At 58.7% G+C, this 56,638-nt stretch carries 59 protein-coding genes, 1 tRNA gene and 1 riboswitch (2 of these 61 cut by a window edge); of the genes, 25 read left to right on the top strand and 35 right to left on the bottom strand.

The features are described 5' to 3' along the window. The 5 genes from fdhF to ychF form a co-directional block, all read right to left on the bottom strand. Positions 1-341: the 5' end (the start) of a formate dehydrogenase subunit alpha gene (gene fdhF, locus JT51_RS08855; protein ID WP_037310853.1), read on the bottom strand. It extends 2,443 nt beyond the left edge of the window; 341 of the gene's 2,784 nt are visible here — the first part of the coding sequence; it begins with the start codon at positions 339-341; the stop codon falls past the left edge of the window. Positions 342-354: 13 nt separating this feature from the next. Further along, on the bottom strand, positions 355-2,058 hold the full coding sequence (locus JT51_RS08860) for an NAD(P)H-dependent oxidoreductase subunit E (RefSeq protein WP_037310855.1): 1,704 nt from the start codon (positions 2,056-2,058) through the stop codon (positions 355-357). Between the two features lie 85 nt (positions 2,059-2,143). Continuing rightward, positions 2,144-3,025: a LysR family transcriptional regulator gene (locus JT51_RS08865; RefSeq protein WP_037310857.1), complete on the bottom strand. Its 882-nt coding sequence runs from the start codon at positions 3,023-3,025 to the stop codon at positions 2,144-2,146. Positions 3,026-3,223: 198 nt separating this feature from the next. After that, complete coding sequence (locus JT51_RS21225; protein ID WP_152563319.1) at positions 3,224-3,919, bottom strand: hypothetical protein; 696 nt, start codon at positions 3,917-3,919, stop codon at positions 3,224-3,226. Between the two features lie 155 nt (positions 3,920-4,074). After that, entirely contained in the window at positions 4,075-5,172 is a 1,098-nt protein-coding gene (gene ychF / locus JT51_RS08875) for a redox-regulated ATPase YchF (RefSeq protein WP_037312001.1), read from the bottom strand. A gap of 195 nt (positions 5,173-5,367) precedes the next feature. Between ychF and JT51_RS08880 the strand changes: the two genes are divergently transcribed. From JT51_RS08880 to JT51_RS08910, 7 genes are all read left to right on the top strand, one after another. Continuing rightward, the gene (locus JT51_RS08880) at positions 5,368-5,853 is read left to right on the top strand and encodes an acyloxyacyl hydrolase (protein WP_037312003.1); all 486 of its coding nucleotides are present in this window, start codon (positions 5,368-5,370) and stop codon (positions 5,851-5,853) included. A gap of 78 nt (positions 5,854-5,931) precedes the next feature. After that, positions 5,932-6,723, top strand: coding sequence for a tryptophan synthase subunit alpha (gene trpA / locus JT51_RS08885; protein WP_037312006.1), 792 nt, complete (start codon positions 5,932-5,934; stop codon positions 6,721-6,723). Between the two features lie 141 nt (positions 6,724-6,864). After that, complete coding sequence (locus JT51_RS08890) at positions 6,865-8,031, top strand: alpha-hydroxy acid oxidase (RefSeq protein WP_037310859.1); 1,167 nt, start codon at positions 6,865-6,867, stop codon at positions 8,029-8,031. 267 nt (positions 8,032-8,298) lie between these two features. Next, entirely contained in the window at positions 8,299-8,946 is a 648-nt protein-coding gene (locus tag JT51_RS08895; protein ID WP_037310861.1) for a 50S ribosomal protein L25/general stress protein Ctc, read from the top strand. 139 nt (positions 8,947-9,085) lie between these two features. Further along, entirely contained in the window at positions 9,086-9,766 is a 681-nt protein-coding gene (pth, locus tag JT51_RS08900) for an aminoacyl-tRNA hydrolase (RefSeq protein WP_037310863.1), read from the top strand. 83 nt (positions 9,767-9,849) lie between these two features. Next, on the top strand, positions 9,850-11,013 hold the full coding sequence (locus tag JT51_RS08905) for a serine hydrolase domain-containing protein (protein WP_037310865.1): 1,164 nt from the start codon (positions 9,850-9,852) through the stop codon (positions 11,011-11,013). A 9-nt stretch (positions 11,014-11,022) separates the two neighbouring features. Beyond that, the gene (locus JT51_RS08910) at positions 11,023-11,397 is read left to right on the top strand and encodes a DUF2237 family protein (RefSeq protein WP_037310866.1); all 375 of its coding nucleotides are present in this window, start codon (positions 11,023-11,025) and stop codon (positions 11,395-11,397) included. 44 nt (positions 11,398-11,441) lie between these two features. Here JT51_RS08910 and JT51_RS08915 read toward each other — a convergent pair whose 3' ends face one another. From JT51_RS08915 to rpsA, 8 genes are all read right to left on the bottom strand, one after another. Further along, positions 11,442-12,587 carry a slipin family protein gene (locus JT51_RS08915; RefSeq protein ID WP_051927463.1) on the bottom strand — a complete coding sequence of 382 codons (1,146 nt, stop codon included), beginning with the start codon at positions 12,585-12,587 and terminating at the stop codon, positions 11,442-11,444. Between the two features lie 402 nt (positions 12,588-12,989). Next, a tRNA-Arg gene (locus tag JT51_RS08920) sits at positions 12,990-13,063 on the bottom strand. 367 nt (positions 13,064-13,430) lie between these two features. Next, entirely contained in the window at positions 13,431-14,678 is a 1,248-nt protein-coding gene (gene trpB / locus JT51_RS08930) for a tryptophan synthase subunit beta (protein ID WP_037312011.1), read from the bottom strand. Positions 14,679-14,746: 68 nt separating this feature from the next. Further along, positions 14,747-15,115, bottom strand: coding sequence for a hypothetical protein (locus JT51_RS08935; RefSeq protein ID WP_152563320.1), 369 nt, complete (start codon positions 15,113-15,115; stop codon positions 14,747-14,749). A 12-nt stretch (positions 15,116-15,127) separates the two neighbouring features. Beyond that, entirely contained in the window at positions 15,128-15,769 is a 642-nt protein-coding gene (locus JT51_RS08940; RefSeq protein WP_037310870.1) for a phosphoribosylanthranilate isomerase, read from the bottom strand. Between the two features lie 7 nt (positions 15,770-15,776). After that, a complete protein-coding gene (locus JT51_RS08945; RefSeq protein WP_037312015.1) occupies positions 15,777-16,127 on the bottom strand; it encodes a lipopolysaccharide assembly protein LapA domain-containing protein in 351 nt (116 codons plus the stop codon). Positions 16,128-16,134: 7 nt separating this feature from the next. Continuing rightward, positions 16,135-16,419, bottom strand: coding sequence for an integration host factor subunit beta (gene ihfB, locus JT51_RS08950; protein WP_037310872.1), 285 nt, complete (start codon positions 16,417-16,419; stop codon positions 16,135-16,137). 271 nt (positions 16,420-16,690) lie between these two features. Beyond that, positions 16,691-18,367 (bottom strand): 30S ribosomal protein S1, encoded by a 1,677-nt coding sequence (gene rpsA / locus JT51_RS08955; RefSeq protein ID WP_037310874.1) that lies wholly within the window; start codon positions 18,365-18,367, stop codon positions 16,691-16,693. Positions 18,368-18,717: 350 nt separating this feature from the next. Between rpsA and JT51_RS08960 the strand changes: the two genes are divergently transcribed. Then, positions 18,718-19,125 carry a hypothetical protein gene (locus JT51_RS08960; RefSeq protein WP_037310876.1) on the top strand — a complete coding sequence of 136 codons (408 nt, stop codon included), beginning with the start codon at positions 18,718-18,720 and terminating at the stop codon, positions 19,123-19,125. A gap of 14 nt (positions 19,126-19,139) precedes the next feature. Here the strand turns inward: JT51_RS08960 and JT51_RS08965 are convergent, their stop codons facing one another. Further along, complete coding sequence (locus JT51_RS08965) at positions 19,140-19,655, bottom strand: hypothetical protein (protein WP_037310879.1); 516 nt, start codon at positions 19,653-19,655, stop codon at positions 19,140-19,142. Positions 19,656-19,872: 217 nt separating this feature from the next. Here JT51_RS08965 and JT51_RS08970 point away from each other — a divergent pair, with 217 nt between their 5' ends. Then, the gene (locus tag JT51_RS08970) at positions 19,873-20,352 is read left to right on the top strand and encodes a YHS domain-containing (seleno)protein (RefSeq protein WP_037310882.1); all 480 of its coding nucleotides are present in this window, start codon (positions 19,873-19,875) and stop codon (positions 20,350-20,352) included. A gap of 22 nt (positions 20,353-20,374) precedes the next feature. Here the strand turns inward: JT51_RS08970 and JT51_RS08975 are convergent, their stop codons facing one another. The 10 genes from JT51_RS08975 to miaB all read right to left on the bottom strand — a co-directional run bounded on the left by JT51_RS08975 (position 20,375) and on the right by miaB (position 30,875). Continuing rightward, positions 20,375-20,992, bottom strand: a complete 618-nt coding sequence (locus tag JT51_RS08975; protein WP_037310884.1) for a (d)CMP kinase — start codon at positions 20,990-20,992, stop codon at positions 20,375-20,377. After that, complete coding sequence (gene aroA / locus JT51_RS08980; RefSeq protein WP_037310887.1) at positions 20,989-22,335, bottom strand: 3-phosphoshikimate 1-carboxyvinyltransferase; 1,347 nt, start codon at positions 22,333-22,335, stop codon at positions 20,989-20,991. The genes JT51_RS08975 and aroA overlap by 4 nt, the downstream gene beginning before the upstream one ends. Positions 22,336-22,402: 67 nt before the next feature. Beyond that, positions 22,403-23,113, bottom strand: coding sequence for a tRNA (guanine(46)-N(7))-methyltransferase TrmB (trmB, locus tag JT51_RS08985; RefSeq protein ID WP_037312017.1), 711 nt, complete (start codon positions 23,111-23,113; stop codon positions 22,403-22,405). Between the two features lie 93 nt (positions 23,114-23,206). Next, positions 23,207-24,388: a methionine adenosyltransferase gene (metK, locus tag JT51_RS08990; protein ID WP_037310890.1), complete on the bottom strand. Its 1,182-nt coding sequence runs from the start codon at positions 24,386-24,388 to the stop codon at positions 23,207-23,209. A 5-nt stretch (positions 24,389-24,393) separates the two neighbouring features. After that, positions 24,394-24,442: riboswitch (SAM-SAH riboswitch) on the bottom strand. A gap of 42 nt (positions 24,443-24,484) precedes the next feature. Continuing rightward, positions 24,485-25,981, bottom strand: coding sequence for an apolipoprotein N-acyltransferase (gene lnt / locus JT51_RS08995; protein ID WP_037310893.1), 1,497 nt, complete (start codon positions 25,979-25,981; stop codon positions 24,485-24,487). After that, on the bottom strand, positions 25,978-26,865 hold the full coding sequence (locus tag JT51_RS09000) for a hemolysin family protein (RefSeq protein WP_037310897.1): 888 nt from the start codon (positions 26,863-26,865) through the stop codon (positions 25,978-25,980). Before JT51_RS09000 ends, lnt begins: the two co-directional genes overlap by 4 nt. Before the next feature lie 35 nt (positions 26,866-26,900). Then, positions 26,901-27,395, bottom strand: a complete 495-nt coding sequence (gene ybeY, locus JT51_RS09005; protein WP_037312018.1) for an rRNA maturation RNase YbeY — start codon at positions 27,393-27,395, stop codon at positions 26,901-26,903. Between the two features lie 29 nt (positions 27,396-27,424). After that, on the bottom strand, positions 27,425-28,447 hold the full coding sequence (locus JT51_RS09010; RefSeq protein ID WP_037312020.1) for a PhoH family protein: 1,023 nt from the start codon (positions 28,445-28,447) through the stop codon (positions 27,425-27,427). A 160-nt stretch (positions 28,448-28,607) separates the two neighbouring features. Next, positions 28,608-29,372 carry an outer membrane protein gene (locus JT51_RS09015; RefSeq protein WP_235216139.1) on the bottom strand — a complete coding sequence of 255 codons (765 nt, stop codon included), beginning with the start codon at positions 29,370-29,372 and terminating at the stop codon, positions 28,608-28,610. A gap of 183 nt (positions 29,373-29,555) precedes the next feature. Next, positions 29,556-30,875, bottom strand: coding sequence for a tRNA (N6-isopentenyl adenosine(37)-C2)-methylthiotransferase MiaB (gene miaB, locus JT51_RS09020; protein WP_037312027.1), 1,320 nt, complete (start codon positions 30,873-30,875; stop codon positions 29,556-29,558). Between the two features lie 120 nt (positions 30,876-30,995). Between miaB and JT51_RS09025 the strand changes: the two genes are divergently transcribed. Further along, positions 30,996-31,859, top strand: a complete 864-nt coding sequence (locus JT51_RS09025) for a hypothetical protein (RefSeq protein WP_037310901.1) — start codon at positions 30,996-30,998, stop codon at positions 31,857-31,859. 12 nt (positions 31,860-31,871) lie between these two features. On the opposite strand, the gene JT51_RS09030 is transcribed toward JT51_RS09025, so the two are convergent. Then, complete coding sequence (locus JT51_RS09030; protein ID WP_037310904.1) at positions 31,872-32,678, bottom strand: phytanoyl-CoA dioxygenase family protein; 807 nt, start codon at positions 32,676-32,678, stop codon at positions 31,872-31,874. 86 nt (positions 32,679-32,764) lie between these two features. Here JT51_RS09030 and JT51_RS09035 point away from each other — a divergent pair, with 86 nt between their 5' ends. Further along, positions 32,765-33,655 carry a LysR family transcriptional regulator gene (locus tag JT51_RS09035; protein ID WP_037310905.1) on the top strand — a complete coding sequence of 297 codons (891 nt, stop codon included), beginning with the start codon at positions 32,765-32,767 and terminating at the stop codon, positions 33,653-33,655. Positions 33,656-33,661: 6 nt separating this feature from the next. Here JT51_RS09035 and irrA read toward each other — a convergent pair whose 3' ends face one another. Then, entirely contained in the window at positions 33,662-34,078 is a 417-nt protein-coding gene (gene irrA / locus JT51_RS09040; protein ID WP_037310910.1) for an iron response transcriptional regulator IrrA, read from the bottom strand. A gap of 189 nt (positions 34,079-34,267) precedes the next feature. Between irrA and fabA the strand changes: the two genes are divergently transcribed. Genes fabA through JT51_RS09060 form a run of 4 tightly spaced genes read left to right on the top strand, consistent with a single transcriptional unit; the run spans position 34,268 to position 37,080 of the window. Further along, complete coding sequence (gene fabA / locus JT51_RS09045; protein ID WP_037310912.1) at positions 34,268-34,777, top strand: bifunctional 3-hydroxydecanoyl-ACP dehydratase/trans-2-decenoyl-ACP isomerase; 510 nt, start codon at positions 34,268-34,270, stop codon at positions 34,775-34,777. Between the two features lie 31 nt (positions 34,778-34,808). Next, a complete protein-coding gene (gene fabB / locus JT51_RS09050; protein ID WP_037310915.1) occupies positions 34,809-36,038 on the top strand; it encodes a beta-ketoacyl-ACP synthase I in 1,230 nt (409 codons plus the stop codon). Between the two features lie 5 nt (positions 36,039-36,043). After that, positions 36,044-36,835 carry an enoyl-ACP reductase FabI gene (locus JT51_RS09055; protein WP_037312030.1) on the top strand — a complete coding sequence of 264 codons (792 nt, stop codon included), beginning with the start codon at positions 36,044-36,046 and terminating at the stop codon, positions 36,833-36,835. A gap of 59 nt (positions 36,836-36,894) precedes the next feature. Then, the gene (locus tag JT51_RS09060) at positions 36,895-37,080 is read left to right on the top strand and encodes a hypothetical protein (RefSeq protein WP_037310918.1); all 186 of its coding nucleotides are present in this window, start codon (positions 36,895-36,897) and stop codon (positions 37,078-37,080) included. A gap of 23 nt (positions 37,081-37,103) precedes the next feature. Here JT51_RS09060 and JT51_RS09065 read toward each other — a convergent pair whose 3' ends face one another. Continuing rightward, a complete protein-coding gene (locus JT51_RS09065; protein WP_037310920.1) occupies positions 37,104-37,532 on the bottom strand; it encodes an FKBP-type peptidyl-prolyl cis-trans isomerase in 429 nt (142 codons plus the stop codon). 129 nt (positions 37,533-37,661) lie between these two features. Here JT51_RS09065 and JT51_RS09070 point away from each other — a divergent pair, with 129 nt between their 5' ends. From JT51_RS09070 to JT51_RS09105, 8 genes are all read left to right on the top strand, one after another. Continuing rightward, the gene (locus tag JT51_RS09070) at positions 37,662-38,348 is read left to right on the top strand and encodes a haloacid dehalogenase type II (RefSeq protein ID WP_037310923.1); all 687 of its coding nucleotides are present in this window, start codon (positions 37,662-37,664) and stop codon (positions 38,346-38,348) included. After that, the gene (locus tag JT51_RS09075) at positions 38,348-39,175 is read left to right on the top strand and encodes an alpha/beta fold hydrolase (RefSeq protein WP_037310926.1); all 828 of its coding nucleotides are present in this window, start codon (positions 38,348-38,350) and stop codon (positions 39,173-39,175) included. Before JT51_RS09070 ends, JT51_RS09075 begins: the two co-directional genes overlap by 1 nt. Beyond that, positions 39,172-40,146: a threonine ammonia-lyase gene (locus JT51_RS09080; protein WP_037310929.1), complete on the top strand. Its 975-nt coding sequence runs from the start codon at positions 39,172-39,174 to the stop codon at positions 40,144-40,146. The genes JT51_RS09075 and JT51_RS09080 overlap by 4 nt, the downstream gene beginning before the upstream one ends. A 59-nt stretch (positions 40,147-40,205) precedes the next feature. After that, entirely contained in the window at positions 40,206-40,994 is a 789-nt protein-coding gene (pcaD, locus tag JT51_RS09085) for a 3-oxoadipate enol-lactonase (protein ID WP_037310932.1), read from the top strand. Positions 40,995-41,006: 12 nt separating this feature from the next. Then, positions 41,007-41,732 (top strand): alpha/beta fold hydrolase, encoded by a 726-nt coding sequence (locus JT51_RS09090; RefSeq protein ID WP_037310935.1) that lies wholly within the window; start codon positions 41,007-41,009, stop codon positions 41,730-41,732. A gap of 145 nt (positions 41,733-41,877) precedes the next feature. Next, positions 41,878-42,966, top strand: coding sequence for a Zn-dependent alcohol dehydrogenase (locus tag JT51_RS09095; RefSeq protein WP_037312034.1), 1,089 nt, complete (start codon positions 41,878-41,880; stop codon positions 42,964-42,966). Between the two features lie 30 nt (positions 42,967-42,996). Next, entirely contained in the window at positions 42,997-44,229 is a 1,233-nt protein-coding gene (locus tag JT51_RS09100; RefSeq protein ID WP_037310938.1) for a mandelate racemase/muconate lactonizing enzyme family protein, read from the top strand. A 112-nt stretch (positions 44,230-44,341) separates the two neighbouring features. Continuing rightward, positions 44,342-44,629, top strand: a complete 288-nt coding sequence (locus JT51_RS09105) for an ArsR/SmtB family transcription factor (protein ID WP_037312037.1) — start codon at positions 44,342-44,344, stop codon at positions 44,627-44,629. Between the two features lie 3 nt (positions 44,630-44,632). Here the strand turns inward: JT51_RS09105 and JT51_RS09110 are convergent, their stop codons facing one another. After that, positions 44,633-47,629: an ABC transporter transmembrane domain-containing protein gene (locus tag JT51_RS09110; protein WP_081894640.1), complete on the bottom strand. Its 2,997-nt coding sequence runs from the start codon at positions 47,627-47,629 to the stop codon at positions 44,633-44,635. Positions 47,630-47,873: 244 nt separating this feature from the next. Between JT51_RS09110 and JT51_RS09115 the strand changes: the two genes are divergently transcribed. Continuing rightward, on the top strand, positions 47,874-48,233 hold the full coding sequence (locus JT51_RS09115; RefSeq protein ID WP_037310943.1) for a DUF3307 domain-containing protein: 360 nt from the start codon (positions 47,874-47,876) through the stop codon (positions 48,231-48,233). Between the two features lie 13 nt (positions 48,234-48,246). Here the strand turns inward: JT51_RS09115 and JT51_RS09120 are convergent, their stop codons facing one another. From JT51_RS09120 to JT51_RS09150, 7 genes are all read right to left on the bottom strand, one after another. Then, positions 48,247-48,978: a hypothetical protein gene (locus JT51_RS09120; RefSeq protein WP_037310946.1), complete on the bottom strand. Its 732-nt coding sequence runs from the start codon at positions 48,976-48,978 to the stop codon at positions 48,247-48,249. 52 nt (positions 48,979-49,030) lie between these two features. Further along, the gene (locus tag JT51_RS09125; RefSeq protein WP_037310949.1) at positions 49,031-50,335 is read right to left on the bottom strand and encodes an NAD(P)/FAD-dependent oxidoreductase; all 1,305 of its coding nucleotides are present in this window, start codon (positions 50,333-50,335) and stop codon (positions 49,031-49,033) included. After that, positions 50,332-51,006, bottom strand: a complete 675-nt coding sequence (locus tag JT51_RS09130; RefSeq protein WP_037310952.1) for a TetR/AcrR family transcriptional regulator — start codon at positions 51,004-51,006, stop codon at positions 50,332-50,334. The genes JT51_RS09125 and JT51_RS09130 overlap by 4 nt, the downstream gene beginning before the upstream one ends. Beyond that, positions 51,007-52,551, bottom strand: a complete 1,545-nt coding sequence (locus JT51_RS09135) for a trimethylamine methyltransferase family protein (RefSeq protein WP_037310955.1) — start codon at positions 52,549-52,551, stop codon at positions 51,007-51,009. Positions 52,552-52,553: 2 nt separating this feature from the next. Further along, complete coding sequence (locus JT51_RS09140; RefSeq protein WP_037310959.1) at positions 52,554-54,956, bottom strand: GcvT family protein; 2,403 nt, start codon at positions 54,954-54,956, stop codon at positions 52,554-52,556. A 111-nt stretch (positions 54,957-55,067) separates the two neighbouring features. Further along, positions 55,068-55,697, bottom strand: a complete 630-nt coding sequence (locus tag JT51_RS09145; RefSeq protein WP_037310962.1) for a glutathione S-transferase family protein — start codon at positions 55,695-55,697, stop codon at positions 55,068-55,070. A gap of 21 nt (positions 55,698-55,718) precedes the next feature. Next, positions 55,719-56,216 carry a class I SAM-dependent methyltransferase gene (locus JT51_RS09150; RefSeq protein ID WP_037310966.1) on the bottom strand — a complete coding sequence of 166 codons (498 nt, stop codon included), beginning with the start codon at positions 56,214-56,216 and terminating at the stop codon, positions 55,719-55,721. Between the two features lie 232 nt (positions 56,217-56,448). Here JT51_RS09150 and JT51_RS09155 point away from each other — a divergent pair, with 232 nt between their 5' ends. Next, positions 56,449-56,638, top strand: the start of a protein-coding gene (locus JT51_RS09155; RefSeq protein WP_037310970.1) for an ABC transporter ATP-binding protein. 1,583 nt of this gene lie beyond the right edge of the window; 190 of the gene's 1,773 nt are visible here — the first part of the coding sequence; it begins with the start codon at positions 56,449-56,451; the stop codon falls past the right edge of the window.

The raw sequence follows: 56,638 nt of genomic DNA on the forward strand, positions 1-56,638 counted from the left end.
TGGCTGGAGACATCATGCGGCTGATCTGGCTGATCCGCCACCAGCAGCTCCATCACCATGGCGCGCGATTTCTCGGCCCGGTCGGTGTCGGTCTTGACGACCATCCCCTCGGCCGCAGGGCGGATGCACGAGGCGACCAGAGTGCGCTCGCCTTCCACCTCGACCATACAGGCGCGGCAGTTGCCGTCGGGTTTATAGCCCGGTGCCGGTTTGTGGCACAGGTGCGGAATGACCAGTCCACGGCCATTGGCCGCGTCCCAGATCGTGGTGCCCTCGGGCACGGTGACGTCATCGCCGTTCAGGTTGAAGGTGACGGTCTTGGTTGGGCTTGCGTCTAGCATGGCTCTGTCTCCCTCAGATTTCGTCGGCAAAGTGTTTGATGACCAGACGGATCGGGTTCGGGGCCGCCTGCCCCAGACCGCAGATCGAGGCATCGCCCATGACCTGACACAGATCCTCCAGCAGGTCCTGATCCCATTTGTCGGCCTGCATCAGCTTGACCGCCTTTTCGCAGCCTGCCCGGCAGGGCGTGCATTGGCCACAGCTTTCATCCTCGAAGAACCGCAGCATGTTCAGCGCCGCATCGCGGGCGGTGTCCTGATCGGACAGGACCACCACGGCGGCCGAGCCGATGAAGGTGCCCAGCGGTTGCAGCGTGTCGAAATCCAACGGCACGTCGTCGATGGACGCAGGCAACAGGCCCGAGGACGGCCCGCCCGGTTGATACGCCTTGAACACATGACCGTCGGCCATACCACCAGCCGCCTCCATCACATCCAGAATGGTCGAACCCGCGGGCAGCAGGAAGACACCCGGTTTCGCCACACGGCCCGAGACCGAATAGCTGCGCAGGCCCTTGCGGCCATTCTTTTCCGTGGAGTTGAGGCATTCTGGCCCCTCACGGCAAATCTTTGAGACCCAATACAGCGTCTCGACATTGTGCACGAGCGTCGGGCGGTTAAAGACCCCCACCTGCGCCACGAACGGAGGACGGTGGCGCGGCAGGCCCTTCTTACCCTCGATCGATTCGATCATCGCGGATTCTTCACCGCAGATATACGCGCCAGCCCCCCGGCGCAGGTCGATATAGCCTTTGGCGACGATACCGGCGTCTTCCAGCGCGGCAATCTCGCGGGCGAGGATTTCCAGCACCGCCGGGTATTCATCGCGCATGTAGATGAAGCAGGTCTCAGCCTCGACCGCCCAGGCGGCGATCAGCATACCCTCAAGGAACACATGCGGCGTACGCTCCAGATAGTAGCGGTCTTTGAAGGTGCCGGGCTCGCCCTCGTCCCCGTTCACGGCCAGATACCGGGTGCCTTCATTCATGCGAACAAAGCCCCATTTCTTGCCGGACGGGAAGCCAGCGCCACCCAGACCGCGCAGGCCCGAGGCAAGGACGTCTTCCTGCACCTTTTCCCAGTCGCCACCTTCGCGCAACTCTTTCAGTTTGGCGTAGCCGCCGTTCTCTGTGTAGGCCGCGAAGGTTTCATAGTCGGGCAGATGGGCATGGGTATCGCCCGCCGCAATGGCCGCCTGCACCTTTTCCGGCGTCGCGTGGTCGATATGATTGTGGCCGATTTCCAGCACCGGAGCCGTATCGCAGCGCCCCATGCAAGGCGCGCGAACAACACGCACCTCAGAGGCATCCAACCCGTCCTCCAGCGCCTTTTGCAACTGCTGGGCGCCGGCCATTTCGCAGGACAGGGAATCACAGACCCGAATGGTCAACGCGGGCGGGGGCACTTCACCCTCTTTCACCACATCGAAATGGGCATAGAAGGTCGCTGTTTCATAAATCTCGGCCTGCCCGATCCGCATTTCAACCGCCAGTGCGGCGATGTGGTCGGCGCTGATATGGCCGTGTGCATCCTGAATCAAATGCAGAAATTCGATCAGCAGGTCGCGGCGGCGGGGTCGATCCCCCAGCAAGCGCGCGATCTCAGCCTGCGCCTCATCCGTGAACTGACGGCCCTTGGGCGTGTGCCGCCCTTTGCCTTTGCCTGACTTCCAGACGCCCTTTTGGCCGCCCGGTTGCTTGGTATCCAATGGTGCCATGATGCCCTCCGATTAAGGCTCCGTGTCTCATCAGAATAGCATATCGTCAAATCGCTTTTGGCAATCGCACGATAACGACACCTTATCACCGCAAAGACGTCACCACCGCCCGCAAGGCTTCGACCGTGGGCAATTCCGGGTCACGCGTCAGCGTCGCCAGACAAATCGGCTTGCTGACAATGGGATCGACCAGCGGCAGCACGCGCGTCCCTTTCAGATCACCCAGCGCCCGTATCAGAACACGCGGCACGACAGTGGCCGCCAACCCTTCGCGCGCCATGACCATCGAGGCGGTAAAGCCGCTGGTTTCCGCAACCACATGCGGATGCAGCCCCTGCTCGGCAAATATCCGGTCAAGAATGCGCCGGTTCTGCATCTGCGGTTCCAGCAGGCTGATCGGAAATTCAGCCACCCGCGCCCAGGGGATCGGGCCGGTCTCATCCGTCATATGCGACGGCACCAGCAGCACATAGGTTTCCTCGTACAAGGGCTGCACCTGCCGCAGATCGGTGCCGATGCTGTCGCCATAAGTGATACCCGCGTCCAGGCTGCCCTCATCCAGCCGATGCTGAATGGCCGAGGCCGACATGGTTTCGATCCGCGACAGGATACGTGGATGCGCCTGCTGCAACCGTTTGATCAGCCGCCCGGTAAAGGCGATGGCTGTTGGGATCACGCCCAAAATCAGGGTCCCGGTGATTTCACCCTTTGAGGCCAAAACCTGCTGCTCCAGCGCTTTTGTATCGTCCAGAATACGCCGCGCGCGCAGGACGATCATCTCACCCTCTTCGGTCAGACCCTGAAACCGATTGGCCCGGCGGACGATGGACACGCCCAGACGATCCTCAAGATTGCGGATGCGCATGGAAAACGCAGGCTGCGAAATCCCGCATTCCTCGGCCGCCTTGGCAAAATGGCGATGCCGCGCCAAAGCGCTAAGCAGTTGCAGGTCGCGGATTTCGATCATCTGGAGCTATCTCGAATGGCAGGTCGAACGCCAGACTAGCGGGTTTTGCACGCGGGGACAGCCTGAGTTTTTCGTATCGGAGAAGAGGGTGTTGTGACTAAGTGCGTGACTCTGACAAAAAGAGGCCTCTTGGGAATTTTTTTGACGACAGCAATGCGGACAAAACTGACTTTCAGGTTTTCCTGTCGCTGTTAAAACCTATTCTGGTACAACCTCGATCAAGTAACGCACGTTTTGAAGAGTATTTTGATCGCCGTCCCATTTTAAAATAGCCAAAATTGACAAGTCGTAGGTGCCGACCGGAAGAGGTTTAAGCATGAACCAATAGCCATCAGTTGCGGATGGATAATAACTCGGCGGATTGTACTCACTGGGAATTCGGGCAAGAATATCAAAGCAATCTGACGATCCAACAAGATGCAATGCAGGATTTGGAAACGGCGTCCCGTTTAGTTTGACTTCGATAACGTCACTCGAAACTGGCTCAAAATCTACCCCCTCCTTAGCCTCGTCACAATTCTGTTCAACACCGGGAGGTGTCCAACCGATGTTGTTTATGACTGTAAAGAAAAGGCTTCTCCCAAAAGGTACCTGACACTTCCGTTCAATGAGTTCGCCGGGTTCGGCATCGGCAAGAAACCAGACTTCTCCTGATTGCATAGCAGCACAGTGTATTCCGGTGGGATCAAGTCTCGGGTTCTGTATCTTCGGAATACTATAAAACCACTGCCACCAACGGTTTGCCAAATCTGGCATATCGGCTTCATCTGGTTTTACAAAATAGTCCTGCGGATCGAAGCCTTCTTTCGAAGCAGCGGGTAAAGCTATCAGAAGAATAAAGCAGGAAATTGCTACCCTTATTGATACCCCGGCTCTCACACCTTTTAAGCCCATTTTTGCTCCAATCGAAACCAGTCTATATGTGTGCATCTATAGACTATCGAGTGTTCCTCGCAACTTGGAAAACCCTCAGGTTCAGATTGTTACTTTGGGCTCAGAGCGGACTCACCCTAAGCCCCTTTCGATTCCAACACAGGGTAAAAACACCCTCAGGTGTTGAACAGGAAGTGCATCACATCGCCATCCTTGACAATGTATCCCTTACCCTCGGCGCGCATCTTGCCTGTCTCTTTGGCACCCTGTTCGCCATTGGCAGTGATATAGTCGTCATAGGCGATGGTTTCGGCGCGGATGAAGCCTTTTTCGAAATCGCCGTGGATCACGCCAGCCGCCTGCGGGGCGGCGGTGCCGGTGCGGATGGTCCAGGCGCGGGCCTCTTTCGGGCCGACGGTGAAATAGGTTTCCAGTTTCAGCAGGTCGTAACCGGCGCGGATCAGACGGTCGAGGCCGGGTTCTTCCAGGCCCATCTCTTCCAGGAACATCTGGGCTTCGTCTTCTTCCAGCAAGCTGATCTCTTCTTCGATCTTGGCGCTGATGATGACGTGGGAATTGCCCTGCGCCGCAGCCATTTCGGCCACGCGGGCCGAGTATTCATTGCCCTCGGCTGCTTCTTCTTCGGAGACGTTGCAGACATAGAGCACCGGCTTGGTAGTCAGCAGCTGCAGCATCTGCCAGGCCTTGGCGTCTTCGTCAGAGACTTCGACCAGACGTGCGGGCTTGCCGTTTTCCAGCATGGCCTGCGCCTCGGCCAGCAAGCGTTCCTGCTGCTGTGCCTCTTTGTCGTTGCCTTTCAGCTTGCGCACCAGATTGGCGCGGCGCTTTTCGATGCTTTCCAGATCGGCCAGCATCAGCTCGGTCTCGATGGTGTCGGCGTCGGCCACGGGATCGACGCGGCCGTCCACATGGGTCACATCGCCATCTTCAAAACAGCGCAACACATGGGCGATGGCGTCCGTCTCGCGGATGTTGGCCAGGAACTGGTTGCCCAGCCCTTCGCCCTTGGAGGCCCCTTTGACCAGACCGGCGATATCGACAAAGGTCATCCGCGTCGGGATGATCTGTTTCGAGCTGGCAATCGCCGCCAGCTTGTCCAGCCGGTCGTCAGGCACGGCAACATCGCCCACATTCGGTTCGATCGTGCAGAACGGGAAGTTCGCCGCCTGCGCGGCCGCAGTTTTGGTCAGCGCATTGAAAAGGGTCGACTTGCCCACATTCGGCAGACCCACGATTCCCATTTTAAAGCCCATTGCGGCCTCCTGATGCATACGAACGCTGCTTCTATGCAGGTCGGGGAAAATGCGCAACCCGGGGGCCGGAAATCAGCAGAGTCAGATTTGCAACATCACAAAGGTGTTAGGGACATGTGTGCGCACGATACTTGATTTTAACCGTTGCGGGTCACCAAGTTAAATTCAACGCGCACAGAACCAATGAAGAACCACATGAAGAAATTTGTACTTTCCGCCGCCCTGCTTCTTGCCGCCAACGCAGTGCAGGCACAATCTATTGTTGTCGGCGCAGGCTATGCGGATTTCTCGGCCAGCGACTCGGATGATCAGGCCATCTTTTCGCTGGAGTATCAGCACAGGCCGTTTCACGAAGCGACGCGTTTTAGCGCGACGTGGGGAACGGCATTGTCGGTGGACACCGATGGCGACACCCATATCGGGGCTGGGTTGATTGGCACTTACGCGTTCGCTGACCGGTGGTTTGCCGAACTCAGCGTCATGCCCGGATATTACAACGCGGCAAACAACAGCAACGATTTGGGGGGCAGCTTCCAAATTCGCAGCTTGTTGGGCGTGGGGTACACTCTGGACGGCGGCAACAAGGTCTCGGTTGCGGTGACCCATAAATCCAACGCCAGCACAGACAGTTCGAACCCGGGCGTGAACGCTCTGTTGGTTCGATACCATTTCGGGTTCTAAGCCAATCTGGCCCACCGGGATTGATTTCCGGGCAAAGTTTCTGCACATCAGGATCAAACCTGTATGCAAGGACCGCTGATGACCCGTATTGATGCTAAGTTCGCCGCCCTGAAGGCCGAAGGAAAAAAGGCCTTTGTCTCATACATCATGGCAGGTGACCCGGATTTCGATACCTCGCTTGAGGTGGTCAAGGGGTTGCCCGGCGCAGGTGTCGACGTCATCGAGCTGGGTTTGCCGTTCACGGACCCCATGGCAGATGGCCCGACCATTCAGGCCGCTGGCCAACGGGCTTTGGATGGCGGCATGACCTTACAGCGGACGCTGGATCTTGCGCGCGCGTTCCGTGAAACCGATGATACCACGCCGATTGTTTTAATGGGATACTACAATCCAATTTACAGCCGCGGGGTTGATACGTTTCTGGCAGATGCGAAAGAGGCAGGCATTGACGGGTTGATCGTTGTCGACCTGCCGCCGGAAGAAGATGCTGAGCTGTGCGTGCCCGCGCAGGCGGCTGGCCTGAACTTCATCCGCCTGGCAACGCCAACCACCGATGACAAACGCCTGCCCCGCGTGCTTCAGAACACCTCGGGCTTTGTGTACTATGTCTCGATCACCGGGATCACCGGTTCCGCCGAAGCAGAAGCCACCAATGTCGGCCCCGAGGTAGCGCGGATCAAATCCGCGACGGACCTGCCGGTCATTGTCGGGTTTGGCATTAACACCCCCGAAAAATCACGCAACATCGCCAGCGTTGCAGATGGCGCAGTTGTCGGTTCCGCCATTGTCAGCCAAATCGCGGCCGGAAAGCCCGTCGGTGAGGTTCTGGATTTCGTCAGGGCGTTGGCTGACGGCGCGCATTCTGCCTGACACATAGGTCAATACAGGTGATACAATTCAAACCGCAGCCGACAACGCGTTGGCTGCGGCTTTTTGTTGTCTGGACACAATTTCCCCGGATTGCAAGAATTGGTAAAAAAACTTAACCAAACGCAATAAGGGCGCTGAACCATGCCGGTAATCACAACCATCGAAGATCTTCGCCGCCTCTACGAACGGCGCGTTCCCCGGATGTTTTATGACTACGCCGAAAGCGGCAGCTGGACTGAACAGACCTTCCACGACAACAGCGCGGATTTCAAAGATATCCGCCTGCGGCAACGGGTTGCCGTGGATATGGACGGCCGGTCAACCGCTACGCAGATGCTTGGGCAGGACGTTGCAATGCCGGTCGCGCTGGCCCCGGTCGGGCTGACGGGAATGCAACACGCAGACGGAGAGATGAAGGCCGCCAAAGCCGCCGAAGAATTTGGCGTGCCGTTTACACTGTCCACCATGTCCATCAACTCGATCGAAGATGTGGCCGAATACACCACCACGCCGTTCTGGTTTCAGCTTTATACGATGAAGGACCAGGATTACATCAACCGCCTGATACAGCGCGCCAAAGACGCAAAATGTTCGGCCCTGGTGATTACGCTTGATCTACAGGTTCTGGGGCAACGGCATAAGGATCTGAAAAACGGCCTGTCCGCACCGCCGAAGCTGACCCCCAAAACCATCGCCAACCTGATGACCAAATGGTCTTGGGGGATTGAGATGCTTGGCGCAAAGCGTCGCGAATTCGGCAATATCGTCGGTCACGCCAAAGGCGTCACAGACGCGTCCTCGCTGGGCGCATGGACCGCCGAGCAGTTCGATCCCAGCCTGGATTGGAAAAAGGTTGAAAAGCTGATGGAGCAATGGGGCGGGAAGGTAATCCTGAAGGGGATTCTGGATGCCGAAGACGCCAAAATGGCGGCCAAATTGGGGGCTGATGCCATCGTTGTGTCCAACCATGGGGGGCGCCAACTGGATGGCGCGCTCAGCTCAATCCGCATGTTACCGGAAATCATGGATGCGGTCGGCGGCGACCTTGAGGTTCATCTGGACAGCGGCATCCGTTCTGGCCAGGATATCCTGAAAGCGCTGGCCTTGGGGGCCAGCGGAACCTATATCGGCCGCGCTTTTGTCTATGGGCTGGGCGCGATGGGACAGAAGGGTGTGACGACCGCCCTTGAGGTCATCCAAAAAGAGCTGGATACCACCATGGCCCTGTGTGGCGAACGGCACGTCAACGATCTTGGACGCCACAATCTGTTGGTACCCGAAGATTTCGGCGGGCGCTGGCAAAGCTGACCTTGTTTCCGGGGGGCTGGAAATTAACAAAAAAGGGGGCGCTGCCCCCGTCGCGGCAAGCCGCGCCTCCCCCGGGATACTTTTAGCCAGATGAAGAGGCCGCCCCTTGTTCATCTGGCCTTAAATATCCCGGAGCGCGAGGCAGAGCCTCGCTAAATGCCAATCCGCCAAAAACCCCTTTCCAATCTTGATGAATCAAGCTAAGGACGCGGCTTCACGCGGGTATACAGCCTTGGAGGATGCCCGCCCTAACATTGGAGATATATCATGGCTGGTGAGATTCCTGATCTCGTAGCTCTGGAACGGACGGGGACAGGCAAGGGCGCCGCTCGTAAAGCACGCCGCGAAGGCATGGTTCCGGGCGTTGTATTTGGCGGCGACAAAGACCCGCTGGCAATCCAGATCCCGTTCAACGAACTGTTCAAGCGCCTGAAAGCGGGCCGGTTCAAGTCGACCCTGTGGAACCTGAAGGTTGAAGGCCAGGAAGACGTTCGCGTCATCTGCCGCGACGTTCAGCGTGACGTCGTCAAAGACCTGCCGACCCACCTGGACCTGATGCGCCTGCGTCGGACCACCAAGATCGCGCTGTTCATTCCGGTTGAATTCATCAACGAGGAAGAAGCACCCGGCATCAAGAAGGGCGGCGTTCTGACCGTTGTCCGCCCTGAAGTTGAGCTGGTCTGCACCGCTGGTGACATCCCGGACAAGATCATCGTTGATCTGGCTGGCATGAACATCAACGATGTTGCCACCATCTCGTCTGTTGATCTGCCGACCGGCACCACGCCGACCATCGACCGTGATTTCGTGATCGCCAACATCTCGGCACCGACCGGTCTGGCGACCAGCGACGACGACGAAGAGGCCGAAGTGGCCGCCGACGAAGTCGAAGTCGTAGGCCAGGAAGAAGAGTAAATTCGGACCTAACGATCCGATTTTTGAAACGGGGCCTCTTGAGGTCCCGTTTTTCTTTTGGCGCGACCGGGCTGGAACACCGGCGGCATTCCGTGCGATCAACCAGATGCCAATTCCACCTCTGCATAAGGACAAGTCAATGAAACTGTTTGTCGGCTTGGGAAACCCAGGATCAAAATATGCCCGCAACCGGCACAACATCGGTTTTATGGCCGTTGATCGGATCGCCGAAGATCACGGGTTCGGCCCCTGGAAATCCAAGTTTCAGGCCGGCATCGCCGAAGGTCGTCTGGGGCGCGAAAAGGTTCTGCTGCTGAAACCCCAAACCTTCATGAACCGCTCAGGCCAAGCCGTAGGAGAGGCGATGCGGTTTTACAAACTGGAATCTACCGATGTGACCATATTCCATGACGAGCTGGACCTTGCCCCCGGCAAAGTGCGCGTCAAGGCGGGCGGAGGTCACGCAGGCCACAACGGCCTGCGGTCAATTCATGAACACATCAGCCCCGCGTATGACCGGGTGCGTCTGGGGATCGGACATCCGGGCCGGAAAGAAATGGTTTCGCCTTATGTTCTGGGGGATTTTGCGAAAGCCGATGCTCAATGGCTGGATGATGTCCTGCGCGGCGTGTCAGAGGGCGCGGGCCATCTGGCCGATGGGGACGGCGGCAAGTTCATGAACGCGGTCGCCTTGCGTGCAGCGCCGCCCAGATCATCGAAAACCTTGGCAGAAAAGCCAAAGGCTGCGCCCAATCCCACGCCGGTACCACAGCAAGACGATCGCTCGGCCATGCAAAAGCTGTTGGACAAGTTCAAGTAGAACCCTCGAATGTTTCCGTAACGTCCCAATTGCGGAATGAACCTGTTCGCGGTCCAATACGATACGAAAATAGGAGGCGACGTATGAGAACCGTTGTGAAATGGGTGCTGCGCATCTTGCTGATGCTGGTGCTGGCCGCTGTGGTTGTTGGTATCTGGAAGCGCGAAGAGATACAGCGCCTGATGGCGGTGAATTCCTTGTTTTCAGAAGATAAAATCGTTCACAACTTCTCTCATATGAATGAGGCGTTCAATACGATCGACCTGCCGCGTGGGGACGGGCCAACCTGGGAGCTGCCCTATGGACCCGGCTTTGACCTGCCTCAGGGGACCGACACCTGGATCGAAGATCGTGCAGTAACCTCACTGCTGGTGATGCAGGATGGGCAAATCCGGTTCGAGGAATATTATCTGGGCACCGCCCCCGAAGATCGTCGGATCTCGTGGTCGGTTGCCAAAAGCTATCTCTCGGCCCTGTTCGGCATTCTGCTGGCCGAAGGCGCAATCGAGTCGCTGGATGATCCGGTGGTGAAATACGCGCCAAAACTGGAAGGTTCGGCCTATGATGGCGCGACCATCCGCAATGTCCTGAACATGGCCAGCGGTGTTACCTTCGACGAAGATTATCTGGACTACGATTCGGATATCAACCGGATGGGGCGTGTCCTCGCCCTGGGCGGAGAGATGGACGATTTCGCAGCCTCGCTACAGGACAGTTTCGCCACGCCGGGCGAAACCTGGCAGTATGTCTCGATCGACACCCATGTGATCGGAATGGTTGTCCGGGGTGCGACCGGCCGCAGTATTTCCGAATTGCTGACCGAACGGATCGTCCAGCCGCTGGGGCTGGAGCGGGACGGGTATTATGTGACCGACGGCGTAGGCGTTGCATTTGTACTGGGCGGACTGAATTTCACCACCCGCGACTATGCCCGGTTTGGACAGATGATCCTGCAAAATGGCGCGCATAACGGGCAGCAACTTGTTCCGGCGGATTGGATAGCAGAATCCGTTTTTCCCAGTGCGCCCACTGCGTCCGGGGAAATCGGGTACGGGTATCAATGGTGGATTCCCCTCGGCGCGCATGAGGGTGAATTTCTGGCCCGCGGCGTGTATGGTCAGTACATCTATTTCGACCAGCCGCGCGGTGTGTTGATCGTTTCGACTGGCGCAGATCGCAACTTCCGCGATCCGGGCGTGAATGAGGTGAACATAGAAATGTTCCGCACCATTGCCCAAAGCCTGTAGGGTGTACCCATGGAAAAACAGGACAGCATAAACGTGCTTGGAGGTGTTCTCGCGTCGTGCTCGCGTGATCCGCTGACTGGCTTCTTTCGGGATGGGGCGTGCAATACCTGCCCCGAGGATCAGGGCAGTCACACGGTTTGCGTGGTGATGACGGCTGAATTTCTGGCGTTTTCCAAATACGTTGGAAATGACCTCAGCACTCCGCACCCGGAATTCAACTTTCCCGGCCTCAAACCTGGGGACAGCTGGTGCTTGTGTGCGGCGCGCTTTCTTCAGGCCCATGACGAAGGCTGCGCGCCCAAGGTTCACCTGGAGGCGACGCATCAGCGGGCGCTGGAGGTGGTGCCTCTGCGCCTTTTGAAAGAATACGCCCTACTGAATTGAGTGGACCGGCCCGGGAGTTACCCCGGACCGGCCCTTATTCGGGATCAATCCCGCAGTTTGACCAGATCGGACATCAGCCCTTCGGTCCCGTTGTGGACCGTCAGCCGCTCGACCTTGCCAGCGATGGTTTCCAGCGCCTCAAGCTCTTTCAACCGCAACATCACCGGGTTTTCCGCCATCACCTTTGCGGTGTTCAGCAGAGACCGCGTGGCGTTGGTTTCTTCCCGCCGCCGGATGACGTTGGCCTCGGCCTGTTTTTCGGCGGCGACCACAGCGGTCAGGATTTCCCGCATCTCGCCGGGCAGGATGACGTCTTTCAACGCGATCTCACCCACCTCGATGCCGATCCCGGCCATCTGTGTCCGCACCCGATCTGCGGCCTCGGTGTCGACGTTGACTTTCTCGGCCAGCAGCCGGTCCAGTGTCATCGCGCCAAGGGTTTTCCGGAACGCCAATTGCAGCGCCCGGTGCAGGGCCTGATCGAAATCCTTGACCGCCCCCACCGCCTTGACCGGATCAACAATCCGGTAGTCAGCGCTGAGGTTGACCCGGATGGTCACCCGATCCTTGGTCAGAATCTCTTGACCCGTCACCTCATGGGTGCGTTGCCGCAGGTCGATCTGCTTGACCTCGACGTTGCGGCCCACTTTCCAGAAGGCGTGCGCGCCAGGGGACAGCTGATCCACCAGCACACCGTCAACCGTCAGCAGACCAGTATGCCCTTCGGGCACCTCAACCTGCATCAGATGTGCCCGCAACCCGGCCCGAACCAGCCGTTGTGCCACCGGCTTCGGTACCGTCATGGACACGGTCAACGCGTGCCGTTCGACGTCCCACGGGCCAGCGTCTTTCCAGACCAACACCCGTGCTTCGGGGTTAAGAACCCGAACGGGCCGCCCATCCCGCAGAACAACCAGAACCTCTTCGGGCCCGGCCCGGAATTCGACCAGATGCGCAGCCGCCAGTTCAGGCCGGTTTTGCATCAGCGCCCGTTCATAGCGCGACACGAAAAAGAGAGCTTCCAGATCGTGCATCTCGGTCAGGACATCCTTGCGCGGCAACCGGTGTTTCCCGGCCCCCAGGATGGTGCTGAACACCCCTTTGCGCAGAACCAGCATCCGCTGGGTTTCGGTCAGGGTCAGCCGGTGATAACCGGTCAGCCGGTCGATCAGATCTTGGAACAGTGTCATTTCATATCTCCTTTTCGTCTCGCTCTATCGTCGTCGCAAAAGCGAACTCCTTTTCATGTTTTCAGTGGGTTGCACCCCAAGCGGGTGGCAGGTGTGACGCCTTCTGCCGAAGGCAGGAAAGACCCGGGCGTCCCCCGCGCCATGCCCCTGCGCGGGACGGTCAGAGAGAGGGGCGCGGGACAGATGCGCCGCGTGATCCTTAGGGATCATACGGGGCACCGATCCGGCGGTACCATCATCCACCCCCCGGCCCAAGGCCAGAGCAGCGAAGGCCCCTGCCCCGCACGGGCAAGCCCGGCGGCGCGCGCGGCACCCACCCTGCTGGGGAACGCCCGGACCCATATGGTTTGGACCGCTTGCGCGGGCCGGCGTGGAAGGCCGGTGCTGACCGAACAGCGTTTGTTCAAATGACGGGAGTCGAACCCGTTACCCATCGATTCGCAGTCGATTGCTCTACCAGAATGAGCTACATTTGGAGCTTTGGAAGGGGTCGAACCTTCGCCTACAGATGGGAAATCTGCCGCTCTATCCAACTGAGCTACAAAGCATGTACCAATCCCCGGTTTCGGCCCTGGCATACGGAATCGGCAGCGCCGCCCGCACCGGGAGAGTGATCACCTCTGCCCGCTAGGGTCCGGCCCGTCGTGACCGGTAACGGCGTGTTTAGGCGAAAGGTCTGGATTCGCTCAATAATTATTTCACGGCCCGAATTTCACCTGTGCCCTACGCGCAACAAAATTACCCATCCACGCAATATTCGAAAAATCTGACATCAAAACACAAAGCGGCGCACCCGTTGGGGGTGCGCCGCTCTTGCCGAAAATTACAAATTTTACCGGATGATCAATCGGTGCTGCGGCCTTCGGTATCGGACATGTCAAAGTTCAGGTACTTGGCCACAGTCTGCACGTCCTTGTCACCGCGTCCGCACATGTTCATGCAGATCAGGTGATCTGCGGGCAGATCGGGCGCGATCTTCATCACATGGGCCAGCGCGTGGCTCGGCTCCAACGCGGGAATGATGCCTTCGGTGGCGCAGCACAGCTGGAACGCCTCCAGCGCTTCCTTGTCGGTGATCGAGACATATTGCGCACGGCCGATATCGTGCAGCCACGAATGTTCAGGCCCGATGCCCGGATAGTCCAGACCGGCCGAGATCGAATAGCCTTCCAAAATCTGCCCGTCGTCATCCTGCAGCAGATAGGTGCGGTTGCCATGCAGCACACCCGGGCGCCCACCAGTCAGCGAGGCGCAGTGCTCCATTTTTTCGTTCACGCCTTTACCACCGGCTTCGACACCAATGATGTTGACCGATTTATCGTCAAGAAACGGGTAGAACAGGCCCATCGCGTTCGAGCCACCACCGATGGCAGCGATCAGCGTGTCAGGCAGGCGTCCTTCAGCCTTGTGCATCTGTTCCTTGGCTTCCTTGCCGATGATCGACTGGAAATCACGGACCATCGCCGGATAAGGGTGCGGACCAGCCACAGTCCCGATGCAATAGAACGTGTCGCGCACATTGGTCACCCAGTCACGCAGCGCGTCGTTCATCGCGTCTTTCAACGTGCCTCGGCCGCTCGTCACCGGGATCACCTCGGCCCCCAGCAGGCGCATACGGAACACGTTCGGGGCCTGACGCTGCACGTCGTGCGCGCCCATGTAGACCACACATTTCAGACCGAACTTGGCGCAGACAGTGGCCGTGGCCACGCCGTGCTGCCCTGCCCCGGTTTCCGCGATGATCCGGGTCTTGCCCATGCGCCGCGCCAGAATGATCTGGCCCAGCACGTTGTTGATCTTGTGTGCGCCGGTGTGGTTCAGCTCATCACGCTTCAGATAGATTTTCGCACCGCCCAAATGCTCGGTCAGACGTTGCGCATAATACAGCGGCGAAGGGCGGCCCACATAGTTCGTCCACAGGTCATCCATCTCGGCCCAGAAGGTGGGGTCATCCTTGGCCTTTTCATATTCCTCTTCCAGCGCCAGGATCAGGGGCATCAGCGTTTCGCTGACGAACCGTCCGCCGAAAATGCCAAAGCGGCCCTGCTCGTCGGGGCCGGACATGAAGGAATTGAAAAGATCGTTGGCCATGGGTGTCTCCATCGTCGTATCCGCTGTTCATAGGCGGTGGCGGCGAGATTTGCCATGGGCAAAACGCATCATTCTGCCGCTTGCCCTTGCTGTGCCCAGACCTGCAACGCCTGATCCCGGCTTGGCACGGCAATGCAGGGGAAATGATAGAACGTATTCACATCCGCCAACCGTGCGGCCGCCTGCACAACCTGCCGGTGGGGGCCGGATTGGGCAAACGTCAGCATTGCCTCGGCATCGTGCCAGACGCTGAGTGAGAAATAGAGCCCGCGATGCGGAAACATGCCCGCGTGAAGACAGAGCGGATCCCCGCGCGCCTGCCGCAATGCCTGAGACGCGCGCCAGAAGAATTCTGGCGCGTAGTACCACCGTTTCAGGGAAACTCCGCCAATCGCTGCCAGCATGAACGCACCCTCTTTACGGGGGTACGTGGTCACAAGGCAATCAGATCACTGGGCTGCGTCGATAAAAGACCGGATCAGGCCCGCGTCCTTGATCCCCGGCGCGCTTTCCACGCCCGAGGACACATCAACCTGACGTGCCCCGGTCATGCGCATGGCCTCGGCAACGTTTTCGGGGGTAAGCCCACCGGCCAGCATCCATGGACGCCGCCAGTATTTACGCCCGGCCAGCAAACGCCAGTCAAAGGACAGCCCGTTGCCCCCCGGCAATTCGGAATTGCGCGGTGGTTTGGCGTCGATCAGCAGTTGATCGGCAATCTCGGAATACAGATCAATCGCAGCCAGATCTTCGGGTTCGGCAACGCCGATGGCTTTCATCACCGGCAGGCCGAACCGATCCCGGACCCGCGCCACACGTTCGGGCGATTCTTTTCCGTGAAGCTGCAACATATCCAGCGGGACAGAGGCCAGAATCCGATCCAGCTCCTCATCCGGGGCATTCACCGTCAACGCCACCTTGGCGATACCGGCCGGCACCAGTTGAGCCAGTTCCGCCGCCGCTTCTATGTCCAGGTGCCGCGGGGATTTCGGGAAAAACACGAACCCCACATAGCGCGCGCCAGCGTCCACCGCAGCGCGCACATGTTCAGGGGCGGTCAGGCCGCAGATTTTGACGGATACATCGGGCATAGGTGCCTCAGCTGGCCTCGTCCAACAGCGCCAGAACTTCGTCCTGGCCTTCGTTCTGCTTTTTCTTGAGCTTCTTGACCTCACGCTCAAGCTTGCGCACTTCGCCGGTTTTGGCTGTGGCGTCGCGGCGATGCTTATGTTCGCGCAGCCATTCCCACAGGAAGCCGAGGACCAGACCCGCAACGACGCCGCCCAGTACCACAACGAACAATGGCAGCGACGTGCTGAAGTTAACGCCAAGCAGGTCGGCAATCGCATCCGGCATCAGCTTCAGCTCAACCACTTCGCGGTTGGCAAGCGAAATGGAAATAAGAGTGATCCCGAGGATCGCCAGAAAAGCATATCGAAGATAACGCATCATGAGATCAGGCTTTACCGTTCAAACGATCCCTAAGCAACTTGCCAGTCTTGAAAAAGGGAACACATTTTTCTTCGACCTGAACAGTCTCACCCGTTCTGGGGTTTCGACCGACACGCGCGTCGCGCTGTTTCACGGAAAAAGCGCCAAACCCGCGCAGTTCAACCCGGTCGCCGCGCGCCATGGCATCTGTTACTTCTTCGAACACAGTATTCACAATCCGCTCGACATCACGCTGATACAGATGCGGGTTCTCGTCGGCGATTTTTTGAATCAGTTCTGAACGGATCATGTGCGTTACCCTCCCAGGCGACCGGTTAACCATGTCTATTATTCTGACCACTATAGGAAAAAACCCGGATCGGGGGAACGTAAACTCTGTGTGCAAAGCATTCATTTTACTGCAAAGTCGTGCGATTTTTCGCTTGTTCGCGCAATTTTCACCCCTAAAGCGTGAGCGACAGCCGGATTAACCCCAAAAATCGGAACATGTTGATTCGCAACAAAAACGGCCCCACGCAGTCGCGCGGGGCCGTAAAATCGGTTTTGGCTGATGCCCGGGCTTAATCGCCCGATTTCAGCGCTGCACCCAGGATGTCGCCCAGCGATGCGCCCGAGTCGGAGGAACCGTACTGTTCCACGGCCTCTTTCTCTTCGGCGATTTCGCGTGCCTTGATCGACAGGCCCAGACGACGGGTCTTGCTGTCAACGTTGGTGACGCGGACGTCGATCTTGTCGCTGACCGAGAAACGCTCGGGGCGCTGTTCGGCACGATCACGCGACAGGTCCGAGCGGCGGATGAAGGACTTCATGCCTTCGTATTCCACCTCGATGCCGCCATCTTCGATTGCGGTCACTTCGACGGTGATGATCGAGCCACGCTTCACGCCACCCACGGCTTCGGCGAACTTGTCACCGCCCAGGGCTTTGATCGACAGCGAGATACGCTCTTTTTCCACGTCAACTTCCGAGACAACGGCCGAAACCATGTCGCCCTTGCGGTAGTTCTGGATCGCATCTTCGCCACGTTCGTCCCAGGACAGGTCGGACAGGTGAACCATGCCGTCGATGTCGCCTTCGAGGCCGATGAACAGACCGAATTCGGTGATGTTCTTGACTTCGCCTTCGACTTCGGTGCCCTCGGGGTGTGTTTCTGCAAACACTTCCCACGGGTTGCGCATGGTCTGCTTGAGACCCAGGGAAACGCGACGCTTGGCGCCGTCGATTTCCAGAACCATGACGTCGACTTCCTGGCTGGTCGAAACGATCTTGCCGGGGTGGACGTTTTTCTTGGTCCAGGACATCTCGGACACGTGCACCAGACCTTCGACACCGGCTTCCAGCTCGACGAACGCGCCGTAATCGGTGATGTTGGTGACGCGACCCTGATGAACCGAGCTCAGCGGGTACTTGGCAGCAACCAGATCCCACGGATCGTCCTGCAACTGCTTCATGCCCAGGCTGATGCGGTGGGTTTCTTTGTTGATCTTGATGACCTGAACCTTGATGGTTTCACCGATCGTCAGGATCTCGGACGGGTGGTTGACCCGACGCCATGCCATGTCGGTGACGTGCAGCAGGCCGTCAACACCGCCCAGGTCAACAAATGCACCGTATTCGGTGATGTTCTTGACAACACCTTCGACGGTCTGACCTTCGGACAGGTTGCCGATGACTTCGGCACGCTGTTCGGCACGTGATTCTTCCAGGATTGCGCGGCGCGAAACAACGATGTTGCCACGGCGACGGTCCATTTTCAGAATCTGGAACGGCTGCTTCAGACCCATCAGCGGGCCAGCGTCGCGCACGGGGCGAACATCAACCTGCGAACCGGGCAGGAACGCAACTGCGCCACCCAGATCAACGGTGAAGCCACCCTTGACACGACCAAAGATCGCACCTTCGACGCGCTGGTCGTCGGCGTATGCTTTTTCCAGACGGTCCCATGCCTCTTCACGGCGGGCCATCTCGCGGGAGATGACGGCTTCGCCACGGGCGTTTTCTGCGGCGCGCAGGTAGACTTCTACCTCGTCACCAACAGCGATTTCAGGGGCTTCGCCGGGATTTGCGAATTCTTTCAGATCAACGCGGCCTTCCATTTTGTAGCCGACGTCGATGATGGCCTGGCCCGCTTCAATCGCGAGAACCTTGCCTTTGACAACAGAACCCTCTTCGGGCGTGTCCATTTCGAAGCTTTCGTTCAGGAGGGCTTCGAATTCCTCCATGGTTGTATCAGCCATCTGGCAGTGTTTTCCTTTACATACGTTTTTACTGGCCGAGCGGTTGTCTCCGCCGGTCTTGTTTCATGATGTCTCAGGCGTGACCCGGGGCGTATCTGAAAACACAAACACAAAGGGCCGAGGTAACCCGGCCCTGCTCAGATACGTCATCCGGACGTTAACCGCCCTTGTTAAGACGCGTGCTCTATACCGGGTTGGCGGCCGCCCCGCAAGTCGAAAGCCCCGCAGCCGTGAATCCCATCCGAACCTATCAGCCTCACATTAACTTGAAGATGTGCAGGCTATGTTGCGCCCCGACAGCCGACAGGGCACCTGTCTGGCACTGCAACCGCGAACCGGAGCCTTGGATCATGGAAGAATTCGATCTTATCGTCGCACAGCAACCCCAATGGGTACAGATCTGGATGAACATCCTGATGGTTGGTGCGTTCATCCTGCCGATCACCCTGCTTATCTGGCGTCAAACCCGCGTGGTAGCGGTCATCTGCATACTTGGCGGCGTGCTGGCGGGGATCGGCGTCATGTTGATCTTTACCCAGATGGGGTTCGTCAGGCTGATGGGTCTGGGGCATGTGCTGGTCTGGACGCCGCTGGCCCTTTATCTGTGGAAACAGCAATCCCGCCCCGAGGTGCCGATGCCCCCCAAATGGATCATCCGCGCCGTTCTGTTGACCATCGCGATCTCGTTGGCGTTCGACTATGTGGATGTGATCCGCTATCTGCTGGGCGATCGGACACCGGTGCCTGTTCCCGCCTGATCACAGGTCGGGGCTCAGATCTCCTCGCCTTTCTTGAGCAATTCATCAATCAGAGCGCGCTGCAGATCGTTACTGTCACCGCCCCCGAACTGCTGCGCGCCCCCGGAATACAACGAACCATAGGTCGTTGCGATATTCACCGTCTGCGCCAACCCCGAGATCAACTGATCCTTTTCCAACGGCGACAGCGGATGAATGAAAGCCGCCCAAAGCGTGCCATTGGCAATCGCATAGCGCGCGTCCAGGGCGCTGTCGAAATTGGCCTGCATCATGCGTTGCATATCCTCGACGGTCAGGTCCTCGGCGCTGCGGATTGGAACCATCGCGCGCATCCTGTCAGCGTTGGCGTCTGTTATCACCAGAACCGGGACATCCGACACCGTCAGCTGAAAACCGGGGCCGCGCGGCTGGGCCTCGGGGTCCAGGGCGAAAATGATCTTGCCCAGACGCTCATAGGTCATGGGCGGCTCTGCCTCCTGCGCGGCCAGGCCTCCGGCCAGGAAAATCACGAAAAGGGCTAGTCGGATCATGGTGTCGCTCCTGCGGGTTGCTTTTCAACCATAAGAACCCGCCCTCACACTGACCACACAAAGCTTAGTGAAGAGTATTTCCAGATCAGCCGCAGCTTTGAACGATCTGCAAAGTTTACCGTCTTTTTGGACATAGCTCGTTCAGAACCATACATCTACGTTTGTTTCAGCGGCTGCCACACAGGTCGCCCCGAAGCTGAACACGGAAGGAAATGCAATGAAATCTCTGGTCCTGACCACCCTGATCGCAACCCTGCCTCTGATCGCCGCCCCGGCTTTCGCAGCAGATGAGATCAACGTCTCAAGCGGTATCTCGGCCGCGGGCGCGCCATTGGCGGCGCATGGCGCCGATCTGGTGGCACTGGTCAATGACGGTAATCCCGTCGGCGGCGTTGCCACCCACTCTGCAACTTATGACGGCGCATCCTATTACTTTGCCAGCGCCGCGAACCGCGAAGCGTTCGAGGCCAACCCCACCGCCTATCTGCCACAGCATGGCGGGTTCTGCTCGTTCGGGGTGTCGGTCGGCAAGAAATTCGACGGCGACCCGGATCAGTATCTGATCGCGGATGGCAAACTGTATCTGTTCCTGAACGCCGAAACCCGTGCGGCTTTCTTGAAGGATGTAGCAGGTACGTCGAAAACCGCTGATAGCCAGTGGTCAGAAATCAAAAGCGTCGCTGCTGGCGAGCTGTGATCCACCCCGATTGCCTGCGGCGTTACGACGTCGCGGGCAGTTTTTCAGCAATAAACGCCACGGCTTTCGCCAAAGCGTCCTCGATACTCAGGTCCGATGTATCCAGCAAGACGGCGTCATCCGCGGGTTTCATCGGCGCGGTACTGCGTTCTGCGTCCCGAACATCCCGCTCGCGAACATCGGTCAGCACCTGATCGGGGGTCACGTCGGCCCCTTTGGCGCTTAATTCCAGATAACGGCGTTCTGCCCGAACTTCCGAACTGGCCGTGACAAACAGTTTCACTTCGGCATTGGGGCAAATGACCGTGCCAATGTCACGACCGTCCAGAACCGCCCCGCCCGCGCGACAGGCAAAGCTGCGCTGAAAATCAATCAAGGCTGCGCGAACTTCGGGAATTACGGCAACTTTTGACGCAGATTGCGCAATCTCAGCAGTTCGCAAATCGCCTCGCGCCAATTCTTCAGCCGTCAATGCCTTTGCTGCAGCAATGGGTGCCATGCCCTCCAACGTGCGACGACCGACTGCCCGATACAAAAGACCTGTATCGAGATGCGCAAATCCGAAATGTGCGGCAACCCCTTTTGAGATTGTGCCCTTGCCCGCCGCCGCAGGCCCATCAATGGCGACGGTAAAGCTCATGCCCGTTCGACCCTGGCACCCAGCGAGGCCATCAGCGGTTCAAAGATTGGGAACGACGTTGCAATCGGGCCGCCATCATCGACAGAAACCGGTGCTTTTGCCCCCATACCCATCACCATAAAGGACATGGCGATGCGGTGATCCAGAAAGCTTTCGCAGGTGCCGCCACCGGGGACATTGCCGATGCCCAGCCCGTCGACCGACCACCATTCCTCGCCCTCATCCACGGTCACGCCATTGGCGCGAAGTCCGCGCGCCATGGCGTCGATGCGGTCGCTTTCCTTGACGCGCAGCTCTTTCACGCCGCCCATCATCGTGGTGCCGGTCGCATTGGCAGCCACCACCGACAGCACCGGGTATTCGTCGATCATCGAGGCCGCGCGTTCCGGCGGCACATTGATCCCCTTCATGTTGGGCGAATATTTCGCGCGCAGGTCTGCGACCGGCTCGCCCCCTTCCTCACGCTCATTCTCATAGGTCAGGTCCGCGCCCATTTCGCGCAGGGTGGTGAACAGCCCCGCACGGGTCGGGTTCAGGCCGATCCCCGGCACCAGAACGTCCGATCCGGGCGTGAGCAGCGCCGCACAGACCGGAAACGCCGCGCTGGAGGGATCGCGAGGAACGGCGATGACCTGCGGTTTCAATTCAGGACGGCCGGTCAGGGTGATCACCCGGCCCTCATCCGTGTCTTCAACTGTAATTTCAGCGCCAAACCCGACCAGCATCCGTTCGGAATGATCCCGGGTGGCTTCTTTTTCGATCACCACCGTTTTGCCGGGCGCGTTCAGTCCCGCCAGCAGCACCGCGGATTTCACCTGTGCCGATGGCACCGGCACTTCATAGCGAACCGGAACCGGCTCGGCCGCGCCCACGATGGTCATCGGCAAGCGCCCACCGGAACGGCCCACGGATTGCGTGCCAAACAGCGCCAGCGGATCGGTCACCCGCGCCATCGGACGTTTGTTCAGGCTGGCATCGCCCGTGAACGTCGCCGAGATCGGAGAAGTCGCCATCGCGCCCATGATCAGCCGCACACCAGTGCCCGAGTTGCCACAGTCGATCACCTGATCCGGTTCGGCAAACCCGCCGACACCCACGCCGTGCACGGTCCATTCGCCGTTGCCGTGATCCGTCACCTCGGCCCCAAAGGCGCGCATGGCCTTGGCGGTGTCAAGAACGTCTTCGCCCTCAAGCAAGCCCGAGATCTTTGTCTCACCCACCGCCATCGCGCCAAGGATCAGCGACCGGTGCGAGATTGACTTGTCACCGGGCACCTCAGCGGTACCGGTCAGCGGGCCGCAGGGATGCGAGGTCATCGGGATGGGCGTGCCGTGTCCGGACATGGGGGCTCCTTTTGCGCTATCAGTCCTAGGCCGATTAGCGAATTGGGGCCGTTTGGTCCAGCCGCAATCAGCCTTTGCGGCGGAAGGTCAGGTAATGTGGCGTCCGACCTTCGCGCAGGGCTTTTTGTTCATAGCGGGTGGAAATCCAGTCATCCCACGGCTCGCGCCAGTCTGCGGGGTGCTTGGCCAGCCATTCGAACCCCGCGCGCGGCACTTCTTCCAGCGTCTGGCGGACATAGTCGGGAATGTCGGTGGCCACCCGGAAAATCGACCCCGGTTTCAGGGCACGGGCCAAAGGCTCCAGATGCTCGGGCGTTACAAAGCGGCGGCGGTGGTGTCGCGTTTTGGGCCAGGGATCGGGGTACAGTAGAAACGCGCGCGAAATGCTGGCCTCGGGCAGAACGTCGAAAAGATCACGCACATCGTTGGGATGAACGGCCAAATTTTCGACCCCTGCTTTGCGGATTTTACCCAACAACATGGCAACGCCGTTGATATAAGGCTCGGCCCCGATGATGCCGATATCGGGGTTGCTTGCGGCCTGATGCACCAGATGCTCACCACCGCCAAAACCAATCTCAAGCCAAACATCCTTGCCACCGAACAGGGTGTCCAGGTCCAGCGGATTGCGTTCCGGGTTGGATTCCCAATCGACAGCACCCGGCGACAGGGCGTCGAGGTCTTCGTTCAGATACGTCTTCTGGCTGGGCTTGAGGGTCTTGCCCTTGAAGCGGCCATAGAAGTTTCTGCGGGGGCGTTGTGGTGTCTGGGTGCTCATGGCGGTGCCCATACTGCGCGGGTCGCAGTGTTGCAACCCCAGCGCCGGATCGAAAAAGCGCGCCAGGATCGGCGCGCTTTGTTTGTTTTCGGTTCAGACCGCCGCTTTCAGTGCGTTGGCCAGATCGGTGCGTTCCCAGCTGAACCCACCATCGGCGTCCGGCTCACGGCCAAAGTGGCCATAAGCAGCGGTGCGCTGATAGATCGGTTTATTCAGCTCCAGATGCTGACGAATGCCACGCGGGGTCAGGTCCATCACCTGACCGACGGCATTTTCGATCCGCGCGTCTGCAACCTGACCGGTGCCATGGGTATCGGCATAAATCGACAGCGGCTTGGACACACCAATCGCATAGCTCAGCTGGATGGTGCAGCGTTCAGCCATACCAGACGCGACCACGTTTTTGGCCAGATAGCGCGCGGCATAGGCGGCCGAACGGTCCACCTTGGTCGGATCTTTGCCCGAAAACGCACCGCCACCATGCGGCGCGGCACCGCCATAGGTGTCCACGATGATCTTACGGCCTGTCAGGCCAGCATCGCCATCGGGGCCGCCGATAACGAACTTGCCGGTCGGGTTGACGTGCCATTCGGTCTCGGCCGTCAGCCACCCTTCGGGCAGGGATTCGGTGATATAAGGCTCGACGATGGCGCGGATGTCGTTCGAGGTTAGCGCTTCGTCCAGATGCTGTGTCGACAACACGATCGAGCTGACGCCGACCGGCTTGCCATCACGGTAAATGACCGACAGCTGGGATTTCGCATCCGGGCCAAGCGCGGGTTCGGTGCCGTTTTTGCGCACCTCTGCCAGACGGCGCAGAATTGCGTGCGAATACTGGATCGGGGCGGGCATCAGCGCCGGCGTCTCGGTGGTGGCATAGCCGAACATGATGCCCTGATCGCCAGCACCCTCATCCTTGTCGCCCGAGGCATCCACGCCCTGTGCGATATGTGCGGATTGTTCGTGTAGCAGGTTTGTTACTTCAACCGTTTCGTGGTGGAACTTGTCCTGCTCATAGCCGATATCCTTGATACAGGCGCGCGTGATCTCATCAATGCGGCCCATATAGTCGTGCAGCTTTTCCTGATCAGACAGACCTACTTCGCCACCAATGACAACACGATCGGTCGTGGCAAAGGTTTCGCACGCCACGCGCGCTTCGGGTTCTTCGTTCAGAAATGCGTCAAGCACGGCATCCGAGATACGGTCGCAAACCTTATCCGGGTGCCCTTCGGAAACGGACTCCGAAGTGAAGGTGTAGTTCTTTCGGGACATGAAAGTGCTCCATTAAGATTTCCCCACCACGTCAGGAAGCCGTTGTGACAGGCATTCGATGGGATACGACCACAGATGCACAGGGTCAATTGGTATTTACGCGTGTTTCCGTCGGGCGTTGCGCCATAGCAGCGCAACCAAAGCGGACAGAAACAGGATCACCGGCACATCGCCCATCCGGGAATACACAGTGGCCGCAAGCGGCATGGGCAGCTTTGCGTCGACAAACCCCGCCTTGCCCAGAGGCAGCGCATCCGTGACTTGGCCCAAGGGATCAATCATCGCCGACACCCCTGTGTTGGCCGAGCGCATCATCGGCAATCCCTGCTCAATTGCCCGCATCTGCGCTTGCGCCAGATGCTGATAGGGGCCGGACCGGGTGCCAAACCACGCGTCATTGGTGATCTGCAACAGGAAATCCGCCCGACCCGGCGCAGACAAAACGTCCTGCGTAAACACGGCCTCGTAACAGATCAACGGCAGGGCCTTGCCCAGCTTTCCCGCATCCATCAACGCGGCCCCCGGCCCTGCGCTGAATCCGCTGCCTGTACTTGCCGCCATTCCGTAAATGCCAAACTGCGCCAACAGGTCGCCAAACGGAACATATTCGCCAAACGGGGCCAGATGGTGTTTGTCGTACAGCCCCTGCTGCTGGCCGTCCTCATCCAGATAGATCATCGAGTTATAAATGCGTGGGCCATCGCCGCGCCGAATACCCAGAAAAACCGGCACCCCCTGTGCCGCCTCGGATATTACGTCCAGATAGGGTTGTGCGCCGCCCAACCATGCAATCACCGCAGTCTCGGGCCAGACAATCAGGTCGGGTCGTGGCGTGGCGGCGGTAAACTCGATCTGACGCGCAAAAAACAACGACGCGTAATCCAGGTCCCATTTTTGGTGCTGGGGCGCGTTGGGCTGAACCAGCCGAACAACATGATCGGTTGCAACAACGGTCGGGCGCGCGGCTGCATAGCCAAGCACCAGAACAACGCTGCCCACTGTAAGGGCGGAAGCCGCAGCAAACCCACCGCGCTGCGCCAGCGCTGCCCCCAAGGGGAACGTTGCCAATAGGGTCAGAGCGCCCAGACCATAAGGCCCAACCAACGACAAAAGCTGTGCCGCCGAAGTTTCCACCCAGATTTGCGCAAACCCAGCCCAGGGGAAACCGGTCAGAACATACCCCCGGGCACATTCCGCCAGCGACAGGGTCACGGCCAGAAACACGGCCTGCCTGACCGCCTGACTGCCGGGTCGGCGTACAACCCAGAACGCAAAGGCCCAGAACAGGGCCAAACCGCCCGCCATGAAGATCAGGGCAAATGGTGCCATCCACGCGTGCCGCTCTGCGTCGACAAGAAACGGTTCGATGATCCAACTCAGCGCATTGGCGAAGTAGCCGGTGCCGAAAGCCCACCCCAACCACGCCGCGCGCGCGCGGGTTTCGGTCGTCAGAAACAAGGGGGCAAGAAGCACCAACGCCACCAGCGAAACGGCCCACAAGCCATAAGGTGCCAGGCCAAAAGCCACCAACGCGCCAAGAACGGCTGTCAGCGCAAACCGCAGCCAAAAGGGCCAGCCCTGAGCAGGGTTCATGCAGTAATATCCGGCAACATGACGCGCAGCCGCTTGATCCGGCGCGGATCGGCGTCGATCACTTCGAACTCGGGGCCTTCGGGATGCAAGACAACCTCACCCCGTGCGGGCACACGACCCGACAGCATGAAGACCAGACCGCCAAGCGTGTCGATCTCTTCCTCGTCCACGTCCTCGTGACTTGTCAGTGAACGCCCGATCTCAACCTCGAACTCCTCAAGCGGGACGCGGGCCTGCACGATGTAACACCCGGGCTTTTCTTGAACCCAAAGCTGGCTTTCATCGGCATCATGCTCATCAGCGATTTCACCCACGACCTGTTCGATCAGATCCTCGATGGTCAGCAGCCCATCAACACCGCCGTATTCATCAATCACCAGCGCCATGTGGCGCCGCTCAGTCTGCATTTTGGTCAGCAGTACACCGATCGGCATCGAAGGCGGCACAAACAGCAGAGTCCGCAGCATCGACACCAAATCAAATTCCGAAGTTTTGCCGTTGAACCCGTGGGTCAGGGCAAAATCCTTGAGGTGAACAAAGCCCAATGGCGTATCAAGCGTGCCCTCATAGACCGGAATCCGGGACAGACCGCTGTCGCGAAACAGCTGTGCCAGCTCATCCTTGGTGATGGTTGACGAAACGGACACGATTTCAGCGGTTGGAATGGCGACGTCTTCAACCCGCATTCGCCGCAAGTTGATCATGCCCCTTGGCTGAACCTTGTCGACCTCATGCCCGTTGGACAATTCGGTCGAATCGTCGCTCTGCGTCGAGAACGCGTCCACAAGTCGAGAAAAAAACCCGCTTCTCTCTTCAATCTTATCACTGCTGTCCTTTGGTTGCGCGCTTTGCGCCGCCATAGAACTGCCGTCTGTATCGCCCATTAATCCGTTCCAAATAATGGCCCTAAAGGCCCGTGCTATTCATTATATGGGTCATCTATACCCAGTTTGCCAAGTATATCGACTTCGACCGCTTCCATCAAAGTGGCGTCCGGGTCACGGATGTGATCGTAACCCAGCAAATGCAACACTCCGTGAATGATCAGATGCGTGACATGATCGTCCATAGCCTTGCCTGCCTGTGATGCCTCACGCAGGCAAGTGTCGTAGGAAATCGCGATGTCACCCAGCACGATTTCGCCCATGAAATCCGGTGCTGGGCTGGCAGGATTCGCACCCGGGGTGTCAGCGGCCAAATCCTCGGCTGGCCAGCTGAGGACATTGGTTGGCGCAGATTTCTCACGAAATTCGGAATTCAGTTCAGCAATCCGGGTGTCATCACAGCCCAACACGCTGACTTCGCACAGATCAGAATCCAATCCGCAGCGATCAAGCACAGCCTGTATGGCGCGCGATGCCAGCGCCTCCAACCCGTGCCAGCGCGGGTCTTCTACCGTCAATTCCAAGTTCATTTCACCTTGCCCAACCAAGGCCCGGTCGTTCAACCTGTCCCACGGCCCACGTCGGCCTCATACGCCTCAATAATGGCGGCGACAAGCGGGTGACGTACCACGTCCTTCGAGGTGAAATAGTTGAAGCTGATGTTCGAAATCGTATTCAGCAAGCGCTCGGCATCAGCCAGACCCGATGGCACCCCGCGCGGCAGGTCCACCTGCGACCGGTCACCGGTGATCACCATGCGGCTGCCTTCGCCCAGACGGGTCAGGAACATCTTCATCTGCATGGTCGTGGCGTTCTGCGCCTCATCCAGAACGACAAACGCATTGGCCAGTGTTCGCCCGCGCATGAAGGCCAGCGGCGCAATTTCTATTCGCTTTTCCTCGATCAGCTTGGCCAGTTGTTTACCCGGAAGAAAATCATTCAGCGCGTCATAAAGCGGCTGCATATATGGATCGACCTTGTCCTTCATGTCGCCTGGCAGATAACCCAGTTTTTCACCGGCTTCGACCGCAGGACGGCTGAGGATGATCCGATCCACATGCCCGCCGATGAACATCGACACGCCAACGGCCACGGCCAGATAGGTCTTACCGGTGCCTGCAGGACCAATCCCAAAGGCCAGCTCATTGTTGAACAGCGACTGGACATAAGCCTTTTGCGCGTCTGTGCGCGGCTCGACCAGTTTCTTACGGGTTTTGATTTCGACCGTGCCGCCCTTGAACATTTCAAGCTGGTCGCCGTCGCGGCTGCCGGTTCCGGATTCTGAACCGCCCATCCGCAATTCGCGATCCACATCGGCTGATTCCACGTCGCGACCGCCTTCCAAACGCGAATAAAGCGCCTGAAGAACTTCGAGAGCCTGCTTTTGGCTATCCTCATCCCCCATGACGACAAGCTGATTGCCGCGCCGCACGATCTGAACGGACAGTTTTTGTTCAATATCCGCAAGATTGCGGTCATATTCGCCGCAAAGGTCAATCAACAAACGGTTGTCAGGGAATTCAATAAATGCCTCACGCTGGGGCATCTCGTCTTGCGGTGGGGTCAGGGCACCGATGGCCAATCCGCTCTCCTGTCTTGGCGTTTCACCCTGAGCGTAGACAACAAATCTTGGTGGGCGCAAGCCACAGTTTCAAATTTTCCACAACGAATGGTAAAACCGCCGACGGTATGGGGTATCGAGCATTGAAACCCTTATCAGTCATAGCCTGAGCACGCGCCGCCTAGAACGTGTAATTCAAGCCAAATCTCAGCCCGCGAAAGCGCGGTGTGGATTTTGTCGAGAACCCGCTGTCAAACTCTATTTCTTCAGATTTGAACTGAACGTATTCAAATTCGCCCGTAATCGACCAGTTTTCGCTCAGGCTGTGTTCCGCCCCTATGCTGGCCGAAAACCCCGACCGATGGCCGCTGTCTTCAAACTCCAGGGCTGCTGTCCCAAGGGACAGGTTGTTTGTTGTCTTAACTTCACCGCGCACATATCCAACAGAAACAAAATACAACACCGTGCCGCTTTTGTTGGTCAGACCGTTGCGAAACCGAAGCGAGAGAATATCAGAAATTTCAGATTCGCCATTGACGGTTACAGGGCCAATCTGTCTTGAGACTTCGTCGTCCAGCGTGCTGAAATCATATCCGACCTCGAACCCATAAACATAGTCGCGCCCGATGCTGGTCGGCACAACACCTCGCCAGCCACCGCGAATCCCGCCATAGCTGCCGCGCAGATCCAACTCACCAATTTCAACACTGCCTGCAGGTGTAGTCAGCCCGAACCTGTCCGTGCCTCCGGTTGCGTATCCACCGGACAATCCCAGGTAAAAGGCGCTGACGTCGCTGCCGAACCGTTTCGGAATGGTGACTGGTGGATCTGAAATGCCCTGATCCAGATTTCCTGCGACCGTCGCGCCGGAAAACAGGCACATCATCAGCCCTGTCGACAAGGCAAACTTAAAACTCGGTCCAAAGTAACGCTTCAGGATATTCACTCGCAACCTCCATCGTCCCAACCCGATTGTCGGGCCAGCACAGATCTGGATCTTCGGCAACTTCTAACCATAGCCTCCGAAAAAACTTGGCTTTTTTCGGAACATATATCCCTGTTGTAAATCAAGGGTTAAATTTGGAAACAAATGCTGACTATGGCATCTAAACAGCACTTTTTGGTGGTATCAGACCAGAATTCCCGCCAAAGAATTCGCGCCCGAACCCGTAATTTCTACGGCTCGCAACTCACCTATCGCCACATCGGCGTCCGATACGTGGACCGAGTGCAGATACTCGGACTTTCCGACCATTTGCCCCGGTAGGCGGCCGGTTTTCTCGAACAGAACGCGCACCTTTCGGCCGACCATGTCATCCTGAATTTCGCGCTGGTGCTGGGTGATCAGGGCTTGCAGGCGTTGCAGTCGCTCGTCCGCCGCCGCGGGATCGACCTGGGGTCTTTCTGCCGCAGGTGTTCCGGGGCGCGTCGAATACTTGAACGAATAAGCGTAGCCATATTTGACCTGTTCCACCAAATCCATGGTGGCCTGAAAATCCTCGTCGGTTTCTTCGGGGAAACCGACGATGAAATCACCAGACATCACAATATCGGGACGTGCGGCGCGGATACGTTCGATCAGGCGCAGATAGCTTTCAGCCGTGTGGCTGCGGTTCATACGTTTGAGGATTCGGTCCGAACCCGATTGCACCGGCAGATGCAGATAGGGCATTAGCTTGTCACAAGTTCCATGCGCCTCGATCAGATCATCGGCCATGTCGTTGGGGTGCGAGGTGGTGAACCGGATACGCTCCAACCCATCGACCTTGTTCAACTCCCAGATCAGACCGGCCAGCGTCATATCGCCATTCGGACCGGCCCCGTGATAGGCGTTGACGTTCTGTCCCAGCAAGGTGATCTCGCGCACGCCGCGTTCTACCAGATCCTGCGCCTCTCGTACGATGCGATCGGCGGGGCGGCTGACCTCGGCGCCACGTGTATAAGGCACAACGCAGAATGCGCAGAACTTGTCACAGCCTTCCTGAACCGTCAGAAACGCCGTCGGACCACGCTTGGCCTTGGGGCGGTTTTTCAGCTTTTCGAATTTATCCTCTTCGGGGAAGTCGGTATCCAGCGCCTTCGCGCCGTTGCGCGTTTTCGCCTCCATCTCGGGCAGGCGGTGATAGCTTTGCGGCCCGACAACCAGATCGACCAGAGGCTGACGACGCATGATTTCTTCGCCCTCGGCCTGCGCGACGCAACCAGCAACGCCAATCTTGAGATCGGGCTTTTCCGCCTTCAACCCTTTGAACCGGCCAAGCTCGGAATATACTTTTTCCGCTGCCTTTTCCCGGATATGGCAGGTGTTGAGCAGGATCATATCCGCATCATCGGGGCTTTTGGTTTCGACATAGCCCTGACCACCCAACGTTTCGGCCATACGCTCGCTATCGTAGACGTTCATCTGGCAACCATAGGTCTTGATGTACAGCTTTTTGGGTTCTGACATGAAAACGGCCTTTGCATTCGCGGGATCGGCGTCGTCTATACCCAACGAACGCCGCTTGCAATGCCGACGCGATTACCCGATTTTGGCCGGAAACTCCAGCAAGGCGATATCAGGCAGGCAATGCAGTACGACTCTCTCACCTCTTTCCTGAACTCCGGCCATAGCGCCCTTTCAAAAGGGCCCGTTGCCCTGGTCTTTGCCGAGGATAATGTTGAAATCAACGGCACCATCCGGCACCATCTGAATCTGGGGTTCAAAACCCTTGTTGCATTCATGCCACCAGAATTCCCGCTGGATCCAGAGCTTTCGGATCGCATCCACCGTGTCGACCTGACCTGCGCACCGCACACCGCGGTGTTCGATACGATCAACAAAGTCATTCAGGCCACGCCGGGTATCTGGATGTATTACTGCTACAATGCCGAGTATCTGTTCTTTCCGTTCTGCGAGACCCGCACAATCGGCGAGATGCTGGCCTTCCACACCGAAGAACGCCGGGATGCAATGCTGTGCCATGTCGTCGATCTGTACGCCGAGGATCTGGTCGCGTTCCCCAATGGCGTCGCACCGGATCGCGCGATGCTGGACGGGACCGGATATTATGCGCAAGACCGGCACGACGCCGAAAAGCGCCCTGTGGAACGTCAGTTGGACATGTCCGGCGGCCTGCGCTGGCGTTTCGAGGATCACATCCCCAATGAACGTCGGCGCATTGACCGCATCGCCCTGTTCAGATCACAAAAAACGCTGCAACTGCAGTCCAATCACACCTTCAACGAGGCGGAATACAATACCTATTCCTGCCCATGGCATCACAACATGACAGCGGCCATCTGCTCTTTCCGCGCGGCCAAGGCGCTGAAGAGCAACGCGGGCTCGACGTTTGACATACCGACTTTTCGGTGGCGCAATTCTGTCGATTTTCAGTGGACGTCAAACCAGTTGCTTGATCTTGGGCTGATAGAATCGGGCCAGTGGTTCTGACCCGACCCGCAACTAGCCGCCCTGACGCGGCAGCAACATCGGGAACCAATCTTCGCGCAGACGCTGCCCGGGGGTCATATCATGACCCGGAAACGGCGGCGAGGTCCGGCCCGGGCGTTCAGCATAGCGCGCGTCATCCCCAACCAGGCGCAGCGAAAAGGCGCGGCGGCGGATTTCCGAGTGATTGCCCCGCGCGCCGTGAAGCGTCCGGTAATTGAAGGCGACTGCGTCACCCGGCTCCATCTCGAATTCCACAACCTTCATGCCCTCGGCATCCGGGTCGGGGACAGGGATGTACTGGCCTTGGTCCGGAAAGAAGCCCTGCTCTGACACCCACCGGGTCGGAAGAACCTCTTTCTCCCATCGGTGTGATCCGGCGACACAGCGCAATGTGGCCTGCGTCACGGGGTCCAGCGGCGACCAGAAGCTGATCGTTTGGTGCCCCTCGACAAAATAGTAAGGCCCGTCCTGATGCCAGGGCGTTGCCATCGACGTGCCCGGTTCTTTGACCAGCACGTGATCGTGAAACATCTGGACGGTCTGCGACTGCATCAGGTCCGCCGCAACCTCGGCCACCGGTGAATTGTGAATCACGTCCTGAAACTGCGGAATCCGGGACCAATTGCAGTAATCATCAAAGAACAACCCGGTTTCACCCTGCTTGCTGTTGTCCGACGCATATGGCCCCGGGTCTGCCATGTTTGCGGCGACACCATCGCGCAGGGCCTCAACATGATCGGCAAACAAGCCCTTGATCAGGACCACGCCGTCGTCCTGATAGGCATCAATCATCTCTTGTGAAACCAGGGGGTGCGTCATGTTTGTCTCCGTTGCGTTGATGGGATGGACTGTGCATGACCGAACCCTCTGTTCAAATCATATCTTTCAAAGCTAGTCTTAATTTTATGTTATATCTTTCCTTGCGCCAGTATGAATATGTCTGTTCGATCGGGCAGCACGGCAGCCTTTCGGCTGCGGCACAGCACCTGAATGTCTCTCAACCGGCACTGTCAAACGCCCTGACGCGGGTCGAATCGCGCTTGGGTTACCCGCTGTTCGCCCGCAAACGCGGTTCGGCAATGACGCTGACACCCCAAGGCCGCAGCTTCATCGAACAGGCGGAATCGCTGTTGGTCAACGCCGCCCGCCTTGAGAACACGGATCAGACCGGATCAGGAAAAGCCCAACTGCGGCTGGGGTGCTTTGTCGATCTGGCCCCTTTCCTGCTGGCCAGAACGCTGCACCTGTTGCACGACGCAATGCCGGATGTACCCGTCTCGTACCGTGTTGACGGGTTCGAGGGGCTGATTTCCGGCCTGATTGATGGCCAGCTTGATCTGGCCCTGACCTACGGCCTGAGCATGGATGCCACGTTTACCCGGCACATCCTGTTTACCAGCACTCCGAACGCGATCCTGTCACCCGATCATCCCCTGGCCCATGCCCGGACGGTTTCATTGCAGGATCTGGCCGCCCATAAGCTGATCCTGTCAAACGAGGGGCTTTCAGCGCAACACATGCTGGGGCTTTTCCGACAGGCCGGACTGAACCCCAAAGTCGCCCACCGGGCGGCAACACTGGAGATTCAGCGCAGTCTGGCCGCACATGGCGAAGGGGTTGCCATCAGTTATGCCAGCCCTCCGATGGATATCAGCTATGACGGAATGCCCCTGCTCAGCCTGCCTGTATCGAATCCGATCGCAGCCGAACCCGTGGTTTTGGCCCGACACGGCACAGGCCCCGCTGATTCACAAACCGCCAGCGCGGAACGCGTTCTCAACCAGTTGATGACGTGAGGTAATTTACTTTTTGCGCAGCCGGATAACCACATCGACCGATGCGATTTCGACCCCTTCGGGGGCCTCGGGCAGGCGGTGAATCACCAATTGCTCAGACGGCGCATCGCTCAGGCGGCCCTCATCCTCCCAGAAGAAATGGGGGTGGTCATGGGTATTGGTGTCGAAATAGCTTTTCGATCCGTCCACCGTGATTTCCTGCAAAACGCCAGCGTCGCAGAAGGCGCGCAATGTGTTGTAAACCGTTGCCAAAGATACGGCATCGCCGTTCTTTTTAGCGGCTTCAAACAGGCTTTCCGCCGTGACATGGCGATGCCGCCCGTCCCCCACCAGCAGTTCGGCCAGGGCCACGCGCTGACGCGTCGGGCGTAATCCGGCGTGAACCAACCAATTTGTGGCTATGCTCTGGCTTTGCGGTGTCATGTATCCGAGACCTGTTTGTTGCTGACCTATATATAAGTGGTCCCACCAGGTAATTTCAAATGAAATTCATTCGCAAAGAATGTGATAAGCACAACATGATGTGGGCCGCCGCTCTTGCAGGACCTTGCAAACGGGTGCTAGACGAGGCCAGATATAACGAACGGACCCCTGGCAGGAGAGGCGGCAAGAATGGCCCAATTCCCGAGCAGCTTTGACAAGGACGATCTGCTGAAATGCGCCCGTGGCGAATTATTCGGCCCCGGAAACGCGCAATTGCCCGCCCCACCGATGCTGATGATGGACCGGATCACCGACATATCGGGCGATGGCGGCGCGCATGGCAAAGGTCACGTTTTGGCCGAATTCGACATCACTCCGGACCTTTGGTTCTTTGATTGCCACTTTCCCGGCAATCCGATCATGCCCGGCTGTCTGGGGCTGGACGGCCTGTGGCAACTGACCGGGTTCAACCTGGGCTGGCGCGGCTGGCAGGGGCGCGGCATGGCCGTCGGCGTAGGTGAGGTCAAGCTGACCGGCATGGTACGCCCGGACCGCAAGATGCTGACCTACAAGATCGACTTCAAGAAAGCGATCCAGACCCGCCGTCTGACCATGGGTGTGGCAGATGGCATCGTCGAAGCCGATGGTGAGATGATTTACGACGTCAAGGACATGAAAGTCGTTCTGTCCGAAGCCTGAGCCTGACCGGCCCGAAATAAGGAGCACGCACATGCGTCGAGTAGTTGTCACCGGTTTGGGGGTTGTCTCCTCCATCGGGAACAATGCCCAAGAGGTTCTGGCCTCACTCAAAGCCGGGAAATCCGGTATTGAGGCCAATGAACAGATGGTCGAACACGGGTTTCGCAGCCAGATCGCCGGGTCGCTGAAAATCGACGTGGCAGAGCATGTGGACAAACGCACACTGCGCTTTATGGGGCCGGGCGCGGCCTATGCGCATATCGCCATGAGCCAGGCAATCGCCGATTCCGGTCTGACCGAAGATCAGGTCGTAAACCCACGCACCGGTCTGGTGGCCGGTTCGGGCGGCCCGTCGACCAGCGCGATGCTGACGGCGCATCAGACCGTTCTGAAAAACGGCGCGACCAAGCGGATCGGGCCTTTTGCCGTTCCGAAATGCATGTGTTCGACGATTTCCGCAAACCTTGCGACAGCGTTCAAGATCAAGGGCATCAACTATTCGATCACGTCGGCCTGCTCGACCTCACTACATTGCATCGGCAATGCCGCGGAACAGATCATGCTGGGCAAGCAGGACGTCATGTTCGCCGGTGGCGGCGAAGAACTGGACTGGACGCTGTCCTGCCTGTTCGACGCGATGGGCGCGATGTCTTCGAAATACAACGACACGCCCCAGAAGGCCTCGCGCGCGTTCGATCAAAACCGCGACGGTTTCGTGATCTCGGGCGGCGGCGGAATCGTCGTTCTTGAAGATCTGGACCATGCCCTGGCCCGCGGTGCGAAAATCTATGCCGAAGTGACCGGTTACGCGGCAACGTCGGATGGCCATGACATGGTGGCGCCTTCCGGCGAAGGTGGCGAGCGCGCGATGCGTCTGGCCCTGGCAACCATGCCCGAAGGGCGCAAGGTTGACTATATCAACGCTCACGGCACCTCGACCCCGGTCGGAGATGTGGGCGAAGTCGAGGCCGTTCGCCGTATTTTCGGCGAGGGCAGCGTCCCGCCGATTTCATCGACCAAGTCGATGACCGGCCACGCACAAGGCGCGGCAGGTGCGCTTGAGACGATTTTCTGTCTGCTGATGTTGCATCATGACTTCATTACGCCGTCAATCAATGTCGACACGCTTGCCGAAGGCATCCAGCCCGGTGAAATTGCAACGCAAGTTGTTGAAAATGCAGGTTTGGACAGTGTCATGACCAACAGCTTCGGCTTTGGTGGCACAAACGGGTCCATGGTTCTGTCCAAGTATAACGGGTGAAAATGATGTCGGATCTTCTTAAGGGCAAGCGCGGCCTGATCATGGGCGTGGCCAATGACCGCTCGATTGCGTGGGGTATTGCCAAAGCCATGCATGAGGCCGGTGCCGAGCTGGCATTCACCTATCAGGGTGAGGCATTCGGCAAACGGCTTGAGCCGCTGGCCGAAAGCCTTGGCAGCGATTTCATGGTAGATGCAGATGTCACAGACGACGCCTCGCTGGATCGCGCGTTCGAGGAACTGGGCGCGCGCTGGCCGACGATTGACTTCGTGGTTCACGCCATCGCCTATTCGGACAAGTCCGAACTGACAGGCCGGTTTCTGAACACCACCCGGGCGAACTTCAAACACTCAATGGACGTCTCAGCCTATTCCTTTATCGAGGTCGCCCGCCGGGCCTATCCTCTGATGAAGGACAACGGTGGCACCCTGATGACAATGACCTATCAGGGGTCGAACCGGGTTGTGCCGAACTACAATGTCATGGGTGTGGCAAAGGCCGCGCTGGAATCGGCCACGCGCTATCTGGCCAATGATCTTGGCCCCGAAGGCATCCGCGTCAATGCGATCTCGCCCGGGCCCATGAAAACGCTGGCGGGTGCAGCCATTGGTGGCGCGCGCAAGACCTATAAGTTCTGCGATCAGAACGCCCCGATGCGCTCGAACGCCACGCTTGAGGCAGTCGGCGGAACAGCGGTTTACCTTGCCTCTGACGCAGGTGCGTGCACGTCGGGTGAAATCATCCGGGTCGATGGCGGCTTTCACGTTCTGGGTATGCCGCAGCCTGACGCTATGTGACCATTTCTTTCCCTGCCGGTGCCAAGATTTGACCATCTTTCACCGGCAGGGATAACGGTATGAGCAAAGCTGACCAAATCATCGCAAGCAATACGCGCGCTGCCCGACGCAAATCGGGCTTTCTGGGCCAACGTGGCCGGATCGCGTTACTGACCCTGACCATTCTGTTGATCCTGTTTGTGTTTTTCACACAACCAGATGTGCGTACGGCCCTTGAATCCAAGGTCAGCCTGTTTTCAGGCTAACCCGGCTTTTGGCATCGGGTCCGTCAGTTGACGGATACGACCTCAATCTCGAAAATCAGATCCTGCCCCGCCAACGGGTGGTTTGCATCCAATGTGACTGTTGCGTCATTCGCTTCGATCACAGTCACCGGCATGGCCTGCCCGTCCGGCGTTTGCATCTGCAACTGGGTGCCGGGCTCAAGCGGGATGTCGTCGGGAATGCCTTCGCGCGGAATATCCTGACGCATTGCCGGGTTGATCGGACCATAAGCATCCTGACAGGCAATCTCGACCCGCTTTTTTTCACCAGCACCCAGGCCCGGCATGGCCGAATCCAATCCGGGGATGATCTGGCCAGAGCCGACCACGAATTCCAGCGGATCGCGTCCCTCGGAACTGTCGAAAACCTTCCCGTCCAGCAGGGTCCCGGTATAGTGGATGCGAACCGTGTCGCCTTGTTTGATTGCCGTCATTTGTGGCCTCCGACCTTAGGGAAAATAAAGGCCCGAGCGTAGGGGATGACACGGTATTGTAAACCCATAGCCCTTTTTCCCCCGCGTCTCTTGTGCCAACCTGCGCCCAACCGTTGGAGGGGAGAATTCATGCAAATCACAACTTGCGTTTTCGATGCATATGGCACGCTGTTCGACGTCGCCGCCGCCGCACGTCAAGCCGCAGCCGAACCCGGCTTTGAGGCCCTGCAAAACAAATGGCCGGAACTGGCCAATCATTGGCGGCTGAAACAGCTGCAATACACATGGCTTCGGGCGGTGACAGATGCCCACACGGACTTTTGGGACGTGACGCAAGACGGGCTGGACTGGGCGCTTGAGGCTACCGGGCTGGACGGCGATGCAGCCCTGCGCCAGCGCCTGCTGGATCTGTATTGGGAATTGCAGGCCTACCCCGAGGTGCCCGAAATGCTGGCTGCCCTGAAAGCCGGTGGCCTGCAAACGGCGATTTTGTCGAACGGGTCCCTGCCGATGCTGGATGGGGCGGTGCAATCCGCAGGTATCGGCGCGCTGTTGGATGATGTGCTTTCGGTCGAAAGCGTCGGCGTCTTCAAACCACATTCCCGCGTCTATGATCTGGTGCAGCAACGGTTCGGCTGCGCCCGCGACGAGGTTCTGTTCGTCAGCTCGAACGGTTGGGATGCGGCGGGGGCCAGCGGATATGGCTTCACCACCACTTGGGTCAACCGCGCGGGTGAACCGGTGGAGCGTTTGCCGTGGAAACCCGCCCAAATCCTGACCGATCTGACCACCATCCCCAAAATCGCGGGTCTTTGATGGCGTTTTTCACGACATCCGATTCCAAACGCATTTACTATCAGGATACCGGGTCCGGTATCGCGGTGCTTTGTCTGGCCGGGCTGACACGCAACAGCCAGGATTTCTCGTTTCTGGCGCCACATGTTGCCGATCTGCGCATGATTGCGATGGATTACCGCGGCCGTGGACAATCCGATTACGACCCCGATTTCACGAATTACAACATCATTCGCGAATCCCAGGATGCGATTGAATTGCTGGACCATTTGGGATTAGAGCGCGCGGTGGTTCTTGGCACCTCGCGCGGCGGTCTGATCGCGATGGCGCTGGCCACCAGCCACCCCGAACGGTTGTCCGGCGCGATCCTGAATGATGTGGGGCCGGTGATCGACCCTGCGGGCATAGCCAAGATCATGGACTATGTCGGCAACCAACCGGTATCCAGAACCTATGAAGACGCCGCAAAAGCCCTGCAACACGTGATGGGGCCTCAATTCCCCGGCGTTTCGCTCGACAGATGGCGGCTGCAGGCGGAAATCCAGTATGATCAAACGGATTATGGTCTGACCTTACGCTATGACCCGGCCTTGCGCACTGCGCTTTTGGAACAGGCCGCCGCCGGACCTGTTCCAGACATGTGGCCCTTTTTTGAGGCGTTGCGGGATATCCCCACAGGCGTCATTCGCGGCCAGAATTCGGATATTCTAAGCAATGAAACGCTGACCGAAATGCACGACCGCCACCCCGATCTTATGTCTGCCCAGGTGCCCGACCGTGGGCACGTCCCGTTTCTGGACGAGCCGCAATCGCTGACCCTTATTCGCAAGGTATTGGACACCGTATGAGCACATTGGAATTGATCGAAGCCGCCGCAACCCGGTTGCAGGGCCATGTCCGGGAAACGCCGATTCTGACCTCGCCTTTTCTGGACGAATTGGCGGGGCGCCGGGTGCTGGTGAAACCGGAATGCCTGCAACACACGGGCAGCTTCAAGTTTCGCGGCGCGTGGTCGGCGATTTCGGCGCTTGAAGGCGCGCAACGGCAACGCGGCGTGATCGCCTATTCCTCGGGCAACCATGCGCAAGGGGTTGCGCACGCCGCGACGCTGCATGGGATATCATCGGTCATTGTCATGCCCTCGGACGCGCCACTGCTGAAGATCGCCAACACGCGCGCACTGGGGGCTGAGGTCGTCTTGTACGACCGCGCAAACGAAAGCCGTGAAGAGATCGGAGAGACCCTTGCCGCTGAACGGGGACTGACCCTGATCCGCCCTTATGACGAACCACAGGTGATCGCTGGTCAAGGCACCACAGGGCTGGAGATCGCGCGGCAAACGGCGGCCATGGGTATTGATCAGGCCGATGTTCTGATTTGCTGCGGTGGCGGCGGTCTGACATCGGGGATTGCCCTTGCGCTTGAAGGTCACGCCCCCGGTCTGCGCCCCCGCCCCTGCGAGCCTGAGGGGTTCGATGACGTCAAACGATCCTTGGCGACGGGCCAGATTCAGAACAACAACGCCGCTGCGGGCAATATCTGCGATGCCATTCTGACGCCGCAACCGGGACGGATCACCTTTCCGATCCTCAAACGGCTATGTGGCCCGGGGCTGTCTGTCACCGAAGAGGAAGCAATGCGCGCCATGGCGCAGGCGTTTCTGCGCCTGAAAATTACGTTGGAGCCGGGCGGGGCGGTATCGCTTGCCTCAGCCCTGTTTCGCAGGGATGAAATCGAAGGCGACGCGGTGATCGTTGTGGCGTCCGGGGGCAACACAGACCCCGAAGTATTTGGCAAAGCACTGGAATTCCTGACCTGACAACCTATAGATGTTCGGGCAACCTGACATTTCAGCGTGCGGCAACAAAGGACTCAGTCATGCAGATCGCAGATCTCGGTGACGTTCAGTTACATTATCGGATCGACGGCGACCCGGATGGTGCGCCGATCGTCTTTGCCAATTCGCTGGGAACCGATCTGCGCCTGTGGGATGCGATGCTGCCCTTTCTTCCGGCGGGCCTGCGGATCATCCGCTATGACAAACGCGGGCATGGCCTGTCGTCGCAACCCCCTGCGCCCTATTCAATGGGTTCGCTGGTCCGTGATGCCGAGAACCTGCTGGATCACCTAGACGTTCGGGATTGCGTCTTTGTCGGCCTGTCCATCGGCGGCCTGATCGCGCAAGGGTTGGCCGTAAAGCGCCTGGATCAGGTGCGCGCGTTGGTTCTGTCGAACACTGCGGCGAAAATTGGCACCCCTGCGATCTGGCAGGATCGGATCGATGCGATTCACAAGGATGGGATCGAAGCACTGGCCGATACAGTGATGGAGCGTTGGTTTTCCAGAAACTTCCGCAAAACTCCGGATCATTTGCTTTGGCGCAACATGATGGTGAGACAGCCCGCAGATGGATATCTGGGCTGCTGCGCCGCGATCTCAGGCACGGATTTCTATACGCCAACCAGCGGTCTGCGTCTGCCGACGCTGGGCATTGCCGGCAGCGAAGACGGCTCGACCCCGCCCGATCTGGTGCGTGAGACTGTTGAGTTGATTCCCGGCGCGCGTTTCGAACTGATGCGCAGGGCCGGTCACCTGCCCTGCGTCGAACAACCGGCGGAATACGCGGCGCTGCTGCGCAGTTTTCTGACCGATATTGCACATATTTGAAGGAGCGCGATCTTGGCTGATTTCCTGTTGATCCATGGATCGTGTCATGGTGCCTGGTGTTGGCGCGATCTGATCCCCCAGCTTGAACGCCTGGGCCATTCCGGGCGGGCGATTGACCTGCCCAGCCACGGCTCTGACCCGACACCGATTGCCGACGTCACGCTGGACAATTGCCGGGACGCAGTCTTGTCTGCGGTCTCGCCGCAGACCATTGTCGTTGGCCATTCATGGGGCGGATACCCCATTAGCGCCGCGGCAGAATCGAACCCGAATGCAATGCGCGCGCTAATCTACCTTTGCGCCTATGTTCCGCAGGACGGGCTGTCTATGGTTCAGATGCGCAGGTTGTCGCCCCGCCAAACAATTGGCGATGCGGTCGAAAAATCGGCCGACGCTCTGTCTTACTCGGTCAGGCCAGACAAGGTGCAGGAATTGTTCTATCATGATTGCCCGGCCGAAACTGTGCCTTACGCTCTGGCCCGTCTGTGTCCGCAGGCCATCGCACCGCAAGAGACCCCCCTGCCTCTGACCAGCCGCTTCACGCAAGTTCCCAAAGCATACATACGCGCCACACACGACAGAACGATCCCGACCGAATATCAGGAACAGATGAGCCACAACGCCCCCAAGGGAATGCGGCGCACGATCGACAGCTCGCACTCTCCGTTCTTTGCGCAGCCTCGAAAACTGGCTGAAATCCTGGATGATCTCGCGCGGGGGTTACCGACCCCTCAGTGACACCTGCGGCATTCGCCAACTGAACCTGCCGCTGAATTCACGACCCCACCCCGCCGTTGCATAACAACGACATACCGATGACGGTTTCCGTATTGCAGAGCGTGCCTTGCCGGGCCACCGTGATAAAAACTGGATGAGGGACATCATGCAAACCATCAAAGCCGCCGTTTGCCGGGCATTCAACGAACCTTTGATCATTGAGGATGTTCAGATCGCGCCGCCAGGCACGGGAGAGGTCGAAGTGACGCTGGATGCCGTGGCGATCTGCCACTCGGACATCTCATATGCCAACGGCGCATGGGGCGGTTACCTGCCTGCCGTGTACGGCCACGAAGCGGCTGGTGTGATCACCGCAATCGGGGAACAGGCCGGGGCGTTTCAGGTGGGCGACACGGTCGTTGTCACTCTGATCCGTGCCTGTGGGTCTTGCCCGTCCTGCGCTGGCGGTCGACCAACCATTTGCGAGACCCCATATGACACCGTTAACGGCCCGCTGCGCGCCGCAGATGGTACGCCGATTGATCAGGCAATGGCCTGTGGTGCATTTGCGGAAAAGGTGGTGGTCAGCCATCGGCAGATTGTGAAAATCCCCAAAGATATGCCGAAAGACGTGGCCAGCCTGCTGTCGTGTGGCGTGATCACCGGGGTCGGCGCAGCTGTGAACGCCGCCGATCTGCGCCCCGGACAGGATGTTGTCGTGATCGGGGCGGGCGGCGTCGGGCTGAACGCCATTCAGGGCGCGCGCATCGCCGGTGCCCGGCGGATCGTGGCCGTGGACATGACCGAAGAAAAACTGGACATCGCCATGGAATTCGGCGCGACCCACGGTGTTCTGGCCAGTTCAGACGCCCCTTGGCAGGCCGCCAACAAGGCGCTTGGGGGGCGCGGTGCTGATGCGGTTCTGATCACTGTCGGCGCGATCCCCGCTTATGATCAGGCACCACGATACCTGGGTCCGGGCGGCAAGGCGATCATGATCGGGATGCCCCACTCGGGCGATATGGCCAGTTATGAACCGGTCATCCTGGCCGCGTTGGGCCAGGGTCTTATCGGCTCAAAAATGGGGGATGTCGTCATCCAGCGGGATATCCCGTGGATGATTGACCTGTATGAACAGGGGCGGTTGAAACTGGATGAGCTGATCTCGGGCCGGTGGTCCCTGTCGCAGATCAACGAGGCGATCGAGGACACCAAGACCGGATCGGCCAAACGCAACGTGATCATCTTCGACTAAGGCCAAGGCCACCGCGCAGGAGGATACCGGATGAAACTGCAGGATCTCGATATCATCGTCACGGCACCACCCGCCCCAGGCTGGGGTGGGCGGTACTGGATTTTGGTCAAAGTCACGACCGATACCGGGATCACCGGCTGGGGTGAATGCTATGCCTCTTCCGTCGGCCCCGAGGCGATGCGCCATGTGATCCGGGATGTGTTCGAACGGCACATGCTGGGCGAAAACCCTGAAAACATCGAATTGATGTTCCGCCGCGCGTACTCCAGCGGCTTTACCCAGCGCCCGGACCTGACTGTCATGGGCGCGTTTTCGGGGCTTGAGATCGCCTGTTGGGACATTCTTGGCAAGGATCGCGATCGTCCGGTTTATGCCCTGCTGGGCGGGTTGGTGAATGAACGTATCCGCGCCTATACCTACCTCTACCCCCTGCCCCAGCACAATCTGACCGATTTCTGGACCTCGCCCGATCAGGCGGGGGAATGTGCCGCCGAAATGGTGCAGCGTGGGTTCACCGCGGTCAAATTCGACCCGGCGGGGCCCTATACCATTCGCGGTGGGCATATGCCGGCCTTGTCCGATATTTCCTTGTCGGTGGCCTTTTGCAAAGCCATCCGCGATGCAGTCGGCGACAGCGCCGATCTGCTGTTTGGCACCCACGGCCAGTTCAACACCGCAGGCGCAATCCGTTTGGGTCAGGCGCTGGAGCCCTACTCTCCGCTGTGGTTCGAAGAACCCACGCCACCGGACATGATCCAAGACATGGCCCGCGTTGCCCGCAACGTCCGCATCCCCGTGGCGACGGGCGAGCGCCTGACCACCAAGGCAGAGTTTGGCGCGGTGCTGCGCGCCGGGGCGGCCGAGATCCTGCAACCCGCCCTGGGTCGTGCCGGTGGCATCTGGGAGATGAAGAAAGTCGCGGCCATGGCCGAGGTGTTCAACGCACAGATCGCGCCGCATCTGTATGCCGGACCAGTGGAATGGGCGGCCAATATCCATCTGGCCGCGACGATCCCGAACTTGCTGCTGTTGGAAACCATCGAAACACCGTTCCACGATCGGCTGATCAAAGGGGCCTTGCGCGCCGAAGACGGGTTTGTCAGCCCCCCGACTGCCCCGGGGTTGGGGATTGAAGTGGACGAAGACCTTGCCCGCGCACATCCCTACACAGGCAACGATCTGCACCTGCAAATGCAGGAAGACCCCTGCGATTACGTCAATGGCAATGCGTTTCAGGGTGGGGCCCCCGCGACCGAGGGGTGACAAACGCACCAGCCCTAAGGCATATTGGACTGACCCCAAGTTGCAAAACAGGTCCTGCGTGACACTCAAGGAACACGAAACCCAACGTGCAAAAGCCGACAGTGTTGCGGCAATGAAAGACAGCGCCGCGCGGGCATCGGCCTTTTTGAAAACACTGGCGCACGAAGGGCGCCTGATGATCCTGTGCCATCTGGGCGAGGGTGAAAAATCGGTTGGCCAGCTAGAGGACCTGCTGCAAACCCGTCAGGCTGCGGTCAGTCAGATGCTTGCCCGCTTGCGTCAAGAGGGCCTGGTATCCACACGCCGCGAGGGCAAGACCATCTACTATTCGCTGAAGGACGGGAACACAGCCCAGGTCATCGGGCTGCTGTACGACCTATTCTGCAAACCCAACCCCTGACACCTAGTTCGAAACGTATCCTGCGATAACCTGCAACAGCTTGAAAGCCGTCGCAGCGTCGTTTTCAACAACGGCCAGAAACTCTTCTTCGCCAATCCGCAAGCAGGACAGGTCGGTTTCCGCGATCATGCTCAGCGCGCGGGGTTCTTTCCGGATCAGGCCCAGTTCACCCACCAATGCGCCGGGGCCGACCGTAGTGATCAACTGGTCCTGCGCGTCGGGCTGCGGCAGGTACAACCCGGCCTCTCCTCCCAAAACGACATAGGCGCCATCTGTCGGCTGATCATCTTTCAAAAAGACGACCTCACCCGGTTTGGCATCGAACCAGCGCGCACCAAAGGCCAGCAGGCGCAACTGTCGACGGTCGAGGCCGGAAAACAGTGGCGTCTGTTCCAGCGCGCGCAGCTTGCGGGCCAAATCCGCCGAGGCCGCGCTGTCTTCTTCGACATCCGCCGGTCTTTCATCCGAAACCACCCGGCCCTGACGGATTTCGGCGTACATATCGAACACATCCGGGTTCTCATAGTGATCGTTCAGATAGATCACTGTGGTTTCCGGCAGCAGCGCACGCAGGTTTTTATAGACCGAAACCTGTGTCGCCATGTCGTAACTTGCCAAGGCGTTTTCCAAAATCAGGATATCCGGCTTCTTGATCGTCGCCCGGGTAAAGGCCAAAGGTTCCGCAAAGACCGCAGGCAGGTTCTGACCGCCCAGCGCCACGGGAACGTCGTAAATCAGTTCGACCACCAGCGGCCGCGCGCCGTGTTCGTCCAGCACGTCAACGATCAGCTTGCGCACCTCGTCCGAGCGCGCGCCCCCGATCTGGCTGACCTTACCGAACAGGGCATTTTCCAGAACGGTCAACCCCGGCGCGAAATCATCCCTGCTCAAGGGAACAAAGACATCATGCAAGCGCTCTAACAGCTTTTCGGAATGGCTGTGGCGCAGTTCAAGAATGCGGTTCTTAAGCTCATCGGTAAAGGCGGGGCCGATCTGCTCGGCCGAGATGACAAAGGGCACCGCCAGAAGGTTGGCCAGTTGCTCATCGTTCAATCCGGCCACACCTTCGTTTCGCGTCCGTTCTACCAGTTCTACCGCGACCTCATAGGTCTGCGCCTCAAGACCCAGCTTTCGAAACAGGGGGTGGTCGGTGCCATCCAGGCCGAAAATCTGGCGCAGCATCTCAATCACGTCGCGGGTCAGGCTGACCAGAGTTTCATCCAGCCCCAGTTCGCGCAACTGCCCCAAAAAGATGGTCTGTCCGGCCAAAAGTTCCTGCGTGACTGGCACGCAAGGCGTGGCGAACAGCAAGTTTTCCGCTACCGGCAAGGCCGGGTTATAGGTGTTGCGGTCAAACACCAATGCCTGTTGATCCAACCCTGCCTTTCGCACGGCCTGCTGGACCAGAGGGCGCAGTTCCACCAGCTTTTTCGCCAGCGCCGGGTGTTTCTGTACGTTAAACACCTGTTCCGCCCCGCGTTGGAACAAGGCCGCGCCCGATCCCATACCGTCGATCAGATGCAACCACCAATCCCGCAACGCATCGGGGCTGTCCAACCCGGCTAGAGACGGATCCAGCCATTCCGCCCCAAAAGGATCGGCGCTGTTGCCTGCCCGCTGTGTCTCGGCAAACCCCGGAGCGTCACTTTCCGATGTCAGGGGTTTGAACCGCATAGGCATCATCACGTTGTCGCCCAACGTTCCCTGAAACATGACAGGGCGCGACGAGGCATAGCCGATGCGCGCGGCCACCACGCTTTGATGCAGTTCGGAAAGGTTCTGCCCTCCCACCTCGACGCGGCCAGAGCTGGGCAGGATTTCACGCGTCAGCAATTCAGCGACGGCGCGCCTGTCTTCTTCGCTGGGTGCGGCAATCCCGATGGCTTGTCCGCCTGGAAACGTCAGGTTCAGATCGTCCAGAACCTGATTACCGTCCATATCCCGGACCGAGACACGATCCAGAACAATGTCCCCATTCAAGCGTGGGCGCGTTTCGGGTTCGCCTTCCAGCAGCTTTTCGTCCTGCAACCCGGGTGGTGCGAAACGTTCGACCACCACGTCCCACCGCAGCGACATGTCCTGCGTCTGGTTGTAATAGGTCAAAAGCTCCTTCCACGGAGAGCTGAGATCCTTGTAGGCCGCCAACGCGGCAACAAGCGCCCCCAGCGACACGGACCCCTGCAAAACCAGAAGACCGCCCACCAGATAGAACATGAACGGCGTCAGCTGCGAGATGAAGTTGTTTATGAACTTCATAAAGAACTTTTTCTGGTAGATTTCGAACCGGATACCGAACAACCGCCCCAACTGGTCCGAGATCATGGCCCGGCGATAGCGCCAGCCGCCATTGGCCCGCAGTGTCGATGCCCCAGCAGCATTCTCGCCGATCTGGGCCGCCAACACACGCACCTCTTGTATGCGGCGTTTGTTCAACTGGTTGATCTGCTTTTGCAACTTGGGGATCAGCCAGGCCTGAAGCGGGATCAGCGACACGGCGGCCAGACCGAACCAGACGCTTTGCAAAAACAGAAACGACAGAATCGTGATCATTTGCCCGGCCTGCAATACCGGCTGGCTGACCGCATCCCCCATCAGCCCGCCCATCGGCTCGCTTTCGGCGGTGATCATCGACACCATCTCACCCTGGCTGACCCGTTCAAAATAGGGCTGAGGAAAGCGCAGGGCGCGATTGATCAATTGATAGCGGAACCGGCGCAGCATCCGTTCGCTCAGCACACCTTTCATGGTGTTGATGCGCATTTTCAGCAGACCATGGGCAAGCACGGCAATCAAAAATGCAACACAAAGGACAATCAGAAACGTGGTCTGCGGCATGCTGATGCCCCAGACATCAACCACGGAACTGGACGCACCAATCGCATCGTTGATGATGCGCTTAGGCAATTCCAACGTCAGGTACAGCAAAGGAAACAGCGTGGACGTGATAGCCAGCAGAATCAACTGATCACGTTTCGAGTATTTCCAAATAAACCGGAAGATCGTGCTTTCTATGGAACCTGCCCCTGTTACGGATCAACGATCCGATCATGACGAATGTGTCGCAAATCCAACAGCCTGAATTTTATGCATACATGCCCCTAGACGCAAATAGTTTCCAACCTGATCATATAATTGCCGAGTGTGAACAAGTTCATTTGCGCGACATGATTTTAGCCCCTAAAGTTCGTTTTGGGACGATATCGGGAGGATAAATTTGCCTGCCAATCTAGGCGCTGTGTTTTTGATGCTCTGCTTATTGCAGATCAAACATATGTTTGCGGACTTCTACCTCCAGACACCCAAGATGTTGTCCGGTCGCGGAGAGTATTTTCATTGGGGACGCGCGCAACATGCCGGTGTGCATGTTGTGGGGTCCGTGCTTGTGTTTCTGATCTTTGGCGCGCCCTGGTCGTTCATTTTGATTATTGCAGCGCTCGAATGGATCGTTCATTTCAATATCGACTTTGCCAAGGCCAGCTATTCGGACAAGAAACAACTGGTACCGACCCAGGCCGCGTTCTGGCGCGCTGCTGGATTGGATCAGTGCATGCACAACCTGACCTATGTCGCCATGGTCTGGGCCTGGGTTACTTTCGCCACCTGATCTGGTTTTTTTGTTAAACCACTTGTTCTAACGCAATTGGCCGGTAAGCCTTTAGCCATTGCTGATCCAACGCGTCCAGATTGGTGGTGTCGAACTTGTCTGCGACCTCCCAATACCGGCCGGACGGCACGTGGTAGCCCAGCGCCTTCTCTGCCTGCAGTACTGCGGTCATATCATCAACTGGGGGTAATTCAGCATCTGACAGGTTGTCTGATGTCACAGAAGGAAACAGCAAACGGCTTTCCCCTTGTGACAGCCTGACGACCCGACACCCCTGGGCTGCGCCAAACAGGGCCAGACGCGCCGACTTGGCCTCAAGCGATCGCAGGGTGATATCCGCGCGCAAGGGGTCTGCCGCCCCGGTCCCGTAAAAATGAGTATGTCCGGTTCCGGGATAGACCATATCACAGCCCCCAAAAGCCAGTACCGCAGGCCGCAATTCCGCAAGTGCCCAATACCCCGCCGTGAATGCCATCGTGCCGCCAGCATAGACAAACCCGCCGAAACTGTTCTGCGCCGGTACATAGTCTGCTGCGGTGACAATCCGCTGGCCGACACCGATCCGATCCGGTTGATTTTTTTCCGGAAAGTCTTCGGGGTGTATCAGCACGTCCCAATCCGGGCGAATACGCCAGGCATTGTTGATCGCAACAATGTGGCTAAACGGCTCGCGCGGCCACGTTTTTGCAGCCAACGCGCTTGGGGCGCTGCCCAGTATCAGCACTCGGTTCGCAGGTTCGGTCATCCGGGGTTCCGTTGTCGGTTCCCCGAAACTCTAGAGTGTTTTCGCACTCAGGCTAGCCCAGAACCGAAAAACTGCTTTCTTCATTGATTGGACGCTTGCGAGAATAGAACCCGACATTTATCGCCCGTTGGATATAGGGCAATTGGAACTGCAATGGCTGGGTGTCATGATCGGCCCCACCTTCGCAATAGTCGATCAGCGCGGTCATCATCTTACCCGCAATCGGCGCGTTCTTGTATTGGTTTCCGCTGGTTCCACAGGCCATGTAGAACCCCGGCAGGTTGGATTTGTCATAGATCGGAATCCAATCGGTCGAGGCGTCATACAGGTCGACAACCCCGCGCGTTTTCGACGGGATGCCAAGGCTTGGCACCCGCTGGGCATAGCGCATCGCTTGCGTGGTCCACTGATCGGTGAAATCGCGATTGTAATGCACGTCATCCTCGCACCACTGATGCGGATCACATTCCGGGTCTTCCGACCCGACCAGAATATGATTCCCGTGTTCGGGGCGGCAGTAACAGGCAATGTCGCTGTCCGAAACGATGGTGCCGTCATTTTCGAAATCGAACCCTTCCGGTGCGGGAACATGCACCACTTCCTGCCGCAGGGGGCGGGTTTCGATGGTCATGTCATCCAGAACGCCCGCCAGCCTGTTGATGATGGCCGATCCCGGCCCCGCAACGTTGACCACAACCTTGGCGCGGATTTCCTCGCCCGAGGCCAGCTTGACCCCAGCCGCGCGCCCGCCTTCGGTCAGGACCTCGACCACTTCGGCCCCGGTGCGCACTTCGGCACCATGCTGTTTGGCGGCATCCATGAGGTTCTGCGCCGACAACGCCGGGTCGGTGACGTAGCCCGCCTGCGGCCAGAACACGCCGCCCTGCATCTTGCGCCCGTTGGGTTGACCGAACTCGGGGTCATCCATACGGCGCGCAGGTGCAAAGCTGTCCTGCGAATAGACCGGCAGACGCTCGGTCACCTTCTCGGGCGACCATTCCTCGAACGGGCAATCCAGATCGGCGCTGTTCTTCATGTGCTTTTCCAGCATCCCGTTGGCATCGGTCTTCATCACAAGACAACCGGTCTCGCGGAATTGCGCCAGATTGGCATTGTCGGGCAAGCCCAGATACGCGGCCCAATCGCGCCAGTAATGATAGCCTTCCCACGCAAACGCGGTGCCATCGAAGGTCGAATAATGCATCCGAATGATCGCGCAGGACCCCGCGGTCGAGCCATGGCCGACCTGGCTGTTGCGGTCCAGCGACAAGGTCTTCCATCCGGCCTTGGACATTTCAAAGGCAATGGCAGCGCCGATGACGCCGGTGCCGATGATGATTGCATCTGGTTGGCTCATTCTGTGTCTCCCTCCCAAAAGCGCCTGGAATATGCGCTGAATTCCTCGACTTCCTCGGGGCGCGGTTCGACCCCGGTGAAGACGTAAAGGTAATGCGGCACCATCGACAGACGGGTTGCCATAGGCTCGTTCAACTGCGCCAGATCATATCCGATCTGCATGTAATACAGCACCCGGGCACGGGTTTCGGCCTCAACGTCGGCATAGCCATGGCGCGCGAACATCGCGTGCAGGGCGGCAAGCCGCCGCGCGTCCGACTGATCCAGCATCCGCCGCACCTTGCCGGACCGCCGCGCCCAGTCCCGGACCGCAAAATCCAGCGCCGTATCGAACAGCGCGGTATTCACGACACATCGGTGCACATTGCAGACAGCGGCGGTAATCGTGTCAGCCGGTGCTTCGGCCTGTGCGATCAGGGCCGCCGTATTGGTGGCCTGCCACTGCGACAGCAGCGCATCCAGCAACTCTTGCCGCGATTTGAAATACCAATAGAACGAGGACCGCGACACCGCCATCCGCTCGGCCAGGTTCAGAACCTTGATCTGGTCCACCCCGTCCGAGATCAGCACATCCATCGCCACGTTCAGCCAATCGTCACGCGTGACCTTGATGTTGCCGGTCAGGGGTTCGGCCTTTGGATCATCCCTGTGCAGGATCGGTTTGGTTTTCATTCAACTCTCCGGCGGTGCACCGCCCTCGGCAGTACGACGGGCGATAAAGTCCTGCAAGGCATCCAGCTTGTCACTGCCCCCGGCCGGCGCTTTGAAATCGTTCAGAATGGATTTCCACACGCCCGTTGCCCGGTGATTGGTATCGACCGAGCCGCGTTCGGCCCAGGTGCCGAAATTTGCGTAATCATGCACGTGGGGCTGGTAGAATTCGGTGTTGTAACGCTGCATCGTCTGGCTGGAGGCAAAGAAATGGCCGCTGGGTTCAACCTCGCGCAGGGCGGAGTCAAAGCCGATCTCGTCGGTTCCGGCCTGCGCCCCGGCGCAGAGTTCCGCGACCATGTTCAGCACCTCGGCATCGCAGATCAGTTTCTCGAAGGAAACGGTCAGCCCACCCTCAAGCCACCCGGCCGAATGGATGATCACCGTGGCCCCGGCCATCAGACAGCCCCACAGGCCAAACTGATTTTCATTGGCGGCCTGCACGTCATTTGTGGCAGAGGCTGAACCCGCCGCCGACCGCCATGGCAGACCCAGGTGCCGCGCCAGCTGCCCTGCCGCCAGCGACGCCTGAAAATGCGACGGCGTGCCAAAGGCAGGCGCGCCCGATTTCATGTCTACGTTGCTGGTGAAGGTTCCATAGCACACCGGAGCGCCGGGGTTGGTCAGCTGCGTCAGGGTCAGGGCCGCCAGCGCCTCGGCATGGGACAGGGTGATCGCGCCTGCCACGGTAATCGGTGCCATCGCCCCCATCAGGGTAAACGGCGTGATGATTGACATCTGACCGTGGCGGGCAAAGTCGATCAGCCCCTGCGCCATCGGAATGTCCAGCGTACGGGGGCTGTTGGTGTTGATGATCGTATAACAATGGGGATTGGCGCGGAATGCGTCATCCGACAGCCCGCGGGCAGTAGACAGCATCTCAAAGCAATCCATCACCTGCGGCGTCCCGCGCGAGAAGAAGAACGGAAATTTATCCGTCAGCTCCATCTGCGCCTGCGTCGTGAAATAGTGGCGCACGTGGGTCGGGACATCCTGCGGTTCGACCTGGGGTGAGATCATCTGGAAAACGTCGAAGTGATGCGTGAGCTTCAGAAAATCCAGATAATCCTGCCCCGTTGCCGGGCGCCGCCCACGCTCCAGATCGGTGGCGTTCGGGGCCCCTGCCCCCGGTTGGAACACCAGACTGCCCAGCTCCAGCGTGAAATCGCGCCGCCGCGCACCGGCGCGGCATGCGATGGATTTCGGGGCCGAGGCGACCGCCGCCTCGACAATGTCGCACCCGATAAAGACCATTTCGCTGTCTTCATCCACCCGCGCGCCCGCCTTGGCATAGATGCGCCGCGCTTCGGGCAGCAGCACCTTGATCCCCAGCTCCTGCAATAGGTGCAGGGCGGTTTCGTGCATGTCGGCGATCTGATCCGCCGGAAACACCTCCATCAGCGGAAACGGGTTGCGCAGCTGGCGATAGTTCACATCACGGCTGACCGGTGGCGCGGCTTCTGCGCCGCGCCCGCGTCGTCGACGTCCACGTTCCGGTACGGTCATGGTCAGCCTCTCATCGCTTTGCCCTGCGGATCATAAGGCGACGCCGCTATGACACGCGCGGGTCGTTCGACGCCCACCACATGCACCGACAGTTCCGTCCCCGGTTCGGCCTTGTCGCGATTCACCAGCGCCATGGCCAGCGATTTGCCGGTATAATGCCCATAACCGCCCGAGGTCACGAACCCGACGCGGTCTTCGCCCGCCCAGACCGGTTCATACCCGCTGGCGTCGGCATCCAGCGCGTCCACCTCAAGCGTCACCTGAACCTGGGCCGGGCCGTTGCCATCGCGTTCGGCCACGGCGGCCTCTTTGCCGATGAAATCCTTATCCCAGTCGACCCAGCGATACATTCCGGTCATGCCCGGTGTGTAAGCTTGGGTAAATTCCGCCGACCAGATGCCAAAGCTTTTTTCCAGCCGGGTCGAGAGCATCGCGTTGAACCCGCACTCGCGAATTTCGTCTTCGGCCCCGGCCTCCAACAACATCCGGCGCAGCTTGATGTGATCGCCATAGCGGCAGTTGATCTCATACCCTTTTTCGCCTGTCACAGACATGCGAGCGACGCGGGCGCGGACAAGGCCGATATCGAAATCGCCACAGCCCATGAATTTCAGGCCCGAGATATCCTGTTCCGCCAGCTTTTCGACCACCGCCTGCGATTTCGGGCCGACCACAGCGAAACCGCAATATTCCTCGCCCAGATCGCGGATGCTGACGCCATCCATCATGTGATCGTCAAACCACCGCATATGCCAGGCGCGCAGGTAATAGCTGCCCATGATCCACCATGTCCCGTCGCCCCAGTTCAAAACGGTCAGATCCCCCTTGAGCCGCCCGTTTTCACCCAGCATCGGGGCCAGTTTCGCCCGACCCGGCGCAGGCAGTTTTGAGGCCATCACCTTGTCCAGCCAGGCCTGCGCATTCGGCCCCGTCACCTCAAACCGGGAAAAGCCCGTGATATCCATCAGGCCAACACCCTCGCGGATCACCTTGCATTCCTCAGCCACGATGTCATGCGCGTTTGAGCGTTTGAGCGTTGGCGTTTCCTCGAACCCCTTCGGCGCAAAATACAGCGGCACCTCAAGATCCCAGCTGACACCCCATTTGCAGCCTGCCTCAGCCATCGCGTCATGGGCCGGGGCCATCTTCAGCGGGCGACCGGCTGGCAGTTGTTCGTTCGGATAGGTCATCACGAACCGGCGGGAATAGAATTGACCAGTGGTTTCGCGAATATAGCGCTTGTTCTGCGCAAAGTCGCCGTATCGCGCCACGTCCATCGGCCAGGCGTCGGCCTCAGGCTCACCATGGATCATCCACTCGGCCAGGGTTTTGCCGACCCCGCCGCCTTGCAGGAATCCGGCCATCACCGCGCAGGCCGACCAATAGCCGCGCTTACCCGGCACCGGACCGACCAGCGGATTACCATCGGGCGAGAAGGTAAACGCGCCGTTCACCCAGGTTTTGATGCCGACGTTCTGGATCGAGGGATAGCGCTCAAATCCCAGCGTCAGTTCGTTTTCGATCCGGTCAAGCTGCTCCTGAAACAGCTCCTCGCCATAGGTCCACGGCGCGCCGTCCATGGCCCAATGTTCATGGTCGACCTCATAGATGCCGACCAGAACGCCCTTCTGATCCTGCCGCATATAGGTGAAGCCTTCGAGGTCGACGGTCATCGGCATCTCGAAATCAGCGGCGGCCACTTCGGGAATGGAATCGGTAATCAGATAGTGGTGTTTCAGCGGCGAGACCGGCAGTTCGATCCCCGCCATACGCCCGACCTGTTTGGCCCAAAGACCGGCCGCGTTGACCACATGTTCGCAGGTGATCGTGCCCTTGTCGGTCACTACCTGCCAGCCATCATCGGTCTGGATCAGTTCCTCGACCTTGGTTTCCTCGTAATATTCCGCACCGCGTTTCCTGGCGGCGGTGGCGTAAGCCTGCACCGTGCCGGTCGTGTCGATATACCCTTCGCGATCGGCCCACATCGCGCCCAGCACGCCGTCAGTGGACATGATCGGACAGCGTTTTTGTGCCTCTTGCGGGGTCAGCAGTTCGCAATCGTCGATGCCGATGGACTGAAAGATACGGTAGTTCGCCTGCAACCACTCCCACCGTTCGGGCGTACCGGCCAGTGTCAGCCCGCCAGTCATGTGCAAGCCGATGTTCTGACCGGATTCCTTTTCAATCTCGCTGAGCAGGTCGATGGTATAGGCCTGCAAGGACGCCATGTTCGGGTCGGCGTTCAGCGCGTGAATGCCCCCCGCCGCGTGCCAGGATGAACCCGACGCCAGCCGCCGCCGTTCCAACATGACCACATCCGACCAGCCGAACTTGGCCAGATGATACAGAACCGAGGCTCCCACAACGCCGCCCCCGATGACCACGACACGATACTGAGATTTCATCCTGCCCTCCCCTGCATGACGTGCAAAGGACGCTAGATGCACTGTTCACTTCTGTCTAGACATTTCTGTACAGTTCAGGGCGAACCGCAACCACAGGTCAATCTGCTCGTTTTAAAGGCTGGCGCTGGGCCGGGATCGGATGGTTTCGAACCACGCAAGGGTGGCGGTATTTTCCTGTGGAATCCGCGTCTTGATGACCTTGGCGAAATCGACAAACACAAAGGCTGAGATATCCGCCAGCGTAAATTCGGAACCGGCAATGAACCGGCTTTCCGACAGCCGGGCTTCCAGCAAGTCAAAAAACTGGGCGACCCGTACCGTTCCCCGTTGCGCCAGTTCCGGGATCTGCGCGTGATTCACCGTCCCCGGAATCGCCCTGTCGGCAAATGCCGGGTGTGTGTTGCGCAAGGTTTCGGCAATTGGCGCGCCTCCCTGTTGCTCGACAATACTGTTCCACATCAGAACCAGCCCCTTTTCATCCGATGTGCGCCCCATCAACGGCGGCTCGGGGAAGCGTGATTCGAGATAAGCGGCAATACCGAGGTTTTCAGTCAGCGCCGCCCCCTCATCGGTCACCAGAACTGGAATGGTCGCGTGTGGATTGACCGCGCGAAAGGTCTCGCTCAACTGTTCACCCTTGGCAATCGAGATATCGCGCGTTTCAATCTCCAACCCTTTTTCGGCGATGAATATGCGGGCACGGCGTGGATTTGGCGCTGTGGAACAGTCGTAAAACAACATCGGTTCGACCTTTCTGATCTGTCAGCGACGATAGATGAAACAGCGGCCCGAAACGGCCCCCGCTGGCAATGGCATCTCGGTCAGCGATTCGAAATACATCCGGTCACTGGACACCATCAATCCACCCTCGGCCAAAAGCGGTTCGATCAGGGGGGAAACGAATTTGGCAAAGGCGTCGTTCTTTTCCCGGTTATGCCCGCCCAGATCTGCGTGAATCAGGCTGGCGGTGGCCCCGAAACGTTCAACAGACGCTGGTAGGGTTTCCCGAACATCCCCCAGAATCACCCGATCTTCGGGCGGCGTCGAATCCGGATGGGATGCCACCGCGCGCTCGAACACGTAAACGGGGCGGCCCTGGATGTACTGCACCATGTGATGATAGGTGCGCCCATTGCCCAATCCCAGCTCGAACACCGGTCCGGGCATTGCGCGGGTCTGTTCGATGGCGAAGTCCAGACAGGCGCGCTGAGACACCATGCGGTCGATGAACAGGTCCAGTCGGCTTTGGTTTTCGGACACGGGGAAATCTCTCCTTGATATCAGTCAGCCTGTAAGATGAGGCCGACATCGCATTTGATGTCAAATCCTCAAGGCTTTGTGTAGATAAATTGGCGTCAGTTTCACATTTCCGCGACATTTCACCCTAAGAACGGTTTGACTAGACAGGCCCAACCGCGCGAAACTGCGACAAAAAACACGGGGAGTTGATTAAGCTTATGCCGACCTACGGCCTAACGGGTGGAATACCCGCATGACTGCGTTGCTGTCCGTCAGGGATCTCAGCATCGGTTTTGGTGCGGGTGAATCCGTTGTCAAAGGTGTCAACTTCGATGTGGAAGCCGGGCAGACGCTTGCTTTGGTGGGTGAGTCCGGGTCAGGCAAAACGATCTCGTGCCGGGCCGCACTGCGAATCCTGCCCCGCACTGCGCAGATTCGCAGTG

The sequence above is a fragment of the Ruegeria halocynthiae genome, from assembly GCF_000743705.1.
Taxonomy (GTDB): domain Bacteria; phylum Pseudomonadota; class Alphaproteobacteria; order Rhodobacterales; family Rhodobacteraceae; genus Ruegeria; species Ruegeria halocynthiae_B.

Coding starts and splice junctions, on each gene's coding strand:
- JT51_RS08860 (WP_037310855.1), bottom strand. CDS start 2,058: ATGGCACCATTGGATACCAAGCAACCGGGCGGCCAAAAGGGCGTCTGG.
- JT51_RS08865 (WP_037310857.1), bottom strand. CDS start 3,025: ATGATCGAAATCCGCGACCTGCAACTGCTTAGCGCTTTGGCGCGGCAT.
- JT51_RS21225 (WP_152563319.1), bottom strand. CDS start 3,919: ATGGGCTTAAAAGGTGTGAGAGCCGGGGTATCAATAAGGGTAGCAATT.
- ychF (WP_037312001.1), bottom strand. CDS start 5,172: ATGGGCTTTAAAATGGGAATCGTGGGTCTGCCGAATGTGGGCAAGTCG.
- JT51_RS08880 (WP_037312003.1), top strand. CDS start 5,368: ATGAAGAAATTTGTACTTTCCGCCGCCCTGCTTCTTGCCGCCAACGCA.
- trpA (WP_037312006.1), top strand. CDS start 5,932: ATGACCCGTATTGATGCTAAGTTCGCCGCCCTGAAGGCCGAAGGAAAA.
- JT51_RS08890 (WP_037310859.1), top strand. CDS start 6,865: ATGCCGGTAATCACAACCATCGAAGATCTTCGCCGCCTCTACGAACGG.
- JT51_RS08895 (WP_037310861.1), top strand. CDS start 8,299: ATGGCTGGTGAGATTCCTGATCTCGTAGCTCTGGAACGGACGGGGACA.
- pth (WP_037310863.1), top strand. CDS start 9,086: ATGAAACTGTTTGTCGGCTTGGGAAACCCAGGATCAAAATATGCCCGC.
- JT51_RS08905 (WP_037310865.1), top strand. CDS start 9,850: ATGAGAACCGTTGTGAAATGGGTGCTGCGCATCTTGCTGATGCTGGTG.
- JT51_RS08910 (WP_037310866.1), top strand. CDS start 11,023: ATGGAAAAACAGGACAGCATAAACGTGCTTGGAGGTGTTCTCGCGTCG.
- JT51_RS08915 (WP_051927463.1), bottom strand. CDS start 12,587: ATGACACTGTTCCAAGATCTGATCGACCGGCTGACCGGTTATCACCGG.
- trpB (WP_037312011.1), bottom strand. CDS start 14,678: ATGGCCAACGATCTTTTCAATTCCTTCATGTCCGGCCCCGACGAGCAG.
- JT51_RS08940 (WP_037310870.1), bottom strand. CDS start 15,769: ATGCCCGATGTATCCGTCAAAATCTGCGGCCTGACCGCCCCTGAACAT.
- JT51_RS08945 (WP_037312015.1), bottom strand. CDS start 16,127: ATGCGTTATCTTCGATATGCTTTTCTGGCGATCCTCGGGATCACTCTT.
- ihfB (WP_037310872.1), bottom strand. CDS start 16,419: ATGATCCGTTCAGAACTGATTCAAAAAATCGCCGACGAGAACCCGCAT.
- rpsA (WP_037310874.1), bottom strand. CDS start 18,367: ATGGCTGATACAACCATGGAGGAATTCGAAGCCCTCCTGAACGAAAGC.
- JT51_RS08960 (WP_037310876.1), top strand. CDS start 18,718: ATGGAAGAATTCGATCTTATCGTCGCACAGCAACCCCAATGGGTACAG.
- JT51_RS08965 (WP_037310879.1), bottom strand. CDS start 19,655: ATGATCCGACTAGCCCTTTTCGTGATTTTCCTGGCCGGAGGCCTGGCC.
- JT51_RS08970 (WP_037310882.1), top strand. CDS start 19,873: ATGAAATCTCTGGTCCTGACCACCCTGATCGCAACCCTGCCTCTGATC.
- JT51_RS08975 (WP_037310884.1), bottom strand. CDS start 20,992: ATGAGCTTTACCGTCGCCATTGATGGGCCTGCGGCGGCGGGCAAGGGC.
- aroA (WP_037310887.1), bottom strand. CDS start 22,335: ATGTCCGGACACGGCACGCCCATCCCGATGACCTCGCATCCCTGCGGC.
- trmB (WP_037312017.1), bottom strand. CDS start 23,113: ATGAGCACCCAGACACCACAACGCCCCCGCAGAAACTTCTATGGCCGC.
- metK (WP_037310890.1), bottom strand. CDS start 24,388: ATGTCCCGAAAGAACTACACCTTCACTTCGGAGTCCGTTTCCGAAGGG.
- lnt (WP_037310893.1), bottom strand. CDS start 25,981: ATGAACCCTGCTCAGGGCTGGCCCTTTTGGCTGCGGTTTGCGCTGACA.
- JT51_RS09000 (WP_037310897.1), bottom strand. CDS start 26,865: ATGGGCGATACAGACGGCAGTTCTATGGCGGCGCAAAGCGCGCAACCA.
- ybeY (WP_037312018.1), bottom strand. CDS start 27,395: ATGAACTTGGAATTGACGGTAGAAGACCCGCGCTGGCACGGGTTGGAG.
- miaB (WP_037312027.1), bottom strand. CDS start 30,875: ATGTCAGAACCCAAAAAGCTGTACATCAAGACCTATGGTTGCCAGATG.
- JT51_RS09025 (WP_037310901.1), top strand. CDS start 30,996: ATGCAGTACGACTCTCTCACCTCTTTCCTGAACTCCGGCCATAGCGCC.
- JT51_RS09030 (WP_037310904.1), bottom strand. CDS start 32,678: ATGACGCACCCCCTGGTTTCACAAGAGATGATTGATGCCTATCAGGAC.
- JT51_RS09035 (WP_037310905.1), top strand. CDS start 32,765: ATGTTATATCTTTCCTTGCGCCAGTATGAATATGTCTGTTCGATCGGG.
- irrA (WP_037310910.1), bottom strand. CDS start 34,078: ATGACACCGCAAAGCCAGAGCATAGCCACAAATTGGTTGGTTCACGCC.
- fabA (WP_037310912.1), top strand. CDS start 34,268: ATGGCCCAATTCCCGAGCAGCTTTGACAAGGACGATCTGCTGAAATGC.
- fabB (WP_037310915.1), top strand. CDS start 34,809: ATGCGTCGAGTAGTTGTCACCGGTTTGGGGGTTGTCTCCTCCATCGGG.
- JT51_RS09055 (WP_037312030.1), top strand. CDS start 36,044: ATGTCGGATCTTCTTAAGGGCAAGCGCGGCCTGATCATGGGCGTGGCC.
- JT51_RS09060 (WP_037310918.1), top strand. CDS start 36,895: ATGAGCAAAGCTGACCAAATCATCGCAAGCAATACGCGCGCTGCCCGA.
- JT51_RS09065 (WP_037310920.1), bottom strand. CDS start 37,532: ATGACGGCAATCAAACAAGGCGACACGGTTCGCATCCACTATACCGGG.
- JT51_RS09070 (WP_037310923.1), top strand. CDS start 37,662: ATGCAAATCACAACTTGCGTTTTCGATGCATATGGCACGCTGTTCGAC.
- JT51_RS09075 (WP_037310926.1), top strand. CDS start 38,348: ATGGCGTTTTTCACGACATCCGATTCCAAACGCATTTACTATCAGGAT.
- JT51_RS09080 (WP_037310929.1), top strand. CDS start 39,172: ATGAGCACATTGGAATTGATCGAAGCCGCCGCAACCCGGTTGCAGGGC.
- pcaD (WP_037310932.1), top strand. CDS start 40,206: ATGCAGATCGCAGATCTCGGTGACGTTCAGTTACATTATCGGATCGAC.
- JT51_RS09095 (WP_037312034.1), top strand. CDS start 41,878: ATGCAAACCATCAAAGCCGCCGTTTGCCGGGCATTCAACGAACCTTTG.
- JT51_RS09100 (WP_037310938.1), top strand. CDS start 42,997: ATGAAACTGCAGGATCTCGATATCATCGTCACGGCACCACCCGCCCCA.
- JT51_RS09105 (WP_037312037.1), top strand. CDS start 44,342: ATGAAAGACAGCGCCGCGCGGGCATCGGCCTTTTTGAAAACACTGGCG.
- JT51_RS09115 (WP_037310943.1), top strand. CDS start 47,874: ATGCTCTGCTTATTGCAGATCAAACATATGTTTGCGGACTTCTACCTC.
- JT51_RS09120 (WP_037310946.1), bottom strand. CDS start 48,978: ATGACCGAACCTGCGAACCGAGTGCTGATACTGGGCAGCGCCCCAAGC.
- JT51_RS09125 (WP_037310949.1), bottom strand. CDS start 50,335: ATGAGCCAACCAGATGCAATCATCATCGGCACCGGCGTCATCGGCGCT.
- JT51_RS09130 (WP_037310952.1), bottom strand. CDS start 51,006: ATGAAAACCAAACCGATCCTGCACAGGGATGATCCAAAGGCCGAACCC.
- JT51_RS09135 (WP_037310955.1), bottom strand. CDS start 52,551: ATGACCGTACCGGAACGTGGACGTCGACGACGCGGGCGCGGCGCAGAA.
- JT51_RS09140 (WP_037310959.1), bottom strand. CDS start 54,956: ATGAAATCTCAGTATCGTGTCGTGGTCATCGGGGGCGGCGTTGTGGGA.
- JT51_RS09145 (WP_037310962.1), bottom strand. CDS start 55,697: ATGTTGTTTTACGACTGTTCCACAGCGCCAAATCCACGCCGTGCCCGC.